This is a genomic window from Vibrio sp. 10N.222.47.A9, assembly GCF_963872585.1.
Classification (GTDB): domain Bacteria; phylum Pseudomonadota; class Gammaproteobacteria; order Enterobacterales; family Vibrionaceae; genus Vibrio; species Vibrio splendidus.
In genome coordinates, this window is sequence record NZ_CAWNBB010000060.1 from 57,672 (window position 1) to 99,247 (window position 41,576).

At 43.6% G+C, this 41,576-nt stretch carries 33 protein-coding genes and 9 tRNA genes (1 of these 42 only partly in view); 10 read left to right on the forward strand and 32 right to left on the reverse strand.

Annotation, left to right across the window (positions count from 1 at the left end):
- Window positions 1–593, reverse strand: partial view of a PepSY-associated TM helix domain-containing protein gene (locus tag AACT19_RS20240; RefSeq protein ID WP_076648468.1) — the 5' portion only. The gene continues 37 nt to the left of window position 1, outside the view; 593 of the gene's 630 nt are visible here — the first part of the coding sequence; its start codon is at window positions 591–593; its stop codon lies off the left edge, out of view.
- Window positions 594–1,010: 417 nt separating this feature from the next.
- On the opposite strand from AACT19_RS20240, the gene AACT19_RS20245 reads away from it, so the two are divergent.
- A complete protein-coding gene (locus AACT19_RS20245; RefSeq protein ID WP_076648470.1) occupies window positions 1,011–1,331 on the forward strand; it encodes a hypothetical protein in 321 nt (106 codons plus the stop codon).
- Window positions 1,332–1,497: 166 nt separating this feature from the next.
- Here the strand turns inward: AACT19_RS20245 and AACT19_RS20250 are convergent, their stop codons facing one another.
- The 7 genes from AACT19_RS20250 to AACT19_RS20280 form a co-directional block, all read right to left on the reverse strand.
- Window positions 1,498–2,676 carry a tetratricopeptide repeat protein gene (locus AACT19_RS20250; protein ID WP_076648472.1) on the reverse strand — a complete coding sequence of 393 codons (1,179 nt, stop codon included), beginning with the start codon at window positions 2,674–2,676 and terminating at the stop codon, window positions 1,498–1,500.
- Window positions 2,673–3,293 carry an energy transducer TonB gene (locus AACT19_RS20255; protein WP_017093558.1) on the reverse strand — a complete coding sequence of 207 codons (621 nt, stop codon included), beginning with the start codon at window positions 3,291–3,293 and terminating at the stop codon, window positions 2,673–2,675. The genes AACT19_RS20250 and AACT19_RS20255 overlap by 4 nt, the downstream gene beginning before the upstream one ends.
- Window positions 3,294–3,312: 19 nt before the next feature.
- On the reverse strand, window positions 3,313–3,717 hold the full coding sequence (locus AACT19_RS20260; protein WP_004731145.1) for an ExbD/TolR family protein: 405 nt from the start codon (window positions 3,715–3,717) through the stop codon (window positions 3,313–3,315).
- Window positions 3,714–4,274, reverse strand: coding sequence for a MotA/TolQ/ExbB proton channel family protein (locus tag AACT19_RS20265; RefSeq protein WP_010429842.1), 561 nt, complete (start codon window positions 4,272–4,274; stop codon window positions 3,714–3,716). The genes AACT19_RS20260 and AACT19_RS20265 overlap by 4 nt, the downstream gene beginning before the upstream one ends.
- Window positions 4,274–5,650: a MotA/TolQ/ExbB proton channel family protein gene (locus AACT19_RS20270; protein WP_076648474.1), complete on the reverse strand. Its 1,377-nt coding sequence runs from the start codon at window positions 5,648–5,650 to the stop codon at window positions 4,274–4,276. The genes AACT19_RS20265 and AACT19_RS20270 overlap by 1 nt, the downstream gene beginning before the upstream one ends.
- On the reverse strand, window positions 5,650–6,417 hold the full coding sequence (locus AACT19_RS20275) for a DUF3450 domain-containing protein (RefSeq protein ID WP_017090377.1): 768 nt from the start codon (window positions 6,415–6,417) through the stop codon (window positions 5,650–5,652). The genes AACT19_RS20270 and AACT19_RS20275 overlap by 1 nt, the downstream gene beginning before the upstream one ends.
- Window positions 6,418–6,596: 179 nt before the next feature.
- Window positions 6,597–8,714, reverse strand: a complete 2,118-nt coding sequence (locus AACT19_RS20280; RefSeq protein WP_065607101.1) for a TonB-dependent siderophore receptor — start codon at window positions 8,712–8,714, stop codon at window positions 6,597–6,599.
- A gap of 548 nt (window positions 8,715–9,262) precedes the next feature.
- Here AACT19_RS20280 and AACT19_RS20285 point away from each other — a divergent pair.
- Window positions 9,263–10,567, forward strand: coding sequence for a dicarboxylate/amino acid:cation symporter (locus AACT19_RS20285; protein WP_076648476.1), 1,305 nt, complete (start codon window positions 9,263–9,265; stop codon window positions 10,565–10,567).
- A gap of 223 nt (window positions 10,568–10,790) precedes the next feature.
- On the opposite strand, the gene AACT19_RS20290 is transcribed toward AACT19_RS20285, so the two are convergent.
- The 3 genes from AACT19_RS20290 to AACT19_RS20300 all read right to left on the reverse strand — a co-directional run bounded on the left by AACT19_RS20290 (window position 10,791) and on the right by AACT19_RS20300 (window position 13,392).
- A complete protein-coding gene (locus AACT19_RS20290) occupies window positions 10,791–12,176 on the reverse strand; it encodes a sensor histidine kinase (protein ID WP_076648478.1) in 1,386 nt (461 codons plus the stop codon).
- The gene (locus AACT19_RS20295) at window positions 12,173–12,838 is read right to left on the reverse strand and encodes a response regulator transcription factor (RefSeq protein ID WP_017082140.1); all 666 of its coding nucleotides are present in this window, start codon (window positions 12,836–12,838) and stop codon (window positions 12,173–12,175) included. Before AACT19_RS20295 ends, AACT19_RS20290 begins: the two co-directional genes overlap by 4 nt.
- Before the next feature lie 80 nt (window positions 12,839–12,918).
- The gene (locus AACT19_RS20300) at window positions 12,919–13,392 is read right to left on the reverse strand and encodes a LabA-like NYN domain-containing protein (protein WP_004731130.1); all 474 of its coding nucleotides are present in this window, start codon (window positions 13,390–13,392) and stop codon (window positions 12,919–12,921) included.
- A gap of 235 nt (window positions 13,393–13,627) precedes the next feature.
- On the opposite strand from AACT19_RS20300, the gene AACT19_RS20305 reads away from it, so the two are divergent.
- Window positions 13,628–14,179 (forward strand): DUF4174 domain-containing protein, encoded by a 552-nt coding sequence (locus AACT19_RS20305; RefSeq protein ID WP_076648480.1) that lies wholly within the window; start codon window positions 13,628–13,630, stop codon window positions 14,177–14,179.
- Between the two features lie 51 nt (window positions 14,180–14,230).
- On the opposite strand, the gene cobA is transcribed toward AACT19_RS20305, so the two are convergent.
- From cobA to nirB, 4 genes are all read right to left on the reverse strand, one after another.
- Window positions 14,231–15,007 carry a uroporphyrinogen-III C-methyltransferase gene (gene cobA / locus AACT19_RS20310; RefSeq protein ID WP_076648482.1) on the reverse strand — a complete coding sequence of 259 codons (777 nt, stop codon included), beginning with the start codon at window positions 15,005–15,007 and terminating at the stop codon, window positions 14,231–14,233.
- A gap of 296 nt (window positions 15,008–15,303) precedes the next feature.
- Window positions 15,304–16,119: a formate/nitrite transporter family protein gene (locus AACT19_RS20315; protein WP_017079293.1), complete on the reverse strand. Its 816-nt coding sequence runs from the start codon at window positions 16,117–16,119 to the stop codon at window positions 15,304–15,306.
- A gap of 123 nt (window positions 16,120–16,242) precedes the next feature.
- Window positions 16,243–16,566, reverse strand: a complete 324-nt coding sequence (gene nirD / locus AACT19_RS20320) for a nitrite reductase small subunit NirD (RefSeq protein ID WP_004731122.1) — start codon at window positions 16,564–16,566, stop codon at window positions 16,243–16,245.
- A 15-nt stretch (window positions 16,567–16,581) separates the two neighbouring features.
- Entirely contained in the window at window positions 16,582–19,140 is a 2,559-nt protein-coding gene (gene nirB / locus AACT19_RS20325; protein ID WP_004731120.1) for a nitrite reductase large subunit NirB, read from the reverse strand.
- Between the two features lie 620 nt (window positions 19,141–19,760).
- Here nirB and AACT19_RS20330 point away from each other — a divergent pair.
- Window positions 19,761–20,216, forward strand: a complete 456-nt coding sequence (locus AACT19_RS20330; protein WP_242658968.1) for a plastocyanin/azurin family copper-binding protein — start codon at window positions 19,761–19,763, stop codon at window positions 20,214–20,216.
- A 168-nt stretch (window positions 20,217–20,384) separates the two neighbouring features.
- Here the strand turns inward: AACT19_RS20330 and AACT19_RS20335 are convergent, their stop codons facing one another.
- From AACT19_RS20335 to AACT19_RS20355, 5 genes are read right to left on the reverse strand one after another with little or no spacing between them, the layout of a single operon-like run.
- Window positions 20,385–20,828 (reverse strand): CopD family protein, encoded by a 444-nt coding sequence (locus tag AACT19_RS20335; protein WP_076648486.1) that lies wholly within the window; start codon window positions 20,826–20,828, stop codon window positions 20,385–20,387.
- Between the two features lie 9 nt (window positions 20,829–20,837).
- Complete coding sequence (locus AACT19_RS20340) at window positions 20,838–23,564, reverse strand: arsenate reductase (azurin) large subunit (protein ID WP_198595066.1); 2,727 nt, start codon at window positions 23,562–23,564, stop codon at window positions 20,838–20,840.
- Window positions 23,564–24,148: an arsenate reductase (azurin) small subunit gene (locus tag AACT19_RS20345; protein WP_004731113.1), complete on the reverse strand. Its 585-nt coding sequence runs from the start codon at window positions 24,146–24,148 to the stop codon at window positions 23,564–23,566. Before AACT19_RS20345 ends, AACT19_RS20340 begins: the two co-directional genes overlap by 1 nt.
- Window positions 24,145–25,311 (reverse strand): cytochrome-c peroxidase, encoded by a 1,167-nt coding sequence (locus AACT19_RS20350; protein ID WP_076648488.1) that lies wholly within the window; start codon window positions 25,309–25,311, stop codon window positions 24,145–24,147. The genes AACT19_RS20345 and AACT19_RS20350 overlap by 4 nt, the downstream gene beginning before the upstream one ends.
- Window positions 25,298–26,401, reverse strand: a complete 1,104-nt coding sequence (locus AACT19_RS20355) for a cytochrome-c peroxidase (RefSeq protein ID WP_083717899.1) — start codon at window positions 26,399–26,401, stop codon at window positions 25,298–25,300. Before AACT19_RS20355 ends, AACT19_RS20350 begins: the two co-directional genes overlap by 14 nt.
- A 137-nt stretch (window positions 26,402–26,538) precedes the next feature.
- Here AACT19_RS20355 and AACT19_RS20360 point away from each other — a divergent pair, with 137 nt between their 5' ends.
- The 3 genes from AACT19_RS20360 (at window position 26,539) to AACT19_RS20370 (ending at window position 31,245) form a co-directional block, all read left to right on the forward strand.
- Window positions 26,539–28,524 carry a hypothetical protein gene (locus AACT19_RS20360; protein WP_076648490.1) on the forward strand — a complete coding sequence of 662 codons (1,986 nt, stop codon included), beginning with the start codon at window positions 26,539–26,541 and terminating at the stop codon, window positions 28,522–28,524.
- A 199-nt stretch (window positions 28,525–28,723) separates the two neighbouring features.
- The gene (locus tag AACT19_RS20365) at window positions 28,724–29,914 is read left to right on the forward strand and encodes a hypothetical protein (protein WP_076648492.1); all 1,191 of its coding nucleotides are present in this window, start codon (window positions 28,724–28,726) and stop codon (window positions 29,912–29,914) included.
- 392 nt (window positions 29,915–30,306) lie between these two features.
- A complete protein-coding gene (locus tag AACT19_RS20370; RefSeq protein ID WP_083717900.1) occupies window positions 30,307–31,245 on the forward strand; it encodes a VirK/YbjX family protein in 939 nt (312 codons plus the stop codon).
- Between the two features lie 505 nt (window positions 31,246–31,750).
- Here the strand turns inward: AACT19_RS20370 and AACT19_RS20375 are convergent.
- The 5 genes from AACT19_RS20375 to AACT19_RS20395 form a co-directional block, all read right to left on the reverse strand.
- A tRNA-Cys gene (locus AACT19_RS20375) sits at window positions 31,751–31,824 on the reverse strand.
- Window positions 31,825–31,888: 64 nt separating this feature from the next.
- Window positions 31,889–31,975, reverse strand: a tRNA-Leu gene (locus AACT19_RS20380).
- 80 nt (window positions 31,976–32,055) lie between these two features.
- Window positions 32,056–32,131, reverse strand: a tRNA-Gly gene (locus AACT19_RS20385).
- A gap of 50 nt (window positions 32,132–32,181) precedes the next feature.
- A tRNA-Cys gene (locus tag AACT19_RS20390) sits at window positions 32,182–32,255 on the reverse strand.
- A gap of 83 nt (window positions 32,256–32,338) precedes the next feature.
- Window positions 32,339–32,425, reverse strand: a tRNA-Leu gene (locus tag AACT19_RS20395).
- 349 nt (window positions 32,426–32,774) lie between these two features.
- Between AACT19_RS20395 and AACT19_RS20400 the strand changes: the two genes are divergently transcribed.
- Window positions 32,775–33,563 (forward strand): lipase family protein, encoded by a 789-nt coding sequence (locus AACT19_RS20400; protein ID WP_017077331.1) that lies wholly within the window; start codon window positions 32,775–32,777, stop codon window positions 33,561–33,563.
- Between the two features lie 97 nt (window positions 33,564–33,660).
- On the opposite strand, the gene AACT19_RS20405 is transcribed toward AACT19_RS20400, so the two are convergent.
- The 7 genes from AACT19_RS20405 to AACT19_RS20435 form a co-directional block, all read right to left on the reverse strand.
- Window positions 33,661–35,550, reverse strand: a complete 1,890-nt coding sequence (locus AACT19_RS20405; RefSeq protein WP_076648494.1) for a methyl-accepting chemotaxis protein — start codon at window positions 35,548–35,550, stop codon at window positions 33,661–33,663.
- Between the two features lie 296 nt (window positions 35,551–35,846).
- A tRNA-Cys gene (locus AACT19_RS20410) sits at window positions 35,847–35,920 on the reverse strand.
- A 64-nt stretch (window positions 35,921–35,984) separates the two neighbouring features.
- Window positions 35,985–36,071 (reverse strand) — tRNA-Leu (locus AACT19_RS20415).
- Between the two features lie 80 nt (window positions 36,072–36,151).
- Window positions 36,152–36,227: transfer RNA gene (locus tag AACT19_RS20420), tRNA-Gly, on the reverse strand.
- A 50-nt stretch (window positions 36,228–36,277) separates the two neighbouring features.
- Window positions 36,278–36,351, reverse strand: a tRNA-Cys gene (locus AACT19_RS20425).
- A 197-nt stretch (window positions 36,352–36,548) separates the two neighbouring features.
- Window positions 36,549–37,994, reverse strand: a complete 1,446-nt coding sequence (gene viaA / locus AACT19_RS20430) for an ATPase RavA stimulator ViaA (protein ID WP_065682476.1) — start codon at window positions 37,992–37,994, stop codon at window positions 36,549–36,551.
- A gap of 11 nt (window positions 37,995–38,005) precedes the next feature.
- Entirely contained in the window at window positions 38,006–39,661 is a 1,656-nt protein-coding gene (locus AACT19_RS20435; protein WP_065682475.1) for an ATPase RavA domain-containing protein, read from the reverse strand.
- A 287-nt stretch (window positions 39,662–39,948) separates the two neighbouring features.
- Between AACT19_RS20435 and AACT19_RS20440 the strand changes: the two genes are divergently transcribed.
- Together AACT19_RS20440 and ltaE are read left to right on the forward strand one after the other, a co-directional pair.
- Window positions 39,949–40,464, forward strand: coding sequence for an NUDIX hydrolase (locus AACT19_RS20440; protein WP_029222202.1), 516 nt, complete (start codon window positions 39,949–39,951; stop codon window positions 40,462–40,464).
- Window positions 40,465–40,503: 39 nt separating this feature from the next.
- Window positions 40,504–41,508: a low-specificity L-threonine aldolase gene (ltaE, locus tag AACT19_RS20445; RefSeq protein WP_076648496.1), complete on the forward strand. Its 1,005-nt coding sequence runs from the start codon at window positions 40,504–40,506 to the stop codon at window positions 41,506–41,508.
- The last annotated feature ends 68 nt before the right edge of the window (window positions 41,509–41,576 follow it).

The window sequence follows — 41,576 nt, forward strand, 5'->3', positions numbered from 1 at the left end:
GCAGAACCAAATACCGTCCATTTAATGGAGGTATTCAGTGTTTTTTTCTTAGGTAACAGTAAGCACACGCCTGTAAGTACAAAGAAGATCATCAGTAGCGCTGTGATATCGATGAACCACTTCCAAACTTCACCGCTGTTACGGCCTTTGTGTAGATCGTTCAAAAGTGCGATAACGCCGTAATTGGTGGTTTCGACTTCCACCATTTCAGACGCCACGTCAACGAACACAGAGGCGTTGTAGCCTGGTCCTTTGAAGTCCATAGACACTTCACCGATGAGCAACTCTCCATCTTCAATCTCGGCGTAGATGTCCAAGCCTGAAGGAACGCCAGACAGATTGGCTTCTTCAAACAGAAACGTTTCAAAGGCCGTTTCATCGGCTTGTAATCGCCCGTCTTGGATTGAGAATAAACTTGTAGGAAGCGTTAACGTTGACCGTTGGATATTGGGTTGAGTTGATTCAAATAACTCAGGTCGATTAAGGGTGATACCTGTCACTGAGAAGAAAAGAACAACGAACAGAAGCGCCATTGAAATATAAACATGAAGTCGACGAGCCCATGATTGAACCGCCCTACTTTTTAACGACATACAAACCAATACCTATAAATTTTATGGCGTCAATTTAGTTGATAATCATTCGTATTGGCATTCAATTTACATTGTTTACGTTTGCCGAGCGGCGTAAGCAAATTTACATAACATTACAAGGGAAGTAATCGAACTGCTTATCTACTCTGTTAACATGTAAATCTTGTTAACGTTTAGAGCTGGCGGTAATAACAGTTTCAAACGTCAATCAAGGGGACAAACGTCAATGTGATTCAACCCAAAGATCATCGATAGAAAGCAATAGGTGGATACACCGTGCATTTAAGAAAGGAAAACTGGAAGTATTTAGAACTGAGATCACTATCAAGATCATTAACATCACGATCTGTTCAAGAGTAGTTTAAGCTTATTGTCTATAAAACGAGCATGGCGATACATGTTTAAAAGGATTTTGAAATGCGTATTATTATTTTAGCTTTTACCCTGTTGGTAACGGCTTGTACTAGCCAGATTATCGGCACTGACGAACATATCGAGAGTTATATCGGCTCCAATATTGCCGACGCCCAAAAGTTGTATTTAACGCCTCACTCTCAAGCTGTTTCATTTTGGGAGTCGCGCACGTTTGCTTGGGTAGAAACTCAAACCCCACTCGAGAATGGCGAAACACAACATGCTTTCAAAAACCCCTATCGTGACTGCACTATCAACTGGGTTGTTGACCAAAACGGAATGATCATCGCGGGATCGCACAGTGGCGAGATGTGTAGCCCTTAACTTTGCCTTTGCTCATACCTCGCTCAAACAGCAAGGCCTAATGAAACACTAAGGCTCAATTTTATTCAATATATAAAAAAAGGTGTCATTTGAACGATCAAATGACACCCTTTTGCTTTTCTTGTTTCTAATGTGCTGTTTCTTGTCTTCTGTTTGCTATGAGCGGTTAGACGTTTCCGTTATCACTGACTGTTCGTAGCTGAGTAAGATATTTAATCCAACCTTTTGCTTCAGAAGAAGGTTCAATGTTGTTCGCACGCTTGGCTTGAGCAAGGGCGTTATCAAGATTCTTTAACTTGTACCATGAACGCACTTTCGCTAAAGCAACGTCGGCTTGTTTGGTTTTGTCTTTCACTTTGTCTAAAACAACCAACGCACGGTCGTAGTAACCTTGCTGAACCAATAGCTGCGCCACATTCCAGTGGTATTGAGTGTCTTTTTTAGACGCTAACGTCCACACTTCAATGGCATTGTCCCACTCTTTAGCTAGCTGCCAGTAAGTTGCTTGCTCAGCCAGAAGTTGAACATCGCTGTTCGCGTCATCTAACTTACTTATTTCTTCAGCAGCTCGCTCTGGAATACCTCGTTTGGCATAAAGCTGTGCTAATAAACGGCGATCCGAATTTTTAAGCTCAACGCCCTGTAAATCAGCCAGTGCTAACGTGTTCAATGCATCACGATTACGTTCCAATCTTAGCTGAATACCGACAAGTTGACGCCACCAGTTATCTTTCTCTGGTTGAAGTTCAATGAGGCTTTCCAGTGTCGGAATAGACTGCTTCCACTGTTTTAACTGAAGCTGTGCGCCCAATTTTAGCGATAGAGGCGACAACTCTGCTTTTGAATTGAATTTGTCTCGATTACCGATGGCAACTAAGACTTTCGACCAGTTTTCAATTTGGTATTCAGCTTGTGCAATGCGCATCCAAAGCGTGTCTTTCTTTTCTTTTTCTGGCGCTGTTTTCACTAACTCGTAATAGTGCGGAAGCGCGTTTTTAAACTGCTGATCGTTCAACAACAAATCAGCCAGCATGCGCTTCGTTATCCAAGCCTGTTCATCAACGAGTAAATTGCTGTCGACCGCATAAGTAAGCTGCTTAATTGCCGTGTCGGTTTTGCCATCTTGCCAGTAAAATACACCAAGCATACGAGCTACGTATGCTTTGTCGTAGCCTTTAGAAAGCTCCAAGCCTGCAAGAACGTCAATCGCCTGTTTAACCTGTTCATCTTGAGCAAGCTTGTGCGCCTTTTGAACACGAATGGCAGTATATTGAGTTAGTTCTTTTGCTTGTGTTGTAAGGGGCATTAACAACAAGCCCACTAATATCCATATCTGTTTCATCATTTTGCCAACTTAAACTCTAGTTTCACGGTTTGACCAACCTGAGCTATCGCTTTTCCATCGACGACTTTCGGTTGATATTTCCATTTTTTAAGTGCTCTCATCGCTTCACGTTCAAACATACGACGTGGGTTTGCGTCAGTGACTTGAATATCAACTGGGCGCCCCGTCTCATCGATAGTAAAAGACATAATGACATGACCTTCAGCGCCACGCTTAAGCGCCTTCGCTGGGTAACGAGGTTCTACTCGATACAGAGGCATTGCCTGTTGGTTTGACCCAAAATCAGAAAATGTCGGCGCGTTAATCGCTAGGCCATCAACCGATGTATTCAAATCCAATGACGGCAGTGAAGACATCGAATTCAGAGGCGTAACTTCAGCTTGTGACTGAGACGTTTTCGCTTCCGGTGGCGGCTCTGGCATTTCTGGTTTTTCAGGGACTGCACGCTGTCTTCTTTGGACTTCTTGTTCTTGTTCCACCATCACCATATTGAAACTTAACGTCTCACTATTATCTGGTGAACGTTGGTGGCCATTATCGACCATCCAAGCCATAAAAGAAAACAGAGCTAAGCCCAATGCGCCCGCTAGCGGTAAAGCAAGAAATAGGCGAATCATTTATGAAGATCCTCCAAGATCATCGCTTTTCAGCAGCAAGCGCAATGTTTTTAACACCCGCACCTTTAGCAGCGTCCATCACTTTAACAACCGTACCGTTGTAAGCGTGTTCATCCGCTTGAATAACCAAAGAAGCATCAGGTTGTTCTAGCAACAAGTGTTCTAACGTTGCTTGGACACGCTCAACATCAACAACACGTTTATCGATGAAGATGTCATTCGCAGAAGTAATCGCTACAAAGATGCCCGCATCTTTTTGGCTTACTACGTTAGAAGCTTGTGGGCGATTGACTTCAACCCCTGATTCACGAACAAATGAACTGGTCACAATAAAGAAAATAAGCATGATAAATACAATATCAAGCATCGAAGTAAGGTCTATTTGAGCCTCTTCGTTTTTAGAATGACGTCGACCGAGTCTCATCGTTGACTCCTTAAAGATTTTTCTAATTTCAATTCTAAGCGGTTACACACTTTCGCTAAACGAGCGTGAACAAACATGCCAGCTAATGCAGCAACCATACCTGCCATGGTTGGCAGTGTTGCCAACGAGATACCTGAAGCCATCAATTTAGGGTCACTACTTCCTTGAGTCGCCATGACATCAAAAACAGAGATCATACCGGTAACGGTACCTAACAAGCCCAACATAGGACAAATAGCGACTAACAGCTTAATAAAATTCAAGTTTTGGTTAAGTAAGATACTCGCTTGGCCTAACCAACCTTCACGAATGGCTTTAGCATGCCAAGAAGAGTGATCTTCTCTTTCATGCCACTTTGCAATCCAAGCTTGGCGTTGCTTTGGAAAATAGAACGCAAGATAAAGCACGCGTTCTACCACAAGCACCCAATACACTAGGACAACAGCGGCTAGCCACCACAGGACGAAACCGCCCTGCTCCATAAAGCTTGATAAAGACAGCAGCCAGTCACTCGTTAACCAACTTGCTGGTAATAGAGAACCCGACAAAATATCCATTACGCAGCAGTCCCAACTGGTGAAACAACAGGTTTTGATTCAACCGTCTTTTCTGCCTGTTCAGCAACAAGGCCAATCCCTTGTTTCTCAAGAATATTGCGAATGTTCTCTGATTGAGTGCTAAGAATGTTATGTGCCAGTAGTAGTGGCATTGCAGCAACAAGACCAAGTACGGTTGTTACAAGCGCCATCGAAATACCACCCGCCATCACTTTAGGGTCGCCATTGCCAAACTGTGTAATCACTTGGAATGTTTCGATCATGCCGGTTACGGTACCCAACAAGCCAAGCATAGGTGCGAGCGCTGCTAGAAGTTTCAGCATCGACAAACCTTTCTCTAGGTGAGTCTGTTCATCAACGACCGCTTCTAAAAGACGTAGCTCAAGTGCTTCAACCGTTTGGTTTTGTTCTTTGTTGTAAACCGCAAGAACGCGACCCAGAGGGTTGTCACCCGCTTGTTCAGGGTTCTTAAGTTGTGCGCGAATTTTCTGACGAGCGATAGCCAAAGAAATACCGCGAACCAATGCGATGATTAAACCAATTGCCAACAAGCCAAGAATCACTTTACCAACAACACCACCCGCTTGAAGGCGGTCAGTTAGGCTTGGTTCCAAAGCTAATTGATCTAGCATGAATCCACGGGAGGGATCGACTACCACGTTAGACACTTCGCCATTAGCTAATGTCGAAAGCGACGCCAGTGTTGGACCATTTGATGGCTGCTTCAAGTAAACAATCGCATCTTGGTGCTTAGAGTCCCACCATACGTAACCTGGTTCTGCAACCAAACCAATAGAACCAAGGCGATAAACTTCTGCACTTTCAGTTACTCCCTCATCATTAACAAGAGCAACAGTCGATTTGCTTATCTCCGAGCTCGCTTTGATTTGTTCCATCATGCTTAACCAAAGGCCTGTTAATTGAGACATCGAAGGCAATGATTTAGCGTCCACGATGTCATAAACAGTTTCTGTGTAAACAGCTCGATCGACATTAGTAACGGTGTCAGATAGTTCATGATCGAGATCTTTCGCGTTTTGTCTTACAACTCCAAACAACTCACCTAAGCTACCAGTCTCTAAACGCAGTTTCTCTTCTAAACGAGCCAGTTTATTTTCGTTATCACTGAATGTACTCGTTAGAACGTCTGTCGCGTTTTGAACCGATGTACGTTTCGCATCAAGCTGTGCTTTGATGGCTTTGAGTTCTTGTTCTGTCTTTTTGAAGTCAGCCTCACGCACCACGTTGTGAGAAGCTTGAGTGCGGCTTTCTGATTTTGCTTTATTAACTAGCTGAGCAGTCGTGTCTGATGCAGAGAAAGCAGAAAATGAAATGGACGTAATACAAAGCAATGCTGCTAATGGCTTAAAGTTCATTACTTAACCTCCGCAACAGTTAAAGAAACAGGTAAAGTGATTAAGCTTGGAGATGCTTGCTTATTAGCAATATCATACGCTTTGTCTAACTCAGATTTCATCGAAGAATCAAGCTCTTGCCATTGGGCGCTATTTTGGTCCCAAGACCAATATTGAGTACCATTCAAGTTACGAGCGACTAGTGAAATACGTCCAAGATGCAAAACGTCAACTTCAAGTACTTTATCTTTACTTAATTCGACACGGCTTGAATAAGAACTGAGCTTAATACCGTAATCCACTTCAATTTGATACGCCTCTAAGATACGGCGATATTTTTCAGCGTCGCTGACATCAGCACGAGTTATCATCGCTTTCAGCTTTTCAACGCGACGCAGACGGCTCTTTTTCTTGAAAGGAAGATCACTTTCAATAACTTCTTGGAGGCCATCGATCATCTTGTACATTAAAGGCACAACACCTTGACGCGTTAGTTTAATTTCATCGATCTGCCCTTCAATGCTCTGAGCTTCTTGATTCTGGCTTTCAACCAATGCAGCAAGGTGATCGTGATAGATTTCTAGGTTTTTAACTTCTTCTTGCAGTCGCTCAATCTCAGCTTGCAGCATTAAAGTCGCTTGTGAGCTTTTATCAATAACCTTTTGGCTCGAAGCCGACGCGTTATTGGTCTTGTTTTGAATTGATTGAGCTTGATCCAAGCTGTTTGCCATCGAAGACGTTGCAACCAAACTGATCGCAAGCGCTAGGCTAGTTTTTAAAAGATTCATAATTGTAGTCATTTACTATAAGAAGAAGGTCAAATGAGTTTTATTGATAAGCAGTCTCATTATCATTAAAAGTCACTCGCATTACTAGGGATATTTTTACTAAATAGCAGAATCACGAAAGGGGAAAGTCGAAACCTTCCCCTTAGTATTTAAGCTATCAATGACATCCTACAGACAAATTAGTATTTAACCTGCAGTGTTGCCATGTAGTTGCGGCCTTCGCCAACAACTACGCTACTTGTGCTTCCGCCCTCAAGATAATCTGTATCAAACAGGTTTTCTACATTGAAACGAGCAACGAAATCTAGGTTTTCGTCATACTTCATTGTATGGGCGATACCCATGTCTACACGAGTGTAAGCATCTTTCTTAAACGTGTTAGCGCTCTCTGTGTAACGCTCACCTACATGGTAAACACCTAGGTTTACATCAGTACCATTGTTGAATGCATAAGTAGACCAAATACTTGCAGTAAACTCAGGAACGTCTGCTGGAGTTTTGCCTTCAAGTGCAGGATCATTTTGGTATTCAGCATCCAAGAACATGGTCGATGCACTCAAAGAGAACGCTTCAGTCATGTAACCCGTTGCAGCCAGTTCAACACCCGTATGAACTTGTTCACCAACTTGAGTTGTACGTGCGTCTTTACCGTTGTTGTTTGCCGGGTCTAGATCTTCCGTCACTTGCATGTTCGATTGAGTGATTTGGAAAACCGCTCCAGATACGAACAGACGTTCGTCAAACAGTTCCCACTTAGAACCTAGTTCGTAAAGCGTACCCTTCTTAGCATCTTGAGACTGACCAAAGTTCACGTCATCTTTATCTGTGATTTCGCCAACAGGTTCGAAACTTTCAGAGTAAACCGCGTAAATCGAACCATTAGGCGCTGGTGAATAAATCACACCAAGCTTAGGAAGAATGTTGTTGTAGCTTTCTTCTTGATTAGAACTGCTCGTCGTTTTGTCGTAAGCGAAACGTACGCCACCAAGTACTTGCCACTGTTCAGTCAGTGTTACTAGATCTTGAACGTAAAGACCGTAGTGTTGGCTTTCAGAGTGAGACACTTCATTGTCGTTCTTGTAGCTAACGTTAGAAGGCATATCAAAGCCGTTACCACATGCAGCGGCAGCTTCTGCTTCTGTTGCGTTAACACATGTGTAGCCAGAATCGTATAAACGCTCGTAATCGTAATGAAGACCATTCACACCAACAAGTAGGCGGTGGTTTACACCTAGTGCATCGAAATCACCAGTAAAATCTACATAAGCCGTATCAAACGTCCATTCATCGTGACGGTCTGATACCTTGTAGCCGTAACCGCCGCTCTTATCGCTATATACTGTGTTGTTTGATTCTGTACGTTGACGTTCATAGAACTGACGGCTGATGCCTGTCTTCACAGACCAAGCGTCGTTCAAGTTAGCGGTTACAGATGCACCGTAGTTTGCAACGTCGTTATCTGTTTGAGCAAAGCGTTGGTCATTAACCGTATTAGGGTCGATAACTTTACCAGTAGAAGTATCGATTTTAGAACCGTTGTCTAAATCGCCCTCTTCAATAGTGCGGTCGTAATGAACAGACAACATGATGTCTTCGTTGATATCGTAATCAACAAATAGACCACCAACGAAACGGTCCGTCTCTACATCGGTGCCATCAAAACGTGTACGGTAAGAGTCTTGATTTTCTTGTGAAACAATAAGACGAGCACGTAAAGTTTGGTCATCGTTCAATGAGCCACTTACATCAGCAGTAGTACGAGTGTAGCTATCAGAACCAATATCTTGGCTTACGTTAACTTGAGTTTCGTATGTTGGCTTCTTAGAAACCATGTTCACAAGGCCGCCAGGAGCAGACTTACCGTAAAGTAGACCAGCAGGGCCTTTCAATACTTCAACTCGCTCCAAAAGCTCTACTGGCTGACGGTAGTGAGACCAGTGTTGGACGCCATCACGCAGGTAGCCAGAGCTACTCTCCAAATCAAAACCACGAAGCGTGAAACGCTCACGGTTAGTTGACTTAGAACCCGCACCAACAGATGCGTCGTTTTTAAGAACTTCACCTAACGTACTTGCACGCTGTTCATCGATGATTTGCTCATCGATTACTGAAACTTGTCCCGGAGTCTCTAATTGAGTCGCCTCCATGCGCATTGCTGTAGTGTTTGTGTCGGCCTTGTAACCGTAGTCACGACCTTCAACAACCATGTGCTCGTCTGTTTTTGCTGTTTCTGCCAATACTGCTGGTGAAGCTAATACTGCGCCGATCACTAAGGCCAATGGGCTCTTTGAAAACATGTCCTTTACTCCGCTTTTATTCTTTTGTACGAGCACTTTGTTATTTATTCGATGTGCTCGGTTGAACCGTTTCCGGTACCACTGAATCATTTCGGGAGTGAATATAAGTGATAACTATTACCATTTGCATTAAATTTACATTCTTTGCATTCGTAAAGATTTGTAAAGCCCACTGAAAGCACACTTTCTTTAGCTCAACAAAATCAATTCAATACGTTAATTGAGCGTGCAGATCTGTAAACATGAATTCAACATTTCACTATAAGGTCATTGGCCTGGTCAATCTAAGCAGCCAAGATCAATACAAGTACTGTCTTGTCTTATTTACTACCTTTGAAACGACTGATTTATGTATAAAACCCTCGATAAATGTAAATAAATGGTGAATTATTTTGTTTTCATTTGTTTAATTTACACAATTATCAGTGACTCTGATCACATCTATAATTTCAAACTCATTTTTTGTTTTTCGATTTGATCAACCGACTGCTAATCTCCCGCTCACTTTGAAAAGGTATCAAAGTTATAAATAATAAGGAGTGTTCTAAATGAATACCAAGAAACCTATGTCTCTAACTGGTCGAGTTATCCTCGGTATGGTCGTGGGCATATTAACGGGATTTGCCATTCAATCCCTTTTTGCAGACAGCGGATTTGTTAACAACTACATCGTTAACGGACTCTTTGAAGTAGGCGGACAGATTTTTGTCGCCAGTTTAAAAATGCTTGTTGTGCCACTAGTCTTCGTTTCACTAGTGTGCGGTACAAGCTCTCTTAAAGACTTATCAACTCTTGGCCGTATGGGTGGCAAAACGCTTGCACTTTATACCGGTACTACAGCCGTTGCTATCACTCTAGCACTCACTATCGGTAACCTGTTCCAACCTGGAGCTGGTGCGGATCTTACTGCTGCGAGCTCTTTCAAATCAGCGGATGCCCCTTCTTTGGGCCAAGTAATCATCGACATGTTCCCAACCAACCCTATTCAGGCGATGGCTGAGGGCAAAACGCTGCAAGTAATCGTATTTGCTGTGTTGTTTGGTATTGCTATCAGTGCAGCGGGTAAACCTGGCGAGCGTATCGCAGCGGTATTCTCTGACTTGAACGAAGTGATCATGAAGCTTGTCGCACTTCTGATGAACCTTGCGCCTTACGGTGTGTTCTTCTTGATGGCGAAGCTGTTCTCTGGCCTTGGTTTAAGCGCAATTTGGAACCTAGCAGAATACTTCTTAGTACTTGCGGGTACCCTACTTCTACACGGTTTGGTTACCTACAGCGCAATGCTTAAAGGATTCACCGGCCTAAGCCCGATTACGTTCTTACGTAAGATGGAAGATGCAATCATGTTTGCATTCTCAACGGCATCTTCAAACGCAACGATTCCAGTAACAATGGAAACGGCTAAAAACCGCATGGGCGTAGACAACAAAGTTGCTTCTTTCACTGTACCACTAGGTGCAACAGTGAACATGGACGGCACTGCTATCATGCAGGGTGTTGCAACGGCATTTATCGCACAGGCATACAACATCGACCTGACCATGGGTGATTACCTTATGGTTATCCTAACAGCGACATTGGCGTCTGTTGGTACTGCAGGTGTTCCAGGTGTAGGTCTTGTTATGCTAGCGATGGTATTGAACCAAGTTGGTCTACCGCTTGAAGGTATCGCGCTTATCATGGGTGTTGACCGCCTTCTTGATATGATTCGTACCGCAGTAAACATCACAGGTGATAGTGCCGTAACTATCATTGTTGCTAAGTCTGAAGGTTCTTTTGACGAAGCTCGCTTCAATGACCCTGCTGCTGGTGAGAAAGAAGAAGAAGTTAAGCTAACACGCCAACAGGCATAATCTAGCTTTTCTGTCGCTCTTACCTTCAAGCTAAGGCGTAATTAATGGCTATGCCTAGCTGATAATCAAAAGCGTATAAACAAAAACGCCACTGCTGATGCAGTGGCGTTTTTTAATGGGCTATGTTTCTAAGCAATATTTCTGAACAGTATTTCTAAGCTATATTTCTTAGCACGCTTTTAGTAATAGTTACCTATGGAGCTCGACAGGTAATAACAAGAAGCTAATCAGCGATTGGGAACATTAGATTTACTCTCAATCCACCACCTTCTCTATTCTCAGCAGTAACATGCCCATTCATCACTCCCATGGCTTCCTTCACAATCGCTAGCCCGAGACCGTAACCACCAGACTGTTTATCACGGGCTGACTCTATGCGAGTAAACGGGTCGAATATCCCTGCAATCTTATTATCAGGAATGCCATCACCGTCATCCTCTACAGATATGACACTGTAACGTTTATCTGTTAACAATTCGTAAGTCGTCACGACAACATGAGCATTCTCACCGGCATATTTGATCGCGTTACTGACCAAATTACCGATAACTCGCAGGAGCAACCTTTCATCAACATTAACCATTGATGTCGGCGTCTCTAAATCACCAATCAAAGTTTGATTCGGTTTTAAATCATTTTGCATCTGCGCGATTAGCATCGAACAATAATGCTCAAGGTGCATCAAGCTTGACTTGGAGTCATAGCGAGACGTTTCTAGACGGCTGAATTCAAGTATCTCACCCACCAGCTTGTTCATCTCTTCTGTTTCATTTTCCATTCGTTCTAGCAAACCAATGCTTTTATCATCAACCTTGCTGCGCAGCAGGTGTAGTGCGAGGTTTTGCCTTGCTAATGGTGTTCTTAACTCGTGTGAAACATCACGAATCAAACGACGTTGCTTTTCAGCGAGAGACTTAATCTCTACCGTCATATGATCAAAATCATGAGCAAGTTCGTTGAACTCCCGCGTCGTGGAATTTAACTCAGAAACTACACTGACAGTGAAGTCGCCTTGCGCCAACCTTCGGCTCGCTTCTCTTAATCTATCCAGCGGCTGCTGCAGGCTTTTCGCCATGATAATTGAGAACAGAGACAACACGATCAAAGCTATTACCGCTTTCAACATGTAAGAATATGGCGCAAAGGATTTAGCCGGGTGAAACTGGTGTGGGAGTTGGATAACCAGTGTTTTACCGTTATTGAGTGGCAGACCGAATATCGGCTTACTCACACGATCACTAAGTTGGTGATCTAACGTTCTTAAATATTTGAGCTTAAATTCAAAATGCGGGTGCATGTGACGATGTGTAACTGGTCGATTGTTTTCGTCGATAACAAACAGATAGTAGCCTTGAGCATTACCCCAGTCGGCTAACTCATCCATGTCACCTTCCTCAATCAGCACATTGGCTTGGTAGGCGAGGTCGAGCATTTCAGACTTTACCGATTCAGGTACCTTCAATAAGGCTTTCATCAACGCTCGTTCCGCGACGCCTTGGAGGATCAAGATGCTTACTAGGATCACCGTCAGGTAGCTGAATAATTGAAACGTTAAGCCATCCTTACGCTTGGCAATAAAATCAGGGCAACGCAGCAGTTTTTGGCTCATACCCCTACCGACTCTAGGTAGCTATAACCTTTACCACGAACGGTTTTGATGTGTTGTTTAGACAAGCCAGCCTGAACAAGCTTTCGTCGTATATTACTGATGTGCATATCTAAATTACGATCGAAAGGACAAAGCTCTTTCTTTAGAACATGGATTTGAAGGTCAGATTTAGATACGACAATCCCGTCATTTTTGACAAGATAATCCAACAGGTCTTTTTCAGTGCCCGTGAGAGGTAAACGAGAAAGTTGTTCACACAAGCCCTGATTAGATGAAGCCAAAGATTGCCTTTGACGTTCAAAACCAACGCGGCGCAAGATCACCTTGATGCGAGTCAGTAGTTCAGGAACATTGAAAGGTTTGGCGATGTACTGGTCGGCTCCAGCTTGGTAGCCATCCAGCATAGAGGCATCGTCGTTTAGTGCAGTCAGCATAAGAATGGGAGTAGCAAAACGCTGACAAATACGCCTTGCCACTTGAATTCCGCTCAAGTTTGGAAGCATTACGTCTAGTAGAACCAAATCGACAGGGTTCGATTGAATAAACTCTAGCGCAGATTCACCACAATGAACGGTATCAACGTGATACCCCTCATTTTCCAATACTTCACCCAGTAACTCACACAACTGGATATCATCATCAACAACTAAAACGCGAGACATTGCACACACCGATAAATAAGAACAGTTTGCATTCTAATTATCGTTATTATTGATTTCAATTATAAAGTGCGGGATTTCCTCTATAGAAGAAAATCTTTTTCAATCGGTACAAATTTTGAGGCAGAATCGATAAGATTTTGAGCAGTTAACCCCGGAACACCATACACTTCAACAGGTTTGCCAAAACGCTCTTTGATTCGCTCTACAAGGATTTCGAAATCACCATCTCCTGATACCAAAACAATCGTATCAACCGTCTCAGCAAGTTCTATCGCATCTAACGCGATACCTACATCCCAATCCCCTTTTGCGCTTCCATCTCGACGCTGAATAAAGGGTTTTAACTTCACATTAAAGCCAACACCGCGGAGGATATGGTGGAATTGACGCTGCTTTGGATCTTGGCTTGAGATCGCGTAAGCATTGGCTGCAACCACGTTACGCCCTTCCGTGGCAACATACCAAAACTGGTTATAGTCGAAGTTAGAACGGTATTTGTCGCGCGTTGTATAGTAAACGTTCTGAACGTCGACCAAAATTGCTATGTTTTCCATAAATTCATACCTTTAGATTTTCCGTATACCCTATTCTATTCAACTCTAAAATGCGAGCCGCTTTCTTTAATAAAAATGAACTCATTAGCTATGCTTAACGTCGCTACTATTAGCTTAACGTCGCTACTATTAGCTTAACGTAGCTGTTATTGGCTTAACGTCGCTACTGTTAGCTTAACGTAGTTGTTATTCGCTTAACTCAGAGCTTGTTTGAGTTTATAAAGGAAGGTGGAACATGCAGTACCGACAAATAATCAAATCATACCTTGGCGGCATCACTAATGGCTCAGTATTGCCACGTTGCTGCGCAGCGATAACCAAAGCAATATCCAAACCATTAAAAACTCTATTAACAAGCGCGGTTATGTTTATGATTCTGTCAGTCAACTCGTTACACGCTTACCCAGCCAACTCTCACTCCAAGGCCTTACCGCACCGCAGTGTGATCTATTTTGCACCGAAGGAAGATTCTGCCGTCAAAGAGTTTCTCAATGAAGTGTTGATCAATAACTGTCAATTGGATGAACGAGACGTGGTTATCATAGTCATCGCGGAAAGCGGCTACACAGTTCCTACTTGGCTTGAAGAAGAATTTAACTTAGAGGCGGTAACCGACAGCTATGGAATACCGAAAGGCTCACATACTGCTGTTTTGATAGGTAAAGACGGAAAAGAAAAGCACCGATGGAATGGGAAGACGGATTGGAACCTTATCACCAACATTATTGATGAGATGCCTATGCGCCAAAAAGAAATGCAGCGACAAAGTAGCCGCTGCAGTATTTGATTCTTAGTCAGCTAAGCGGTCGCTTAACACACTAACTTGTAAATTAATCAATTAAGCTTGCTTGTTAAACCAAGCCAATTTTTCATGAAGCTGGGCAACGCTACCTACCACAATCAATGCTGGGCTCTTTGCAACGCTCGCAAGATTGGCTAAGTCACTCAAACCACCACGGAAGACTTTCTGTTCTTGGCGTGTACCATTCTCAATAATCGCAACCGGCATGTCTGCTCGCATACCGTTATCCAGTAAGTTTTTCTGAATGTTCGGGCTCTCTTTCAGACCCATGTAAAACACGATCGTGTGATTGTGTTGAGCAAGCGAACGCCAATCAATATCTTCGCCATCTTTCTTTAGGTGGCCAGTAATGAATTGAACACTTTGTGCGTGATCTCGATGTGTAAGCGGAATACCCGCGTAAGCAGTCGCGCCTGCAGCTGCGGTGATACCGGGTACCACTTCAAATCTCACGCAATTTTCAGCCAGAGTTTCACACTCTTCACCACCACGACCAAAGATAAACGAATCACCACCCTTTAGACGGACAACGTGCTTGTTTTCTTGTGCTTTGGTCACCAATAATTGGTTGATCTGATCTTGTGGTACACAGTGATGATCGAGCTTTTTCCCCACATACAGCATTTCTGCATCGGAGTTAGCCATTGCCAAGATATCTTTAGATACTAAGCGGTCATAAACGACCACATCGGCCTGTTGAATAACGCGTGCCGCTTTTAGGGTAAGTAAGTCTGGGTCACCAGGGCCCGCGCCTACTAATGAAACCAATCCTTTGGTTACTTCTTTAACATTCGATGACGATACTTCTGACATGCTGTGCTCCGAAGGTTTGCTTGTTTTATCTCAAGCTTCAATCTATGTGATAAGTCACTGTATTCATGATGACTTATCCAAATCCTTAACCCTTAGACTATCAGGTGTTGAGTTAAATATTCAGTCTAAATACTAACGAAGATAGAAGTAATTATAACAAAACAGTCTATTGCAGCTATTTTACTCAATAAAAATCAACGCATTGATGGTGTTTAAGGCTTTCGAACTAAAAAAGCCCCAAACATGTTGTTGGGGCTCTTAATCTCATACTAAATTACGTTTCACCGTATTCAGAATTACTTAGCACCTAGAGAAGGAGCGGTTCTAGCGTGTGTTAGGAACAAAGGTACACATGTTAAGAACAAACCACCTACGATGTTACCTAGGATTGTTGGGATAAGGTTGAAGTTCAACCATGTCGCGATACCGAAATCAGCGCCAAGAATCATACCCAGTGGGAATAGGAACATGTTTACTACTGTATGCTCGAATACTAGTGCGAAGAAGATAAAGATTGGGAACCACATCATTGCGACACGACCAGACACTGTACGTGCTGTCATGTTACCAATCACACCTAGACAAACCATTAGGTTACAGAAGATGCCGCGTACGAAACACGTGATCCAGCCGTCCATACCCATGTTTTCAAAACCTAGGCTGCGACCAGTAGAAACAGCGATGAATTTCTGCGCTACTGCATTTGGTTCTAGAGAGAAATTACCCGTTAATGAGATAGCAACCAGTACCGCAACGATTAGAGAACCGATAAGGTTACCAAGGCCAACGATACCCCAACAACGCAGTACACGACCCCAAGTCACACCTGGGCGGTTATCGAATTTCGCTAAAGGTGCAAGGCCGAATACGCCCGTTACTAGGTCGTAACCCATTACACTTAGAATCACGAAGCCTACTGGGAACACAAGAGCGCCAACAATACCAATGCCTGTTTGCACGATAGCCGTGATTGCTACAACAACGGCAAGAGAAAGAATGATGCCTGCCATTGTGCTTCGAATCAGAAGATCACGAGTACTCGTTTTCGTTTTCGCTTCACCCACATCAATCATTGTTTGAACGAATTCAGCTGGTTTAAAATCAGGAGACATAAGGTTGTCCTTAAAAAGTTAAAATTAAAAGTTAAAATCGGATAGGAAAAGGTTCTAGTTGCCGAACTAAGGCAATGTCGATAACTAGAACCCTTGATCTATCAAATCTTGTTACGTATTCGATTATGCTGAGATTTCAACAGCACCTTTGGTAATACGAGCTTTATACGCTTTCACGCTGAAGTTCTCGTCTTCCATGCACACACCTGTTGCTAGGTTAAAGCGTTGCTTCTTAAGTGGGCTCGCCACCCAAAGCTCACCTTTGTGCTCAACCGTTAAACCGCGAGATAAAACGTTTGATTGGAAAAACGGGTCAGTATTACTAATAGCGAACACTTCTTCGGCTTTAGTTGGGCGGAAAATAGCAACTTGCTCACCACCAACCAATGCACAAACACCGGTACCTGGAATAATATCTTCGATCTTACAAACTTTGGTAAATGCCATGATGTCGTCTCCCAATTAAACCAGTTCAACGTGAAGGATGTCGCCCTTCGCTTCTGGGTGTTTTTCAGTAAATGTTGCTGGGCGGTGTTGTTCACGGCCATCGTTAACAAACACAACGTTTTCATCACGGTCATCAGCATTGATGAAGTGTGAGAAGCGCTTAAGTTGAGCTTCATCGTTGATAGTGTCAGTCCACTCACACGCAAAGTTACCCACTAGGCCAGCGACGTCAGCTTCAAGCTGGTCGTTGATGCCAAGTTTATTATCAACAATCACTTCACGTAGGTAGTCAACGCCGCCTTCTAGGTTGTCCATCCATACCGAAGTACGTTGTAGTGGCGCAGCCGTGCGGATGTAGAACATCATGAAACGGTCGATGTATTTCAGCAGTGTTTCTTGGTCTAGGTCGCTTGCCAGTAGGTCTGCATGACGAGGCTTCATACCACCGTTGCCACACACATACATGTTCCAACCAGCGTCCGTTGCGATAATACCTAAATCTTTACCTTGAGCTTCAGCACACTCACGAGTACAGCCCGACACACCGAACTTCATCTTATGAGGAGTACGGATGCCTTTGTAACGGTTCTCGATCATCACGCCTAGGCCAACTGAATCTTGAACGCCGTAACGACACCAAGTTGAACCTACACATGTCTTAGCCATACGAAGTGCTTTTGCGTAAGCTTGACCCGTTTCGTAACCTGCAGCGATTAACTTCTTCCAGATTGCTGGTAAGTCATCTTTCTGAGCACCGAATAGACCGATACGTTGTGCACCAGTGATCTTCGTATATAGGTTGTATTCAGCCGCCACATCCGCAAGAACGCTTAGCGCTTGAGGCGTTACTTCGCCACCCGCCATACGAGGGATAACCGAGTAAGTACCATCTTTCTGAATGTTACCTAAGAAGTTGTCGTTGGTATCGTGCAGTTTTACTAGTTCAGGCTTAAGGATGTGGTCACCCCAGCAAGAAGCAAGGATAGAACCCGCTAGAGGCTTACATACTTCACAGCCGTAGCCTTTACCGTATTTCTCAAGTAGCTCGTCGAATGTTTTGATTTCTTCGATACGAATCAGGTGGAAAAGCTCTTGGCGAGAGTAAGCAAAGTGCTCACAAACGTCGTTCTTCACCTCTACACCCGCTTTTGCAAGTTCAGCGTTTAGCACAGAAGTTACAAGTGGAATACAACCACCACAACCTGTACCTGCGCCAGTGACTGCTTTGATATCACCAATGGTATGGTGACCTTCAGCGACCGCTTGAGCGATCTTGCCTTTGGTTACGTCGAAACAAGAACAGATAACGGCAGTTTCCGGTAATGAGTCAGCGCCAAGCGTTGGTTTTTCACCACCAGCGTGTGCTGGAAGAATCAATGCATCTGGGTGTTCTGGTAGGTCAATTTCGTTCAACATAAGTTGAAGAAGGTCACCGTAATCAGAAGTATCGCCAACCATTACTGCGCCAAGCAGTTTCTTGTTGTCTTCAGAAACGATTAAGCGTTTGTAAACTTCTTGCTCTTCGTTTTGGTAAACGTAGCTTTTACAACCAGGAGTACGACCGTTTGCATCACCGATTGAACCTACTTTCACGCCCAGAAGCTTAAGCTTCGCAGACATGTCGGCACCTTCAAATGTGCTTTCGTTACCAACAACGTGGTCAACGGCAACTGTCGCCATCTTGTAACCAGGAGCCACTAGCCCGTAGAACGTTTGGTTCCAAGACGCACACTCACCGATTGCGTAGATATCTTTGTCTGTCGTTTGACAGTGATCGTTGATCTCGATACCACCGCGAGGCGCAATACCTAGACCCATTTGACGAGCAAGTTTGTCTTGTGGGCGAATACCAGCAGAGAATACGATGAAATCAGTTTCTAGCTCAGTGCCGTCTGCAAAACGCATCACGTTACGAGCTTCAGTGCCTTCAGGAGCAATTTCAAGCGTGTTCTTGCTTGTATGGACATTAACGCCCATACGTTCGATCTTTTGACGAAGCTGATTACCACCTGCAAGATCAAGCTGCTCTGCCATAAGCTTGGGAGCAAACTCAACAACGTGAGTGGTTACGCCAAGCGCTTTAAGTGCGCCTGCTGCTTCAAGGCCAAGTAGACCACCACCAACAACAACACCAGATTTAGAATTCTTAGCGGTCGCTTCGATAGCTTTTAAGTCTTCGATAGTACGGTAAACAAAACAGTCTTTGCCTTCGTGGCCTTTAATCGGCGGTACGAATGGGAAAGACCCCGTAGCAAGGATAAGCTTGTCGTATTGAATTTCACGACCAGTGCTTGAGTAAACTGTTTTCTTTTCACGGTTAACGTTGATAGCACGTTCGCCGATCAGCATATTGATGCCATGTTTCTCGTAGAAACCTTCTTTAACTAAAGAAAGTTCATCTGCAGTGTGGTGTGAAAAGTAAGAAGAAAGGTGAACACGGTCATACGCAACACGTGGTTCTTCACAGAACACCGTAATGTCCATGTTTGCAACATCTGTCTTCTCGACTAAATCTTCGATATAGCGATGGCCTACCATCCCGTTACCGATTACGACTAGCTTCATCTTGCTCATAAGAATTCCTGAAGGTTATATTTTTCTTAACTACACGAATAATGAATTATGAAAGAAAATGAAAATATGATGTAAATCAATTACGAAAACGAACTACCCGAAAGGGGTAGAACAAAAGAGGTAGATCTGCTTATTTATCGAGCTAAGCAAACGAATAACCTTGGTTTTGATAGGGTTTAGCGGGATTTTATATACACTTTGGCGCACTTGGAAGAGTGTTGTAAAGTTTCACAATAGGTTAGCAATAACGTAAGTAAATGACAATCATTTTCATTTACTGACTTAACACAACGTTAAAACTTACGTTAATTTCCAAATTCATGAAGAACTATGTGCAGTTATGAAAGGGTTTCGCCGAATGAATGATCAAAAAATGAACATTGAATCATAATGTCATCCATTTTATTAAATCCGAATCGTGACAAACAACTCGCAAAATGTCCTTAGATTATTAACGAGCCTTGAAGACAAAGCTTTCCCAGTTATCAAACTGTTAATTTAATTGATCCAGCACATATAGCGTTCAAATTCACCGAAGCTATATCAAATCAAGCTTTCAACCAAACGGTGAATAAATTAAAATTATTGGAAATAATTCTCATTTGATAGAGCCAACTACTATGCGTGTACTTCTACTGATCTTAACTATCATTGCCACTCCTGCACTTGCTGAAACAAAAGTCATCAAACAAGTGATGGACATGAATTTTGAGAACATCGACAAGATGTATCAATTTATTCCTGATTACGTAGAAATCGAACCTGGTGATAAGGTGCTTTTTAAAGGAACCGTTGGCTCTCATACAGCCCATAGTATTCAAGGGATGCTTCCTAACGGCGCTAAACCTCTTATGATATCCGGGTCAAACGCTCAGGAAGTCACTTTTGATAAGCCCGGAGTTTATGGCATAAAATGTAAAGTACATCACCGACACGGAATGGTGGCGCTAGTGGTCGTGGGTGACCCAAGTGTTAACTTAGAAGAAGCTCGCACTGCAGCCAAAAAACGTGTGAGTCGCCGAGCTCAGAAGAAGATGCAAGGCTTGCTCGATCAAGCAGAGCAAAAGGTTCAATAACCTTCGCCTCTGCTTTTAAAGCACCGACTCTCCATTTGGTATTGAGATAGGAATGCCTGTCTGAAAACGGTTTTCGGGAGTCAGTAACAATAAACAGCGCCGAATTAGCGCTGTTTATTGTTATCTACTTAGACATGGTCAAATGTCCGCACTAAACGTACAAACATATCAAACTAGCCACCCCGTTCTAAATGAAACTCCGACAACCACAAACAGAATTGAAATAATAGTCACTGGCACAATGTGCAGCGCCATATCAACCAAGTTGTCCTTCGATAGTTTTGGAATCACACGAAAGCGTGCGTCTAGGGCTAGCAATACCGTCAGAGACAGCAACGTCAATTTAGCGGCAATGCCATGAACCAGTGGAATCGACATATCAAACCATAAGCTAACGTCCGGCAACATGTGATAAGCGAGCATCAACCCGGTCACCACTTGAACTACCAAAGCAGGCATTCCCACCTTTTCGTACCCTTGCTCGAATTCCAATAACATTTCTGGAGAACGGTGTTTCAAGACTTTAGGAAGGATAACGACGCTGAGAATAATGTGCCCTCCCGTCCAAATGGTGGCAGCCAAGACATGCAAAACCAATAATACGCCAAACATAAACTTCCCTTACACAATGTTACGTGGTGCAAAGGAGAACCCTTCAAACTCACGCTTATATTTTGATTCACCAATTTTCTTTATTTTGGCGACGCCCATTTTATAGTTGTAGTTACCACTAATTTGGTCAACTACCCTTGTTGTTAAAGCATTCGCTGGGTTCTTCATGTCCATCATATTGCAATACAACACACCTTTCTTCGTGGCTGAGGTGACAATCGCAACGGCTTTAATCTCCGCGTAATCCAGTTGAATGTGACCATTTTTCATTAGGTTACTAAACTGGAAATCGTCTGACTCGATACCCAGAATCGTATCTTTAAAATTGGCCACCCGCTCCGAGTACACCAGCACTTCATCTCCGGCTTCTATGCCCCGTTTTTCCGCATCTTCTGGGTGTACTTCAATCCAGTTTTCAGGCCAACGATGAGTGATGTAAGGTCTGCGCTCGGCATCATCAAACCCTGACTGCCAAATCTCGTTAATACGACCATTCGAAAACCATAACTCGTCCTGTTTTGGGGTAAGCCAAGCATGGAAATCACTGAACAGATCCCAAGGGTGCTTTTGAAGATTGACCTTCCCCGTTTGACTATTAAATTGAGTGAGCTGTTTACGCATAATATTGGCGCCTTGAGGCCCATCTTGCAGCCCTTTGTCGACCAGATCACCCCAACTCATTTCAGTATCATGTAGGCGTTTAGTGCCAATCAGCTTTTTGGTGTCATAGTTATAAAATACAGGGCCTTGGATCCCTTCGGTACCAAATTCAGCGAGCTTTTGATGAAGTGTTTTTCCTTCAGAATGTGCTGCAACTTTGATCATATTGAAATCTTTACGGCTACCGCGACTAAATCGCGATGACTCTTCGGCTACGTCATTCGAGTTTTGCCAATCAAACCCGTCGTACCCCATTCGCGAAGCCATTTGAGCAACGATCCACCAGTCTGGCTTAGCCTGACCCGGCGCATCAGCGAACTGTTGGTAAAGGCGCAGCCGACGCTCACCATTAGCACGCATGAAATCCTCTTCCCCCCAAGTCGCAGCCGGAAAGATGATATCGGCAAACTGTTTACCTATAGGATCACGTAAGTAAATATCTTGATTGATGACGACCATTCCACCAGAATCTGCACGCTTTTTGAGTGTATCTATAATGTGCTGTTTATCACGTAGCGTCGCTTGGTGAGGGTTACGTGTCGTTAAGTCAGTGAATTTCTCTTTCAACCCATAGCTGCCACACATAGCTTGGATCCATGTTGTACCAATGACATGTGCCATACGGGTATGCCCGGAATAGAGATATCTATCGGTGTCTATTGAGCGTCTGCGTCTGCCTGCGACTTTTTCAGGTGACTTGTTTCTTGGAAGTTTCCCACCCGCTAATCCACCGCGTTGATGTCCACCAAACCGACCAATGACACGCCCTTCGCGGCCACCAGTACCGATGATCGTTGCAAGAGAGGCGATGGCGTTGGTATTTCCGGTATTATTCGACCAATAAAAACCCTTCTCGATACCAATTGATGCTTTAACTCGTTGACCATTCACTGGCATTGCCAACATCTCGGCAGCTTTGTGGATCTTCTCGACGTCGATACCCGCGATCGATGCGGCATACTCAGGTGCGTACTCTTTCTGCTCCAAATTCCATTGCTTATAATCATCAAAGCCATTCGTTTGGAATTTGCCCCAAGTGGTTCTCCACTGCCAAGGTGTGTTACGAGTACCCTGACCAAAACCTGAGCTCGATTCCCATTTATTATTGACCCAGTTTTCAATCCACTCGTTATCTTGCCAACCTTGCTCTAAGATCACTCGAGCAATTGCACCAATCACAAGATTATCGCTACCGGGATTAATATCGAGGTGCAATCCACCTTGAGATTTAAGCCACGCTATGCCTGCGGTTTCACGAGGGTTCAAAATTACGGTTTTCATTCCACGATGCACCGCAGGCATAATGAACTGCGTAAAAATGATGGTTTTGGTCTCATACGGATCCGTTCCGCAGATCATCAAAGTATCTGCCGCGCCCCAGTCATCATAACTTGGAGCAAAATTATCAAAACCCGCATCTCGAAACCCTGGGGTTGCAGTGACATCTGACGGCGTGTCGTGAAACGAAAAATTCGCGGTATTAACATGACGCAATGCATACTTTGTTATCGCATAGGTGTTTTCAATATACTGATAGGAATAGGTTTTTACGCAGTAACTGTTGGAGCCATGCGTATCAATCACATGACGGCCGACTTGGGCTGCTATATCCAACGCAAAATCCCATTCTACAGGTTGTAACTGACCGTTAATTCGAACAAGTGGTTGCTTCAATCGATCTTTGGTTAGTGTTTCTGGGTTATAAAGCTTTCTTGCGAGCAGTCCACCACGAACCGAAGAATCACCGCCTTTATTGACGACCTGTATGTCTTTGTCTGCGACTACAACCACATGGTGTGGTTTGCCATTATGCGAAACAATATTATGTTGCTGTGGCGAAACCCAAGCTTGTAATGCATGAACCGGGAAGTCGACAGCAAACGCATTTTCGTTAGCGCGAGCTCCACCTGAAGGGCTATTCACAGGCCAACGGTAAACCTTATAACCGCACGCCACGATACAATAATCACAGGCTGTTGTGATAACTTCAGCATGAACAGGAGGCAGTAAAGTATTTGTCGGTTGAAGGTACTGACGGTTTAAAGGAGATTGATTGCTTGAAGAAGATTCACTCATTAAACTACCTCCACATCGATCAGGTTTTCCATGCGACCAAAGATCAACCCCATAACGCCAACTGCATAGATGTCGTCACCTTCGAGCTCGAGCAGTACTTGAGGTAAGCTCTCAAAGGCTTGACCAGAAACCATAATGCCATGACGTCGTAAATCAAATGTAGACAGGTGGAATGGACACTGCCCGACAATGCGATGCTCTCCTGTTGCTTTATAAGCACCTGTTAAAGGCCCACCTTGATGAGTACACGTCATCGAGTACGCCACAATATCGCGCTGTAACCCTATCCCACCACCACATTCGATGTCGGATTTAACCAGCATCGCAATCGAGTTTTTCCCTCCATCTGGATATTGAAAGTGAACCGGAATGTGGTTACTAAGTTGGCTTAACTGGGCGATTTTCTTACGCGGGTAACCGACAACACGACCTTCAACTTGAGTTTCAGAATCAGTCCCTGCAAATAAGGTAAGAGGAACCATAGATACGGCAGTAGCCGCACCGGAATAAAGTAAAAAATCACGTCGTGACATCATGCATTTGTTGTGTCGTTTACTCGAATTTTGCTCTGAGTTGGCGATCATTTTTCTGCTCCAGCAAGTTCTTCTTTAGTAAATAGCGGTTGGTATTCTGGAATGGTTGGCTCTTCAATAAAAATCTGCTCACCTGAAAATGCTTCGATAAAACTGAGTAAGTTCTTTTTATCTTGTTCCGTTAAACCGAGAGGTTGAATTAAAGCAGATTTAGTCTGAGGGTATCCAGTAGTGCGCCCATCATCTGCCACACCACCTCGGTCGTAGAAATCAATCACCGCTTCTAAAGTTGGAATGGTGCCATTGTGCATATAGGGCGCAGTGTATTTTGTATAACGTAGGCTCGGTGTGCGGAACTTACCTAACATCTCTTTACGTTTAGCACGAAAGTAAGCACCGGGATCGGCCTTTGTGGTGCGGTACATCTCTTCGGTGACACCTTTAGAATAAAGCTCAAATCTAAATGTTATCTGCGCTAATCCATCATCATTCCACCAAGGGCTTGGCGGCACGCCAATGTTGTAGAATTTCTGGTCAGATGCCAAAGCCCCGTTGTGACAAGCAATGCAATTCGCTTTACCCTCAAACAGTGCTTTACCCTTCAATTGGGACTCAGACAAAGCGGTTTTGTCACCGAGTAAATAGTTGTCTATTGGTGTGTCACGTTGAATCATCGTGCGTTCAAACGCGGCTATAGCGCGCCAAGCGTTATGTATTTTCGGAGTATCATCACCAAACACTCGCTTAAAGCGTTCAACATACTCAGGTACTAAGGCTAAACGCGCTTCCATGATGTCATCCTCACCATTACCCGCGACCGCGCCCTTCGCTGCATCTTTGGCTTGCGCTTCCAATGACATAGCGCTGCCCGCCCAGAAAAATTTGTCATAATAAGCCGCATTAATAATCGTTTGGCTATTACGCCAATGTACCGTACCCGGATATCCCATGGATAAGTCATCAGGGAAACCCCAGCCCTGAGATTGAATATGGCAACCAGCACATGGGCTCGTCGTATCACCGCTGAGTCGTCCGTCATAAAATAAGATCTTTCCTAACTCTATTTTTTCAGGCGTTTGTTTATTGTCTGCAGGCACAGGCACTTCCCCGAGAGGTTCAAGCTGTACCTTTGCATAAACAACGTTAGGAAGCCCCGCCATCCCAATAAGAATAAAGAGTGCTGCCTTTAATACAGAGCGCTTAGTTACGAGCATTTGACCAATCCTCCGTGTATTCGTAGCCGAAGTCATAGTCTAACCATTCGTATTCTTCGCCTATAAGGGCGTCTCCAGATAACGATTCCAGAAAGGCCACCAGCGCCTTTTTCTCTTTTCCCGTTAAAGAAAGAGTGGTGAGTCGAGAGTCTTTATTTGAGTCTTCGCCACCGCCTTGATTATAAAACTCAACCACATCTTCAAGCGTGGCCAGCATGCCATTGTGCATATACGGCGCAGTTTGAGTCAGCTCTCGCAGCGTTGGCGTAATGAACTTACCGCGATCACTACCATCCGCTTTATGAGTTTGAACATGCGCACCAACATCACGCTTTAACGTTAAGTAATCTTGCACACCCATAAACATGTTGTAGGCGAGAAAAGATTGATGCCGCATTGGATCTAAAAATATCTCATGATTTTCTGGCACTCCGGTATTGTGTGCCTTTCCGTCCGAAAACAGAGCGCCACGATGGCATTGGTTGCACCCCGCTTTGCCTGTGAACAGCTTTTCTCCCTGGCTCGCTAAGTCGCTAAGCTCACCCTTGTCAAAAGGGACGTTTTTCGAAGTCAATGTTTTTAGGTATTCAGGCAGAGCTTTACGTACTCCGCCATTTGACGGTTCTCCAAGATTGGCCGCTTTAAACATCTCGACGTATATTGGGTCTTGTTTGAGGCGTTCCTGCATCAAACGCATGTCCATATTCATCAGCCAGTCTTCAGTGATATTCTCCCGCACCACATCGTTTAGGTTGGTGCCAATACGACCATCGTGAAACCACACCTCTTTATAGGCTGTATTAATAAGTGTTGGAGCATTGCGAAATCCATCACTCCCCGTATACGCAGGGCTTAACGGTTCAGGATAAGAAAAGCCATTCGCCGGAATATGGCAACTGGAACACGATATCGAGTCATCCCCGGACAAGCGAGTATCAAAAAACAGTCGTTTACCGAGTTCTGCTTGAGTTGGATCGATATCTAAAGGAGGCAAAGCAGCATGTAAATTCATCGTAAAAAAGGAGCACAATACTACGCAGACTTTTCGAGCGAAGCTTTGAAGTGTGGACTGTGCTCGTAAAACACTCATCGGCATTCCTTTTTAAGGATTATTATCAATGAAGCCTATTATTAACACGTGAAACATTAAAGATATGATTAGGATCATACAATTCGGAATGATAAGAGTTATTATTCAAACTTGTTAGTTCAGTGGTACTAAAACCTATGTCTCTCGATAAATTCCTTCTCTGTGTCGAACATACCTATCTTGCTGGGAACGTATCCGATCAAATTCTAGCAACTCAGTTTCTCGCTCAATTTTCGCAAACTAAACACCTCTTGCTTACAGGTTTAGAATCCAACGTTGTAGATGTTGTTATCACAAGCCTAGAATGTTTAGCTCAAGACAAGCATGCTCCTATCAAAGACATCATCCAGTGCTTTCAACAGTGGGATGACAGCGAAGTAAAACTAGCCGCATTGAATGCTATTGAGCACAACAACGATTCAGAACAAGCGAAGGGATTATTGATAGACGTCGTTTGTGACGATATCGATTACTGGGAAGGTGAATGGAATGATGGTGATGATATCCGTTTGAATGCTGCGCGTATTTTGGATAACCATGAACTTAATTTAGATTACATTCAAGCGAGTCGTTTACTGCCCCTGCTTCGAAGTGACCCTGAGCCTGATGTTCAGGTCAAACTAGTCTCAGTGCTATCGCGTTACTCACCGGCACTACTTAAAGAGAACTTTGTAGTAACGCGCACAAGTGATATGCGTATGTTATTGAAAAGCACACCGGATAAAATAACGTTATTCAAAGCCACGCAACACCAAGATCTACGTTGCCAGCAAATCGCCTTTCAACGCCTGTCTCAAATGAACAGTCGTGAGTATTTGCAAATGTTTTTAACTGGCCTTTCGCACTTAGACCCACTGATAAGACAAACATCTCTCAGTACATTGGAAAAATGGAATTACCAAGTCGACATTAAGCACCTTGGTCAGAACGACTTATTACAAGAAATTCCAATCGATATCCTTTCGGCACTGCTTAGCGACAATCACAAGCAACAACTCGTGAATCAATGGCCAGATAAACGGCACCCCTCTCATTCAATAACGGCGATACTTCAATTAATTTCGAGCTTAAACCCGCAGAGTAAACAAGCCCAACTTAGCCGCTTTATGCCAGTCTTTTATGAGAAGTTTTCGAGCTTAGACGAAGCGACTCAACTTGATTGCTTGAATGTTTTATTAAGTGACATATCACAAACCCTAAGCCTTGCCTTTATCCGTCAGCAACTGCAATCGGGCACTTGCAGCAATTCAGTGAAGCGACAACTCATTGAGCACCTATCTTATACTCTAGCACCGAGTTCTCAGGCCTATCTAAAAGAGCTCATAGTCGACTTGCCTGTAATTATTACAACCAATCAAACAGAAAGAGAAACGGCGACAACAGAAGTACCACATCGACAACTTGACGGTCCGAATGATGACTCTAGTACCACACAGCCTCATATCACTTCAACGCTTGATTCGTTGAGGCAATCAGCGCATTCAAAACCTTCAACAAAACATGCTCGAACCAAACGAGTTGCAATCGAAAGCTTGTCAAACCTAGCGTTAGCGATTGAATACTGTCAAGACAAGCAATATCTGATGGAGCTTTGCTCTACTGAAAAACTGACCAGCCTATCCAACGCTGAATTTCACGCGCTAGTCATTGCCTTGCGTTGTCATCATATCAACTTGACTGACGTTGAGACGCCCTACTTCAACCAATCGGTATTAGATCTAGTCTTGAATGATCATTGTTCCAACCTCAAAAGTATCATCGATTGGCTTGGCACTCTCTGGATCGATCAATACCGTTTACAACTAATAGCCTCTGAAAGCCTCCCTCTACAAGTCTGTTTAGTGCGATATACCACTGACGAAACAGAATTACTCGGGTTACTAAAGCACCCTTATATTGGTATCCAAATCGCAGCGCTGAAGCAATTAAAACAGTCTGGTGGTTGCTCACATGAAGAGCTAGTTAGCTTGATCTTAAAAGAACCCGTACTTTATCCTCAAATCTCTCTTTTTGATGCCAATACAGTCTACAACGTACTTGCTGAGAAAATCCAAGGTTCACCGTCAATAGCTCTTCAAGCAGCGCTTGCGTTTCTTTGTACACAAAATATGCAAATTACATAACCTATTAGCACTAATAATCGACCTATTTAAGGTTTGACACACTATTTTTCGATTGGTCGGCAGGTTAAAACAACAGAGCCAACGGATCACGGGCATTGTAAGACATTGTATGGGTATGTATTACGGCAACTGCAATCACCCAATATCACGCGACATCTCGGTATATTAGCACCACGTTCTAAATCATAAGATGTGTACCATGAAAGTGTTATCTTTAACTGCGTTCGCTGCCACTGTTCTTCTTGTCGGTTGTAATAGTTCAAACCAAAGCAAGCCTGTGGCAAGCCAAGAAAATGTCAAACCATCCGTTGTTCACGGGATCACAATAGAAGCGGTCCCTTCTCAGTTCTCTGCGTATTCCAAAGCAGGTTATAACCGACATGTCGCGGTCAATGCCCCTAATGGCAAATCTATCCATATTCTAATTATGGATCGCCTGAGCGATTATCAGATAGTCAAAGCAGTCAATGTTCTCAATCACTATCTAACCCCCGTTGATGGCACTAAATACGGGAGCGCTGACTCAAAACGCGATATTGCAAATGCTATGGCGAACAATGGCGCAATATTGAAACTAATGAATTATCACGATGAGCCCCAATATAACGACGATTTGGATGGCCAACCCTTGTTCGAAGAGGAAATTCAAGTAGAAGGCGGAGAATGGTATGTTCGACAGGACTATGAAGAGCATCGCGATGCGTCTTACGAGGAAATTCTCCACCTAGTCCATGACTATGGTATTGGTGTTCTTAACTCCCCTCAAAGTGGCGAATCGGCATTACCTTTATTTCAAAAAGAGCTGAATACAATACAGACTCAGGCTTTACATAATGCCTATACACCTCCAGTTGACACTTTAGAAGAGTGGCAAGCAGAAGTCAGTGTTGACCAAGAGTACTTTGCAGCCGTCATTGATAGCTATTACGGGCTTTGGGGGGCGTATAATGGCGAAGGTATGTGGGGGTTATACAAAGTTAAAACTCGCGACGACTTTTCTACAAGAGATCCTAACGCGCAATATATTACTGAACAGATTTTCTCTCCAACACTGGCTTACGACGCATACATTGCTGATACATTCACCGGCACTTTTAAAATGCAATATGACCCAGCAACGCCCTACACTCATCACTCTCAATATCTGACGAAACTAACGCTATCGGGCAAGAATAACGCAAATATTGAGATCAATGGATATGATAATAAGGTAACCGGAAATTTAGGTGTTAATACGGTTGTAGTACATGGTCCTAAAAGTGAATACCAAATCCACAATCTTGGGGGCGGTAAATTTCAGCTCAATGACACCGTTACTTCACGCGATGGCTTGAATACCCTATCAAGCATTGAACAAGTGCAGTTCACTGATCAGCGTTGGACTCTTTGATTCACATACATGTGTTTACTGAACAAGCAGAGATACTATTGATAGTACCTCTTCCCTTAGAAACTCCGCACAAGACACCGGAGGTAGATCGGGCACGAAGCTTTCAGAACATTCCTTTCCCAGGAGCAAACTCAGCTTGACGAGTTTTTCTCACTTTAGCCTCTGATACACACATTGGCGAGAAACGTCAAACAATGAGCAAGCCTTACTTAAGCTTGCTTTTCTCTCTTTTTGAAGACATCTAATACGTCCATTATCGAGCTCTCGTTCAATCGTTTGTTTTTTTGGGCAGCCTTTCTTAGCTTTGTATAAATTTGAATTACATTAAATTACGTCAAATTACATTAAATCACGTTAAATTGCGTCATTCATTTCAAAAGAAGCACCGGCTAATGACTGATCATCAAATGACCATGAACAAATCCATCGTTCATCAAAGTAAGACTATTTACTCGGAGCAGTTTGCAGAGAACTTTCACCCGATCTGGATTTACCGCATAAAATTTATTGCGCGAGCGTTATTCTACAGAAAGGCATTCAACTACTTGGCTAATAACATTGAAGAGCCTATGTTAGAGATGCTGTGTACACGCTCGCATCGCTTTTTGGAAAAACCTTTTCGCCCGTACATCATCAAAAACAACCCGGCTATCGATCGCTCAGAGCTTGTTATTGAGCATTACAAAACAGCATCAGAACTGATATCACCAACATTAATGAAACAGATCTATACAGATTCCAAAGGGCTCACTCTTATGACCTTTGAGATTAATGAGATCTTATACACTGTAAAATTGGTATATGAAGAGCGCTATCAAAAAGAAGGCGATATGAGCTTAGTACTGCATAGCCAAGAGGACGGTAACTTCTACACAATCTCCTTTATCCTCGGGAATGAAAATGGGATCCGTTGCATTAAGATTGGCGGGTTGCAAGGTCCACGCAGTAACGAGACCAGCAACGAGAAGATAAAAAACCTGACTCGTAAACTTTATGGCCAACGTCCAAAAAGTCTGATGGTAAGCCTACTGAGTATCCTTGCACAGATCTGGGGTATAGATACCATTCTTGCGGTAAAGACACACTCTCACACTTTTGCGGCTAAACGCTATAAAAATGGGCGAATTAAGACCGACTACGACGCATTATGGATTGAATTGGGCGGCACCGAATATGACCGTAACTTCTATTCGCTTAGCGTTAATGCACCACGTCGCGACATCGAAGGTATGTCTCGTTCTAAACGTTCTATGTACCGCCGCCGTTATGAATGGTTAGACAACACCAAAACGACATTCGAAGAAGCATTAAAATACTCTTATGACGAGTGATAAATTAGGCACTATGAATACACGAGTATCCACCACTTTTCTCCGAATCATGAAAAGTAACGCGGTGTATATCCTCAAAATTAACAATCTCGATATCACCTGAATGACAGTTAGAACTCGTACTTAGTTAAATGGCAGTACCACTTCGATTCGCGAGATCACAGTCAGTAATGATCATCACTGACACCTTTGTGCCTAATAACATGTCAGTTAACACTTGCCAGCTAAAAGTTACCACCAACTCTACTAATTTTTTTATTTAAGCTTCGTGTACGCTTTCCGCCCGACAAGACAAAGATCAGAGACATACCGGAGGCTTTCCCTTCGGTATGTTCGCACCAAATTTCCACACAACTCATCAGCGCAGATATTTCCTCGCATACCCTTCCCCTAGAAATTCCGTGCAAGATACCGGAGATAGACAAGACAAAAGCTATCGAAACCAAAACCACTTTCCTGAAGACGTAAAAAAGCCCGACCATTTCTGATCGGGCTTTCTAAATAATGGAGGCGCCTCCCGGAGTCGAACCGAGGTCCACGGATTTGCAATCCGCTGCATAGCCACTCTGCCAAGGCGCCTTCAATAGTGTTTAAAGAGAACAACTCTGTTGATTACTATCAAACAAGATAACAATCAAATAGATGGTGCCCCGGGCCGGACTTGAACCGGCACAACGCGAACGTCGAGGGATTTTAAATCCCTTGTGTCTACCAATTCCACCACCAGGGCACGCAATTCTTTATTGCGATGCCGATTACTGAAAAGTAAAACACCATCTTAATGTCAAAATGAATCAACATTACAAAATTTGGAGCGATACATCGGGTTCGAACCGATGACCTCAACCTTGGCAAGGTTGCGCTCTACCAACTGAGCTAGTATCGCATTTTCATTCTACTAATTTCTTACCTTATCAAAACGTAAGAGAAAGAGAATGGAGGCGCCTCCCGGAGTCGAACCGAGGTCCACGGATTTGCAATCCGCTGCATAGCCACTCTGCCAAGGCGCCTTTATCAACATAAAAATATATTGAAGTGTTTTAAGAGAACCACTCGTTGTTCAACACTCTACTCAAAGTAGAAACTAGATAGATGGTGCCCCGGGCCGGACTTGAACCGGCACAGCGCGAACGCCGAGGGATTTTAAATCCCTTGTGTCTACCAATTCCACCACCAGGGCAACGCAATCATGCGATGCTGATTACCGAAGAGTAAAACACCATCTCTCTGCGACCTAAGCCGTGAGAACGAGGTGTACTTTAACGGATAGAAAAAATTCGTCAACAGTAAATTTTATCTTTCAATTCAAGTGATTAATTATCGAACTCAAACGAATGAATTTAGTGCAGCTTGTACGGTTCTTATTCGTAGATTTTGAGTTTGAGTTTGAATTCAAAGGCCGAATTCCCATTTTCAGACTCACAAAATACTGTCAATTCCATTGAATTAAGGAAACACGCCTTCGTTTTCATGTGCTTTTCACATTCAAAGGCTAGAGTTTTAAGTAACGACTATTACGAAATGACAACGTGAAGCCACTAAAACGATACCAATATGAACGCTACGCTGTGCTCTGCAACCTCGCCTACCCTAGAGTTTTTAAACAAACTCGTTACGGTTTTGACCCTAATGGACAGCGCATCATAAAGAATCAGTTTGGAAAAACCATGATTCGAGTATTGTGGAGCAGCGACAAAGATGAAGTGGTTGTGGTAATCAAAGGATCGCATAGTATCTCAGATTGGTTGCTTACCTTTGCTTTATGGACAAGAAGCTGCAAAAGAATTGGGCTCAACTATCGAGTGCATGCTGGGTTCTACCATCTGATGTTTCAAGAAAGCCAACCAAGCCGTAATGAAGATAAACTGGGACAAACTGTCATTGAACGCTTGGAAACCACTTTGATTCCTCTATTGGAACAAGGAAAAAGGATTTCTATCACCGGCCACTCTTCTGGAGGCTCTATTGGCTGTGTATTCGCTGATTACTTAGACCAAAAATACCCAGGTTGTATTAAACGAATCGTCACGTTTGGGCAGCCCGCGGTCGGTGATTGGAGTTTCAAAAAGAACTACCGTTTAAGCAAGAAAACCTACCGTATCTGTTGCGACATCGATATTGTCACCTTCATGCCGCCCGTACCGCTGTTGTATTGGCATGTAGGGAAAGTACTTTGGCTCTATAACGGCAGGATTTACGAAAACACACCGACGTTAATACGCCTCGGGCGATCAATATTCAGTTGGTTAATCCGGCCTTTCTCTTATCACCTAATGAGTAAATATATTCGTAACAAAGACTTCTTTGACAAACATTGAGCATGCTCTATAAATAAAAAAGAGCACACGCTTTTACAGCCAGTGCTCTTTCTAGTTTCTAATTGATCTTTGTGCTTAAGCTAATATTAGCCTGAACTTAAAGCTTGAATCGTGACAGCTCTTGTTTCAAGTCACTCGCTAAATGACTTAGCTGATCGGCTTGTGAAACCGCATCGGTCGCATCAACTGCCATCACATCACTCACTTCACGAACAGATTCGGTATTCGCATTGATTTCAGCGGTAACCAGTGACTGCTCTTCAGCAGCAGAAGCTATCTGAGTTGCCATATCGCTGATCATCTGAATTGCCTCACGTATTTGAGCCAAGCTCTCTCCGGCCATATCCACGTCATGTACGCTTGTTTTCGCCATATCGTGGCTTTGTGTCATCACTTTAACGGCACCGCTAGTCGCTTGTTGTAAGCGCTTGATCTTGTCTTCGATCTCTTCTGTTGAAGCATGAGTGCGTTGTGAAAGTACTCGAACCTCATCGGCAACCACTGCAAAGCCTCGACCTTGTTCGCCTGCCCTTGCTGCTTCAATTGCCGCATTAAGCGCGAGTAAGTTAGTTTGCTCCGCTATTTCACGAATCGTCGCTAAGATAGACGCGATTTGTTGACCATGCTCTTCAAGCTCGCTGATGATAGACACAGCGCTTGTTAGCTCTGTTGCAAGCTCATTGATCGATGATTGGCTTTTAGCCATCTGTTGGAAGCCTTGTTCGCTCAACTCAACAGAGTGAGTCGCACTTTTGGCCGTACTATCAGCATTCGTAGCAATTTCTGCTGTTGCTGTCGCCATTTCTGTCACAGCTGTTGCAACCATTGTGATCTCGTCTTGCTGTCTGCTGACGCTATCGCTGCGTTTTAATGCGCTGCTGTTGGCGTGTTCAGCTCCGTTATTCATTGCCGTCGAAACATCAGTCACGTTTTTCATCATTGCATGAAGTCTATCTACGAACACATTAAACTTGTCGGCAAGTTGCCCTACTTCATCTTTACTCGACACTTGAAGGCGCTGTGTTAAATCACCTTCCCCTTCCGCAATATCAGCTAATGCTTCACTCACTCGACCCAGTTCAACTAATTGACGAGCCACAAACCATGAGGTTGCTGCAGCCATAACGATCAATACAATCAAACCTGTGGTGATTTGGCTAATCAACATATCGAACAACGGCTGCTCTAGTACGTCTTTATCCATTTCAATCACAAGTAGCCAGTCGGTGCCTTTAATAGGCTCAGCCATGATGACGCGCTCATCACCATCAACTTGTGTAAAAATTGTCGTTAAGTTTTGTGCAGCACTGTTTAATCCAGAAACACTTAATTCAGGTGCTATCTCTTTGACTTGCTTAAGGATGAAATCTTTATTCTTATGAGCAACGACCGTGCCTTGCTTATCAATTAGGATCGCTCGTCCATTACCTGGAACCTGAATAGCCAACACATCTTCAATTAGCTTGTCTAATGCAAGGTTAGATGCCACAACACCTATGATCGATCCATTCTCGGTCACAGGATCGGTCAATGTCACCACTAAGGTTTGCATGGTTACACTCACGTAAGGCTTGGTTGTTACTGCGCGGTTCTCAGCTAAGGTTTGTTTATACCAACCTCGAACTCTTGGGTCATACCCCGCTTTATTCAATGAAGGATCATGACGGAACATCTCACCTTCTTTGTTACCGTAATAACTCAATCCAAACCCACCAGATACCAAGGTTTGACGTAAATGAGGAACGATATCTATTGAAGGGTTAAGCTGTACTTGTTGTTTAAGCCCATGTACTGCTTGTTTCTTATCGTAAAACCAGTCACTGATGCCCTTTGCATGGGCTTGAAGTGTATTACGACTTTCACTTTCTATAGCTTGCCAGCTGTTTGTTTGAAAAGTCTTATAACCCATGAAAAGAAGAATGGCAGATGTAACAGCAATCGCCAAAACTACAGAGAAAACCATTTTTCTCTTTAGACTAAATTGCATATTTAAGAACCTCTTATAGAATAATTAAAGAAATATAAAGAGGGATACTATCACTCATGCGCATGTTTTAATTAGGGTTATCCCATAAAACAATGAAACAAATTGAGCATTGTGGTTAATTGTGACTTTGATTTATTTAGCGGTTTATCAACAAAGGCTCGGCTTAGGATTCCACCAAAACGGCGTTGGGCTTAGCAAATATCAAAGGGAGAAATGAAGAGGTAAGGATGAAGAAACAAGAAGCAAAGTACCAGAAACGAAAAAACCAGCCACGAGGACTGGTTTTTTCTAAATGATGGAGGCGCCTCCCGGAGTCGAACCGAGGTCCACGGATTTGCAATCCGCTGCATAGCCACTCTGCCAAGGCGCCTTCAATAGTGTTTTTAGAGAACAACTCTTTTGAACATTACCAAACAAGATAACAATCAAATAGATGGTGCCCCGGGCCGGACTTGAACCGGCACAGCGCGAACGCCGAGGGATTTTAAATCCCTTGTGTCTACCAATTCCACCACCAGGGCACGCAATTCTTTATTGCGATGCCGATTACTGAAAAGTAAAACACCATCTTAATGTCAAAATGAATCAACACTACAAAATTTGGAGCGATACATCGGGTTCGAACCGATGACCTCAACCTTGGCAAGGTTGCGCTCTACCAACTGAGCTAGTATCGCAATTTCATTCTTCTAATTTCTTACCTTATCAAAACGTAAGAGAAAGAGAATGGAGGCGCCTCCCGGAGTCGAACCGAGGTCCACGGATTTGCAATCCGCTGCATAGCCACTCTGCCAAGGCGCCATTTTTCAACACGTTAGAACCGACTAAACGTTAGCCCCGCTGTGTTCGGGTGCCTACTTTACGGATTGAGTGAAGATAGTCAAACAAAAATGTGAATTTACATTCTGTTTGCTGACATTTAAATCAAATTGCTGCATGTTCGATCTCTTCAATCAAAAAACACACAGCAAAAACGATTTAAATAAGAAGTTCTAGCGCTACCACTTCTTCATGAAGCGGCCAACGAGACTTGGATGATACGACCAACAGTGATCAAACATGGTCATAAGTTGAGGGTTACCATACTTAGAAAGACTGACCGCATGGAAACGGTTTTTGTGCTCTTTCAATTTTTCAACCTGTGCAATCATTTCATCAGATTGCTTAGGGGCAATAAAGTCAGAAAGTACGATCAAATCTGCGTTCTTGTATTTATCACCCGTCATTAGGTCAATCGACTTCATGAGTACAGGTTCTAGATCCGTGCCGCCGTGGAATGAATAGCTTAAGAAGTCACTCGCTTCACGCAGGCCATCTTGTCTTGTTAATTCATAGGTAATCTGCTCAGAAGAGAACAGAATCACGTAACAGTCTCTCTCTTCCGCAAGCGCGATTTGCATCAAAGCGTAAGCCATTGCTTTGGCTGATTGCTCTGGGAACCCACTCATAGAACCAGAAGCGTCCACACAGACGATGAACGGACCTTTTTCAATATCGACGTTTTTGCTATCGGGCTTTTGCGCTTTTACTTTACGTAACGTGCGTGACTTACCTTGCGAGCGATAGCTAAGTAAACGTTTGTCAGCCAAATGTTTATAAAAGATAACCTCAAGTTCAGGATAAGCTAGGAACATGGTCTCGTTCGGCAGCATTTTGTTGAGGTCATCACTTTCATGAATCCCAACAATATCATCGACCGCCTCATCACTTTTCTCTTCAACCATCTGCAGTTCTTCTACAGGGGCTTTATGCAAAGAAGGATCATCTTCCTCGCTAGCCATACGACCTAGCTTTTCAGCGATATCTTGCAGGCCTTTGTGCTTATTCAAGAACTCCGCATGACGCTTCATGATGGTGAGATCAGTTTTGCTTAATTTGGCAGATGCCATGTCCCACAAGCGCCCTACGCTACCCTCATCACCCGACTCCGTCACTTTATCCATGTTTTTCATGGTTTCCATGCGTTGATAAAGATCAGCTAAGACTTTTTCTTTGCTTGTTTCGAGTTCGGTTACTTGAGCTTGTTTAATGGCGTCTGACAGTGATTGGTACCATTGATCGCAAAAATAGTGTGGAAACATCGCGTTATAAACGCCTTTGTTGTTTTCCATCAAGCGTCTTGCTTGTAGGTAGAACGCCGAGTGCCACTCCAGCTTTTTGATAACACTGTCTATCTCATCAAAGAACTGCGGTTCATCCCAATAGATCACTTCTTGGTAAAGTGCGATTTCCTCTTGGAAGCGGTCAGTTTCACACACTTTAGTGACGCGTTTTTTTACTTTACCGCGCCATTTAACTAAGTGGTTTTTGACTGATGTTTTAACGCCTTTGTTCTCAGCAGCCATCATGACTTGAGAACGAGCGATGAGATCATTCATCGCGGTATCAATAATTCCTGAATCAGCCACCATCAAAGCGAGGTTTAAGCCGTCTGCTCCTAACATATGCTCTCCCCTTACTCGAAGTACTGACTCATGAACTTAATACGTTGTGCGATCTTGCTACTCTTCACTTTTGTCGTTTCGAGATCTTGCGTTACTGCTTGCAAGCTTGATTCCATCGCTTTCGGTAAGTCAGGGTCAATATAGTTATGAGGTAGCGCATCATGGAATTCAGTGCGAACTCGTTTTAACTTGAATTCAGCTTCAGTTAACTGCTCTAGGGCTTTCTCAGCACCACTCAACCACTTGTTGTATAATTCTTGGTCTAAACCGTCAGTTGTAACCACACTCACCAGTACAGAACGATTGGCAATATCTTTAATGACTAACTGGTTCGATGCATCCAAGTCGAGTTTTAAACGGCATAGGTTTTTATTTTCGTTAACGTAACCGTAAATGTCGCCATGGCCTTCTTTAAGAACTCGATCAAAATCGTCTTTGGCTACGTATACCCAACGGCTATCGCCTTTCTCAGATTCAGACACCGACATGTTGCTTTGCAGCATCACCAGTTTAACTAGGTTGTATGCACTGCCGACGCTGTACATTTTCGCGTTCTTGATGTCATTCTGATAAACGTCTTTACGCAGCAAGCCACTGGTTGACTCCATAGAGAGCGACACAGACAGCGTTGATTCAACATCGTCTTGAATCTCTTCGAGTTCTTCACGGGACATTTCAATTTGAGCTTTCGACTCTTGTTGGTCAAACGCTCGGTTCAATGCAAAGTCTTTTACCACACTACGAACCACATCACGCGATTCTGGGCTATGCCATAAACAGTCTTGCAGTAGCATAATATCCAGCGGATTTACGCTATCACGACCACTGAAGAATGCGCTTGCCTTCAACAGCTTGACCGCTTTCTTCCAGCGTCTGTCCGATACGTATAGATCAGTTTCAGTAGCCGAACTTTGCTTTTTGACAGTCTCTTCAAGCATGCTTTTCAGTTCAAATAGCTTGTTGAACGAGTTATCTGTCAATTCCAGGTTATCGAGCTCTTTCTGCCATTGATGGTATTCAATATCAGTAATCGCCAATCCTTTTGGAATCACAGCTTCCTGAGAGGTACCCGTCGTCAGCATCGATTTGAAGTTTTGTTTGTTTTGAATTCGGTTTACGAACACGCGAACGAGCATCCGGTCGTAAAGAGCTTCTAAGCCGCTGTCTTCATCTGGAAGTTCGTTGGATGCAGACACTAATAAACGCATCGGTACGCGCTCGATGTCTGCGCCATTTTTGAATGTCTTTTCGTTAACGACCGTAAGCAACGTATTTAGGATTGCAGGACCTGCTTTCCAGATCTCATCAAGAAATACAACTTGTGCTGTTGGTAGGTAGCCTTCGGTCAGTCTGACATAGCGACCGTTATCTTTTAATTCTTGAATACTTAGTGGGCCAAACACTTCTTCTGGAGTAGAGAAACGTGTCATCAAATATTCGAAATAGCTACTGTTGTCAAAAGCTTGGATGAGGCGTTTAGCGATAAGGCTTTTTGCGATGCCCGGAGGGCCTAATAGAAACACACTTTCGCCAGCCAGGGCCGCCAGTAAACAAAGCTTAATCGTGTCTTCTCTTTCATAAACGCCATCAGAGAGAGCATGTGCCAATTTGTTAATTCTTTCAGAGAGTAGCGCCTTGTCAGCATGTGAGGAAATAGAAGGGTTCATGCGTTACTCCGAAAATCTTTGAACAGTTGAGAGTGTAGATACGTTTTTATACATTTGTTAGCACTTTGTTACAAGTATCTTTTATTATTGAGTTGCCTTTATATCAGATGGTTACGCTGCAATTTTCGCGCAATCATAGATTCCAATTATGAGAGTAACATCACGAACGGCGTGAAATTAAATCTATTACTAAGCCTAATTTTTCTTTTATTTTCGACACCATAGACGTTATGGTGGTACACGTCTTCAGTTATACGAAAAATTGGCAAGGAATGTGGCCAAACTGCATGAGTAAAGTTATCCATCAATGGAAAAGTATTTCTCTCATCGAAGAGAACGTGACGCTCCCTACGAACGTCGTGGTAAAACATACAACAATACACCACCCTGGCGCAGCCGTTATTCTTCCTATCACTTCGTCAGGAAAAATCATCCTCATTAATCAGTTTCGTCCTTCTCTTAAGAAATGGCTTTTGGAGCTACCTGCAGGCACGATGGAAATTGATGAGACACCTCTTCAATGTGCTCAGCGCGAATTGGAAGAAGAAACCGGTTACAGTGCAACTTCTTTTCAGAGCTTAGGACAAGTCACACCTTTGGCTGGATTCTGTGATGAGATTCAGCATTTATTTGTCGCAAAACATCTTAGCCTCACTACCCGATTTGAATGCGACGAAGATGAAGTTATAGAAGTGATAGAGCTGAGCTTAGAAGAGCTGCACAACAAAATACGACACGATCAAATCACCGATACAAAAACTATCGCTTGTTTAAGCAAAGCCCAACTATGTGGCTATCTATAGCCAACTATATGACTACCTAAAGTACTCTAGGAGAGAAGCATGGACTTTCGTTCTGATACCGTAACTAAACCTTCGCAAGCTATGCGTGACGTAATGGCAAATGCAGAAGTGGGCGATGATGTTTATGGCGATGACCCAACCGTAAACGAATTGGAACAGTGGGCTGCCAATGAAACCAGCTTTGAAGCAGCGATGTTCACTTCTTCAGGTACACAAGCCAACCTACTTGGTTTAATGGCACACTGTGAGCGTGGTGACGAATACCTTTGTGGCCAACAAGCGCATAACTATAAGTATGAAGCCGGCGGTGCTGCAGTGCTCGGCTCGATTCAACCTCAACCCATTGAGAACAACCCAGACGGCACACTAGACTTTAAAAAGCTTGCCGCAGCGATTAAGCCAGACGACAGCCACTTTGCTCGTACTAAGCTTCTTAGTTTAGAAAACACGATCAATGGTAAAGTGCTGCCAATGTCTTACCTAGCGGAAGCTCGTGAATTCGTAAACCAACACGGTTTACAAATGCACCTAGATGGCGCGCGCGTTTATAATGCAGCAGCGGCGCTGGATGTACACATCAAAGAGATCGCACAACACTTCGACTCTATGACAATTTGCTTATCAAAAGGTTTAGGCGCTCCAATCGGTTCACTACTCCTTGGCAACAAAGCGTACATCGCTAAAGCTCGTCGACTGCGTAAAATGGTCGGTGGCGGTATGCGCCAAGCGGGTATTCTTGCCGCCGCAGGTAAAATGGCGCTGACTGAGAACGTAGCTCAACTTAAAAATGATCACGAGAACGCAAAAAACCTAGCGATTGGTTTAAGCAAGCTAGAAGGCTTCTCTGTTAACCCTGATTTCATCCAAACTAACATTGTATTTGCGAAGTTAGATGAGTCTGTTGATATTAACCGCATCGCAAGCGAGTTAAGTGAGCAAGGCATTACTATGTCGCCTGGTAATCCAGTACGTTTTGTTACCCATAGAGATATCAGTTCAGAGGACATCGTTACTTTCCTAACAAAGCTAGAGAATGCGCTTTAACTCTTGACGAGATTAGCCTCTATAGCAATTGAGATTTGAGCTTCCCCTAGGCTTTGTTGCGTAATTCA

Bases quoted from the DNA above. Each gene is read 5' to 3' on its own strand.
- AACT19_RS20245 (WP_076648470.1), top strand. From the start codon at position 1,011: ATGCGTATTATTATTTTAGCTTTTACCCTGTTGGTAACGGCTTGTACT.
- AACT19_RS20250 (WP_076648472.1), bottom strand. From the start codon at position 2,676: ATGATGAAACAGATATGGATATTAGTGGGCTTGTTGTTAATGCCCCTT.
- AACT19_RS20255 (WP_017093558.1), bottom strand. From the start codon at position 3,293: ATGATTCGCCTATTTCTTGCTTTACCGCTAGCGGGCGCATTGGGCTTA.
- AACT19_RS20260 (WP_004731145.1), bottom strand. From the start codon at position 3,717: ATGAGACTCGGTCGACGTCATTCTAAAAACGAAGAGGCTCAAATAGAC.
- AACT19_RS20265 (WP_010429842.1), bottom strand. From the start codon at position 4,274: ATGGATATTTTGTCGGGTTCTCTATTACCAGCAAGTTGGTTAACGAGT.
- AACT19_RS20270 (WP_076648474.1), bottom strand. From the start codon at position 5,650: ATGAACTTTAAGCCATTAGCAGCATTGCTTTGTATTACGTCCATTTCA.
- AACT19_RS20275 (WP_017090377.1), bottom strand. From the start codon at position 6,417: ATGAATCTTTTAAAAACTAGCCTAGCGCTTGCGATCAGTTTGGTTGCA.
- AACT19_RS20280 (WP_065607101.1), bottom strand. From the start codon at position 8,714: ATGTTTTCAAAGAGCCCATTGGCCTTAGTGATCGGCGCAGTATTAGCT.
- AACT19_RS20285 (WP_076648476.1), top strand. From the start codon at position 9,263: ATGAATACCAAGAAACCTATGTCTCTAACTGGTCGAGTTATCCTCGGT.
- AACT19_RS20290 (WP_076648478.1), bottom strand. From the start codon at position 12,176: ATGAGCCAAAAACTGCTGCGTTGCCCTGATTTTATTGCCAAGCGTAAG.
- AACT19_RS20295 (WP_017082140.1), bottom strand. From the start codon at position 12,838: ATGTCTCGCGTTTTAGTTGTTGATGATGATATCCAGTTGTGTGAGTTA.
- AACT19_RS20300 (WP_004731130.1), bottom strand. From the start codon at position 13,392: ATGGAAAACATAGCAATTTTGGTCGACGTTCAGAACGTTTACTATACA.
- AACT19_RS20305 (WP_076648480.1), top strand. From the start codon at position 13,628: ATGCAGTACCGACAAATAATCAAATCATACCTTGGCGGCATCACTAAT.
- cobA (WP_076648482.1), bottom strand. From the start codon at position 15,007: ATGTCAGAAGTATCGTCATCGAATGTTAAAGAAGTAACCAAAGGATTG.
- AACT19_RS20315 (WP_017079293.1), bottom strand. From the start codon at position 16,119: ATGTCTCCTGATTTTAAACCAGCTGAATTCGTTCAAACAATGATTGAT.
- nirD (WP_004731122.1), bottom strand. From the start codon at position 16,566: ATGGCATTTACCAAAGTTTGTAAGATCGAAGATATTATTCCAGGTACC.
- nirB (WP_004731120.1), bottom strand. From the start codon at position 19,140: ATGAGCAAGATGAAGCTAGTCGTAATCGGTAACGGGATGGTAGGCCAT.
- AACT19_RS20330 (WP_242658968.1), top strand. From the start codon at position 19,761: ATGCGTGTACTTCTACTGATCTTAACTATCATTGCCACTCCTGCACTT.
- AACT19_RS20335 (WP_076648486.1), bottom strand. From the start codon at position 20,828: ATGTTTGGCGTATTATTGGTTTTGCATGTCTTGGCTGCCACCATTTGG.
- AACT19_RS20340 (WP_198595066.1), bottom strand. From the start codon at position 23,564: ATGAGTGAATCTTCTTCAAGCAATCAATCTCCTTTAAACCGTCAGTAC.
- AACT19_RS20345 (WP_004731113.1), bottom strand. From the start codon at position 24,148: ATGATCGCCAACTCAGAGCAAAATTCGAGTAAACGACACAACAAATGC.
- AACT19_RS20350 (WP_076648488.1), bottom strand. From the start codon at position 25,311: ATGCTCGTAACTAAGCGCTCTGTATTAAAGGCAGCACTCTTTATTCTT.
- AACT19_RS20355 (WP_083717899.1), bottom strand. From the start codon at position 26,401: ATGAGTGTTTTACGAGCACAGTCCACACTTCAAAGCTTCGCTCGAAAA.
- AACT19_RS20360 (WP_076648490.1), top strand. From the start codon at position 26,539: ATGTCTCTCGATAAATTCCTTCTCTGTGTCGAACATACCTATCTTGCT.
- AACT19_RS20365 (WP_076648492.1), top strand. From the start codon at position 28,724: ATGAAAGTGTTATCTTTAACTGCGTTCGCTGCCACTGTTCTTCTTGTC.
- AACT19_RS20370 (WP_083717900.1), top strand. From the start codon at position 30,307: ATGACTGATCATCAAATGACCATGAACAAATCCATCGTTCATCAAAGT.
- AACT19_RS20405 (WP_076648494.1), bottom strand. From the start codon at position 35,550: ATGCAATTTAGTCTAAAGAGAAAAATGGTTTTCTCTGTAGTTTTGGCG.
- viaA (WP_065682476.1), bottom strand. From the start codon at position 37,994: ATGTTAGGAGCAGACGGCTTAAACCTCGCTTTGATGGTGGCTGATTCA.
- AACT19_RS20435 (WP_065682475.1), bottom strand. From the start codon at position 39,661: ATGAACCCTTCTATTTCCTCACATGCTGACAAGGCGCTACTCTCTGAA.
- AACT19_RS20440 (WP_029222202.1), top strand. From the start codon at position 39,949: ATGAGTAAAGTTATCCATCAATGGAAAAGTATTTCTCTCATCGAAGAG.
- ltaE (WP_076648496.1), top strand. From the start codon at position 40,504: ATGGACTTTCGTTCTGATACCGTAACTAAACCTTCGCAAGCTATGCGT.